The organism is Pseudomonas fluorescens (assembly GCF_005938625.1).
Classification (GTDB): domain Bacteria; phylum Pseudomonadota; class Gammaproteobacteria; order Pseudomonadales; family Pseudomonadaceae; genus Aquipseudomonas; species Aquipseudomonas fluorescens_BD.
On sequence record NZ_VCNJ01000033.1, the window covers coordinates 1 to 57,671 of the forward strand.

Below are 57,671 nucleotides of genomic sequence, written 5' to 3' on the forward strand. Positions count from 1 at the left end.
AGCCTGCTCGCGAAGAGGCCAGTCAGGCGATAGAGATCTCAGAGCTGCCCATCACGATCACGGAAGCCCAGCAGATACAGCACGCCATCCAGACCCAACGTCGAAATAGCCTGCTTCGCCGACTGTTTGACCAGTGGCTTGGCGCGAAACGCCACGCCCAACCCGGCAATCGCCAGCATCGGCAGGTCATTCGCGCCGTCGCCGACCGCGATGGTCTGCTCCAGACGCAAACCTTCCTTGTGCGCCAGCTCTTTCAACAGATCAGCCTTGCGCTGAGCATCGACAATCGGCTCGATTGCTACGCCGGTGCACTTGCCGTCGACCACTTCCAGCTCGTTGGCGAACACGTAATCGATGCCGAGTCTGGCCTGCAATTGCTTGGCGAAATAGGTGAAGCCGCCCGAGAGGATCGCGGTCTTGTAGCCCAGACGCTTGAGTTCGGCGAACAACGTTTCTGCGCCCTCGGTCAGACGCAGCGAGGCACCGATCGAATCCAGCACGCTGACGTCGAGGCCTTTGAGCAAGGCCAGACGCTCTTTGAAGCTGGCGCGGAAGTCCAGTTCGCCGGCCATTGCCCGCTCGGTGATTTCCGACACCTGCTCGCCAACACCGGCAGCCTTGGCCAGTTCGTCGATGACTTCGGCTTCGATCAGCGTCGAGTCCATGTCGAACACCGCCAGGCGACGGTTGCGACGGAACAGCGAATCTTCCTGGAAAGCGATGTCGACGTTCAGTTCTTGGGCAACGCTGAGGAATTCGGCCCGCAGTGCCTGCGGATCGGCCGCTTCGCCACGCACGGAAAACTCTATGCAGCCTTTGCCTTTATCGGCCGGCGTGTCCAGAGGCATACGACCCGACAGACGGTCGATGTGATCGATGTTCAGGCCATATTTGGCGGTGATCGAGCTGACCGCCTGCAATTGGCCGGCGGTCACTTTGCGGGTCAGCAAGGTCACGATGTGGCGTTTCTTGCCCTGATTGCCCACCCATTGCTGGTAATCCTCTTCGGACACCGGGGTGAAGCGCACCTGTTGATCGAGCTCGTAGCCCTTGAACAGGATGTCCTTGAGCACGGACTTGCCTTGCTCGGAATCGGGAATTTCGACCAGAATGCCGAACGACAGGGTGTCGTGGATCACGGCCTGACCGATGTCGAGGATGTTCACACCACCTTGTGCCAGAACGCCGGTAATGGCTGCCGTCAGACCCGGACGGTCGACTCCCGTGATGTTAATCAGGACGATTTCGCGCAACGCGCACCCCCGCAACTGGAAAAAAACCGCATTCTACCCACTTTCAGTGACCATCGGGCACCGCGAGCGCTTTGCCGGTCTAGGGCCTGTCGCTATACTGCGCGTCAACTTCACGGACAAAAGAGCCGAGCTCAGTGAACCGGCCCACGCCAGTTAAAACCGATAACTTCTTCCTGCTGATCTTCCGTGCACTGCGCCACCGCCGTGTACCGATTGCATTGCGCATTGCCAGCCATAACGTGATCCTGGTCGCTCTGGCCCTGGTGATCTATGCCGGCGTGATGGGTTTGCAATTCAAGCAGGCCATGCACCAGCAGGCCGATGCGCTGGGCGAAAGCCTGACCACGCAGACCGCGACCTCTGCCACCGAGCTGTTGGTGTCCAACGACATCCTCAGCCTCAATGTGCTGCTCAACAACCTGACCAAGAACAAACTGGTGGCCCACGCGGCGATCTACAGCGTGGATAACCGCATCCTCGCCGAGTCCGGTCAGCGGCCCAAGCACAGCCTGTTGGGCGAAGCCGAAGGCATGTACGAGAGCAAGATCACCTTCCAGGATGTGACTGCCGGGCAACTGCGCATCAGCCTGGACATGGATCAGTTCCAGCAGCCGATGACCATCAGCCTGCAAAGCATGGGCATTCTCAGCGGGATTCTGCTGGCGCTGTCGCTGGCCCTGAGCCTGCGCATGGGCCGCTATCTGTCGACGCCGCTGCTGCAATTGCGCGTCTGGTTGCGCCGTATCGACGAGCACACGCCGGGCATTGATCGTCAGGATGAAATCGGCGATCTGGCGCGTCAGCTGCACGCCAACTACGCGCCGGAGCCTGCACCTGAACCGGAGCCTGAGTTCGAGGACGAAGAGGACGAGCCGGAATTCGAGGTGCGCAACTTGCGTGATCCGAGTTTCGACGAAACCCGTCCAATGGCCGCGCAGAAGCCGGCACCGCGACATCTGGTCAGCACCGTCGAAGACGATGATGACGATGACGCATTCGCCGACCTGCGCGACGAGTCGCTCAATGACGCGCCCCAACCCGTCGTCCGTAAACCGTCGCCCAGCGTGCCACAGCACACCGCCGTGCTGGCCGTGCAACTGGGCTCGCAGGAGCAACTGCGCCGCTTGCCACGGGCACGTCTGGAAGAGTTGCAGGAGCGCTATCGCGACTGCCTCGATCAGGCTGCCTCGTTGTATCAGGGCGAAATCGAAACCCTGAACGACGGCAGCACGCTGATGCTGTTTCACACCGAAGACAGCGGCGATGACTACCTGACCAACGCGATCTGCTGCGGCGAACTGCTGCGGGCGCTGGGTCATCAATTGCAGATTGAGGTCGCTGATAGCGGTATCACCCTGCAATTGCAATTGGGCCTGACCTTGGGTGACGAACTGTTTGGCCTGAGCCAGATTGATCTGCTGCTGACCGATTCGGCGCAGGATGCTCTGGCCCTGTCGCAGCACAGCCGCAACCTGCTGCTGGTTGAGCGCAAGATCAGTGACGATGCGCTGATTCGCCAGCGTGCACGGATCCGGCCTATCGCCAGTCCTGAGGGCGCTTGCTGCGTGGAGCGGTTGATGGAGCCTTATCCGTCGATGCTCGAGCGGCAACTGGCGCGGATGCATGAGCGCCGGGCGTAAGCTGTAGGAGCTGCAGAAGGCTGCGATCTTTTCGCTGCTAAACATAAGGCCCGCAGACGAGTGATTGTCTGCGGGCTTTTTTGTGGATGACTGAAAAGCCCCTCATCGGAACGCCGCCCGCCTAGCCCTCTCCCAGAGGGAGAGGGAACTGACTGGGGGATATTGGAGAGCTACACCGACTTGAACGCCCAGCTGTGAATCCATAATCGCCAGGTTCTTTCAGGTCAACGTATGACGCAAGCCCCCAGTCCGCCCCTGTTCTACCGAATCCATAATCGCCAGGTTCTTTCAGGTCGACGTATGACGCCAGACACCACGGTCGGCTCCCTCTGGGAGAGGGCTGGGGTGAGGGGCTGTTGATCTTCTAGCCCCCAGACACAACAAAGCCCGCACAAGGCGGGCTCTGTTCTGACTCGATCCAGCATTAGAAGCGAAACACTTCCATATCCGTCCGAATCGGCGATGCCATCGGAATCTTCGGCTGCTTCTCGGCTTCCGCCGCTGGCGCGGCCGGTTTCGGTGCCGATTTACGCGGTGCCTCGGCCACCGGTGGCTGATTGGCCAGCGGTTTCAACGCCACCGACAATTGCTCGGCCAGACGCTGCAGCAAAATGCCCTGCGCCTGAACCTGCGAAGCCGTACTGCCGGCATGCAGCTCTTGCAGATGCACGATGCGGTTATCACGCACCTGACCACGACGATCGATCAGGCGCCACTGCGCATCAAGAATCGCCGGCTGTTTCGCGCCGGAATCCAGACGCGTGATAGTCAGCAACACCTGCACATCCGGAGTAAATCCGCTCGTGGCCGGTGCCAGCACCACACGCTGGCTATCAAGATGGCCAGCGACCTGGCGCATCAGTAACTGATCAATATCCGACGAAAGGCTGCCAGCCCAACGACCGTCGGTCGCCGCTTGCAGACTGCCGTCCGGTTGACGTTGCAGTAATGTCTCACGTTGCAGGTAATCGGCTACGACTACCGGGCCCAATAAAACAGCCATGCCTGCGCTTTGCGCAGGCTGAACCGGACTTCCGCTGTCCAGTTGATACAGCGACACCGGCTGGTGAACGCTGCAACCCGCCAGGCCCAAAACGCCGGCGAGCAGGAAAATAAGGGGGCGCAGAGCAGTCATCATCCCGTCCAGGTGGCCGCCACAAGGCTGACCACAGTGAAAATACTCAATAAATATGAAGAACGCTCGGCCACGCCGGCGCTTGGAAAGGCCATATCATCCGTGAATATGCGTTCCGACTCCAGCGCCAAAGCGTCGATCTACGCGTTAAATCGTGGATCGAGCTCTCTAGGACGCCTAATTGAGGTTTTCGACGAGCAGCGCATCGACCCGCTGGAAGCCCCTTGGAAGCTTGTTGCCACGACGTCCACGTTCACCTTTGTAGTGTTCGAGGTCGTCGGCCTTCAGGGACAGGGTGCGTTTTCCGGCCTGCAATACCAAGGTGGCGCCTTCCGGAATGACGGCGATGTCCGTCACATATTCTTCGCGACTGGCCACACGCTCACCGGGAATACCGATGATCTTGTTGCCTTTGCCCTTCCCTAATTGTGGCAGATCGCTGATTTTGAAGATCAGCAGGCGACCTTCGGTAGTGACCGAGGCCAGCCAGTTGTGCTCACGATCCGCCACCGGCCGCGGAGCAATAACCTTGGCGTTGTTCGGCAGGCTCAACAGGGCTTTACCGGCCTTGTTCTTGGCTTGCAGGTCTTCGCCTTTCACCACGAAACCGTAACCGGCGTCGGAGGCGATCACGTATAACGCGTCGTCTTCCGGCATCAGCACGCATTCGAAGGTCGCGCCCGGTGGCGGTGTCAGACGACCGGTCAACGGTTCGCCCTGGCCACGCGCCGACGGTAGCGTATGCGCGGCAACCGAATAGCTGCGGCCGGTGGAGTCAATCACCACGGCAGACTGGTTGGAACGCCCCGCCGCTGAGGTCTTGAAGCCGTCACCAGCCTTGTACGACAGGCCGGTGGCGTCGATCTCGTGACCTTTGGCCGAACGAATCCAGCCTTTCTCCGAGAGTACGACGGTAACTTTCTCGTTCGGCAGCAAATCGTGCTCGGTCAACGCTTTGGCTTCGGTGCGCTCGACGATTGGCGAGCGGCGATCATCGCCATAGGTTTCGGCGTCTTTGATCAGCTCGGTACGCACCAGCTTCTTCAGCTTGGCTTCGCTGCCCAGAAGGGCTTGCAGCTTGGCTTGTTCCTTGAGCAGTTCGTCCTGCTCGTCGCGCAGCTTCATCTCCTCCAGTCGCGCCAACTGACGCAGACGGGTGTCGAGGATGTAGTCGGCCTGAATCTCACTGAGGGCGAAACGCTCGATCAGCTTGGCTTTCGGGTGTTCCTCGGTACGGATGATGTGGATCACTTCATCGAGGTTGAGGTAGGCAATCAACAAACCGTCCAACAGGTGCAGACGACGCTCGACCTTGTCGAGGCGGAATTGCAGGCGGCGACGCACGGTCTGCACGCGGAATTCCAGCCATTCGACCAGCAGCGCGCGCAGGTTTTTCAGCTGCGGCTTGCCGTCCAGGCCGATGATGTTGACGTTGACCCGGTAGGTCGACTCCAGCTCGGTGCTGGCGAACAGGTGCTGCATCAGCGCTTCGTGATCGACGCGGCTGTTGACCGGAATGATCACGATGCGGCACGGGTTTTCGTGGTCGGATTCGTCGCGCAGGTCAGCGATCTGCGGGGCTTTCGACGGTTTCGCCTGCATCAGCGCGGCGATCTGCTCAAGCACCTTGGCACCGGAGACCTGATGCGGCAACGCGGTGACGATGATGTCGCCGTCTTCGACGTGGTACACGGCGCGCATGCGCACCGAACCCTTGCCGGTTTCGTACATCTTCAGCAGGTCGGCGCGCGGCGTGATGATTTCCGCTTCGGTCGGATAATCCGGGCCCTGAATGTGTTCGCAGAGCTGTTCAACCGTGGCTTTCGGCTCATCGAGCAAACGCACGCACGCGGTGGCGACTTCGCGCAGATTGTGCGGCGGCACATCGGTGGCCATGCCCACGGCGATACCGGTGGTGCCGTTGAGCAGGATGTTCGGCAGGCGCGCTGGTAGCACCAGCGGCTCTTGCAGTGTGCCGTCGAAGTTCGGGCCCCAGTCGGCAGTGCCTTGGCCCAGTTCACTGAGCAGTACTTCGGAATAACGCGACAAGCGTGCTTCGGTGTAACGCATGGCGGCGAAGGACTTCGGATCGTCCGGCGCACCCCAGTTACCCTGGCCGTCGACCAGCGTGTAGCGATAACTGAATGGCTGGGCCATCAGCACCATCGCTTCGTAGCACGCCGAGTCGCCGTGCGGGTGGAATTTACCGAGCACGTCACCGACGGTACGCGCCGATTTCTTGTGTTTGGAATCGGCGTCCAGGCCCAACTCGCTCATCGCATAAATGATGCGACGCTGTACCGGTTTCAGGCCGTCGCCGATATGCGGCAAGGCACGGTCCATGATCACGTACATGGAGTAGTTGAGGTAGGCACTTTCGGTGAAGTCGGCCAGCGAGCGGCGTTCTACACCGTCCAGGCTGAGATCAAGGGGGTTGCTCATGCAGGCCTCATCGGTTCGTTGTCTGGCGCAGCAGCATGGTGCCACCGCGCTGAGTAAATTCAAGTTTGTTCAGGGCGCTCATGCCGAGCAACACCTGATCGCTATGCAGCCCCGGCGCCACCAGTGCGCGGACGTCCCGCAGCACGATGTCACCCAGTTGCAGGCGGTCGATTTTGGTCCGGTAGCCCTGGCTCAGGCCGTTGGCCGTGCTCAGGGTCACACCGAAACCTTCTTCCAGTTTCAAACGTTCGGCCAGATCCGCCGGGATCGCCACATCGGTCGCACCGGTGTCGAGCATGAACTCGACCGGCTCACCGTTGATCTGACCGCTGGCGACAAAATGCCCTTGGGCGTTGCCGGCCAGTTTCACCTCGATAAACCCTTCGCCCTGTTCCGAGCTGACTACGACGTTCGGATTTTGCTGGCGTTGCTCCCACTGGCCGAAAAACCGCGTAGCGAGAAACAGCGCCGCGCACCAGGCCAGAATCATCAGCACGCGACCGGCGCGCTTGCCCGGCGGTTGCTGGCTCATGGTTTGGCGCCCCAGCCACCGTCAGGCGCGGCAAAACGCCAGACGATCGGGCGTTTCTCGCCGTCGGCACGCACACCGTCGTTGTTGTCCAGACCGATCCACGCACCTTGCGCATCCACCACCAGCGCTTCCGCCAGACCATAGGCCTGTGAATAACGGCGCTGTGGCTGCAAAGCGTCTTCGGCGAACGACCAGCATTGTTCGACTTTGGCGGTCACCGCATCGCGGCGGCAGATCTGAAACGCGTTGCGCTCAAGGGTGAACAGCTTGCCGTTGAACAGCGACAGATCGGCGAAATCGCGGGTCACCGCACGGGCCTTGGGAAACTGCGGCGGCTGCATTTCGACGCCAGCTTCGCTGAGCAGCACACAGGCACCGTCGCAATCCCAGACCGTTTGCTGGCGCTTGATCTTCAGCAAACCACGGCGCTCACGTTCGGCTGCCAGCCACAACTGATCGCCCGCAGGGTTGACCGCCAGCCCTTCGAACAACGCGTTGAAGTGCAGCAACATGCCACTGGCCCGGGCTTCTTTCACCAGCATCGGTGAGATTTTCAGCCACGACGCCGGGCCTTGTGGCGGCACTTGCAACACGGCGGCATGGGCCTCGCTGACGATGTAGCGATTGCCGGCGCTGTCGCAGCTAATGCCTTCGAAATCCAGATCACCGCCACGGATGAACGACGCCGCCCAGGTGCGCGAACTCAATCCCCACGGCAAACCGCTGTCCGGCACCGGCGGCACGTCGATGTGCACAGTTTCCGCCTGCCAGACCTGATCAGCGGTTTTAAGCCGGTAGATCTGCTCATCATCGCGGTCGGACACCGTCCACAGTTCGTTGCCGCACAGCGCCAGCCCCGAGAGGTTGCCACCGCGCATGCCGTCGACCGGATGCTCGGAGAGCAGGCGCAATTCCTGTAACGGCTCGGCCGATACGGTCATTGCACTCAGCAGCAAGGCACCCGCCAAGGCCCAGCCAAACCGCATCAGGCCAGCACCTCGGCGAGGTTGCCTTTGGATTCGAGCCAGGTCTTGCGGTCACCGGCGCGTTTCTTCGCCAACAGCATGTCCATCATTTCCGAGGTTTCGGCAAAATCTTCACCCAGCGTCAGTTGCACCAGGCGCCGAGTGTTCGGGTCCATGGTGGTTTCGCGCAGCTGCGGCGGGTTCATTTCACCCAGACCTTTGAATCGGGTGACCTGTGGTTTGCCGCGCTTCTTCTCGGCGACCAGACGATCGAGAATGCCGTCACGCTCGGCTTCGTCGAGGGCGTAGTAAATCTCTTTGCCCAAGTCGATGCGGTACAGCGGCGGCATCGCCACATAGACGTGACCGGCATCCACCAGCGGACGGAAATGCTGGACGAACAGCGCACACAGCAGCGTGGCAATGTGCAGGCCGTCGGAGTCGGCGTCGGCGAGGATGCAGATCTTGCCGTAACGCAGCTGGCTCATGTCCGCCGCGCCTGGATCGACACCGATGGCCACGGCAATGTTGTGCACTTCCTGACTGGCGAGCACTTCGCTGCCGTCGACTTCCCAGGTGTTGAGGATCTTGCCGCGCAACGGCAGGATCGCCTGAAACTCCTTGTCCCGCGCTTGCTTGGCGGAACCACCGGCGGAATCACCTTCGACCAGGAACAGCTCAGAACGCATCGGATCCTGGCCGGCGCAATCCGCCAGTTTGCCCGGCAATGCCGGGCCTGCAGTGACGCGTTTGCGCTCGACTTTCTTGCTCGCCTTGAGACGACGGCCGGCGTTGTTGATCGCCAGTTCGGCCAGCGCCAGACCGGTTTCCGGGTTGGCGTTGAGCCACAGGCTGAACGCATCCTTGACCACACCAGAGACAAACGCCGCCGCTTCACGGGACGACAGTCGCTCTTTGGTCTGGCCGGAGAACTGCGGCTCCTGCATTTTCATCGACAGGACGAAAGCGATGCGCTCCCAGACGTCTTCCGGCGCCAGCTTCACGCCGCGTGGCAGCAGACTGCGGAATTCGCAGAATTCGCGCATCGCATCGAGCAGGCCCTGACGCAAACCGTTGACGTGGGTACCGCCCTGCGCCGTCGGGATCAGGTTGACGTAGCTTTCCTGCACCGCGTCGCCACCTTCCGGCAGCCATAGCAGCGCCCAGTCGACCGCTTCTTTGTTACCGGCGAAAGCGCCGCAGAATGGCTCGTCCGGCAAGCGTTCGAATTCGCTGACGGCGTCAACCAGATAGGAGCGCAGACCGTCTTCGTAATGCCACTCGACTTTCTCGCCGGTGCCTTTGTCTTCGAAGCTGACCAGCAGGCCCGGGCACAACACAGCCTTGGCCTTGAGTACATGCTTGAGGCGGCTGATGGAGAATTTCGGCGAATCGAAGTATTTCGGATCCGGCGCGAAGTACACGCTGGTGCCGGTATTGCGCTTGCCGACGGTGCCGACGATTTCCAGTTCCGAGGCTTTGAAACCATCGTTGAAAGTCATCTGGTATTCGTTGCCGTCACGCTTTACGCGCACGCGCACTTCGGTCGACAAGGCGTTGACCACGGAAATACCCACGCCGTGCAGACCGCCGGAGAACTGGTAGTTCTTGTTGGAAAACTTGCCGCCTGCATGCAGCTTGGTGAGGATCAGCTCAACGCCCGACACACCCTCTTCCGGGTGGATATCGACCGGCATGCCACGGCCGTCGTCGCTGACTTCCAGCGAGTGGTCGGCGTGCAAGATGACCTGCACCGATTTGGCGTGGCCGGCCAGGGCTTCGTCGACACTGTTGTCGATGACTTCCTGGGCGAGGTGGTTCGGCCGACTGGTGTCGGTGTACATGCCGGGGCGTTTGCGCACCGGGTCGAGGCCCGAGAGGACTTCGATGGCGTCGGCGTTATAAGAGCTAGCGCTGGGAGTGGCCATAGGGTCTCGTCGTCAGTCATTCATGAAATAGGGGCAAGACTTCACAATGCGGTGAAATCGATTGCCTGATACAAATCGGCGCCAACGCCGGCAAAACTCAGCAACGCCGGCAATTGCCCGGCAAAACCCTGGAAACTGTGATCGCCGCCGGCTTGAATACGCAAGGCGCAGGCGCGGTAATACTGCTGGGCGAGGCGATAATCCAGTGTTTCATCGCCGGTCTGCAACCACACCTGATAGCGCTGCGCATCCTGAGGGGCCGGCACTTCCAGTTCAGCCAGAGCGGTGACGTGGTCGTGGGTCAATTCCCAGGTTTCAGCGGTATACAGGTTTTTCTGTGTGCCCAGATAGCCGTCGAACATCCGGTGCGGGCTGACCGCCGGGTTGACCAGCAGGGCTTTCAGGCCATGGCGCTCGGCCAGGTGAGTCGCATAGTAGCCGCCGAGTGAGCTTCCCACCAGCAGCGGCCGGTCCAGTTCGGCAATCGCTTGCTCCAACTGACCGATGGCTTCACGCGGGTGGTGATGCAGGGCCGGGACACGCAGTTTGTCGCTCAAACCCAGTTGCTCCATCACCGTTACCAGCTGACAGGCCTTTTTCGAGGCTGGGGCGCTGTTGAAACCGTGGATATAGAGGATCGAACCGGACATTTGAGCTCCCTGGGTGTCGGTTTGGGTTTGCGGAGTTTACAGGGAGAGAAGATTGGATTGGGGGGTGGTTTCGAGAAATTGATCATTCAGCAGGAGCGGCCCTCACCCTAGCCCTCTCCCAAAGGGAGAGGGGACTGATTGGGGGATATTAAAGAGATACACCGACCTGAAAGTGATTGGGCGAATCCGTAATCGACTCGGTATTTCAGGTCGGCGTATGACGCCAGACACCTCGGTCGGCCCCCTCTCCCTCTGGGAGAGGGCTGGGCGGGCGGCGTTCCGATGAGGGGCTTTTGATTGGCAATCAGTAACCGTCAGAGCCGTAATCGACGGTGAAGGCAAAATTGGTGACCCGCTCCACGCCGGTTTCCAACCGCCCATCCGGCAACAACCGCAACCAGCGATACCCCGGCGCCTGCTCCCCCACCTTGAAGTCTTCACTCCCCGGCTCAAACTGAATGCACGTCGAAGGCGAAGCCATCAAGCGCACGCCATTGCGCTCACGATCAATCTCTTGATGCACATGCCCCCACAGCACCGCACGAGCCTGTGGAAAACGATCCAGCACCTCGAAAAACGCCTCCGGATTGCGCAAACCGATCGGCTCCATCCACGCGCAACCGATCGACACCGGGTGATGGTGAAAACACACCAGATGATGGCGCTCCGGCGCTTCGCTCAGCGAGCGCGCCAGCAGTTGCAATTGATCATCCTGCAAATACCCCGGCACCGAACCCGGCACCGCCGAATCCAGCAGCGTCACCCGCCAGTTACCGATATCGACTACCGATTCCAGCAGCGTGCTTTGCACGGCAGCCTCGGCCATGATCATCGGTTCGTCGTGATTGCCGGGAATCCAGCGCGCCGGCGCAGCGATCTGCGCGCTCATCTGGCGAAATTGCTGATACGACTCCAGCGTACCGTCCTGGGAGATATCGCCGGTAGCCAGAATCAGATCGATCTGCGGCTGCTGCCCAAGCACCAACTCAATGACCTTTTGCAGGCTCTCGCGGGTGTTCATGCCCAACAGTGTGCCGTCCGCTTCAGCAAACAAATGGCTGTCGGACAACTGCACCAGCAACGCCGGATCGGCGGTGGTCAACGTGGATACGCTCGGCAAGGCGTTCTCCCAAGGCAAAAGCACGGAATCGATCAAGTGCCGCAATTATGCTGGGGGATGACTGAAAGAGGAAACCGCCGAACCGGACGCAGTTCACAACTAGCGTACGACTTCGTACTCGTGCCCCAGCGCCAGGCAATGACTCAGCCATTCCCCCAGGAACAGATTGAGCTGAGCTTTTTCATCCGGCTGATGCATGGCGGCGTTCGGGTAAGGATAGATCCCGCGAAAGCGTCGTGCATGTTCGGCGCTGACCACTTCAGCCATGCGCGCGTCGTGATAGACCTGCACTTCCAGTTGCGGCACCGGCAACCACGGCAGGCTGTGTTCCTGACGCACTTGCAACGTGGTGGTGTAAGGACAGGTTTGCAGTACTTCGAGGGCCAGCACGCCGAGCATCTGCTCGCCCTGGGTCACGGCAATGCGCCGCGCCTCGGGCTCGTTGCGCATGTCCGGCAGCAGTCGCATCAGGCGCGCGTAGTTGGCCTCGCAGGCGGCTTGCAGCCCCACGAGGTCGACTCGATAGCGATCGCGCAATTTGTTTACGACCATAACCCCCTCACTTCGGCGCGGTTCAGCGCCAGCCACTGCAAGGCGATGATGCTCGCCGCATTGGCAATGCGTCCGTCACGGACGGCCTGCAAGGCATCTTCAAAAGCCCAGACCGTGACGCGGATATCTTCTGCCTCTTCTTCCAGGCCATGCAGGCCGCCAACGCCGTCGGTACTGCAACGCCCCAAGTACAAATGCACGAACTCGTTGCTGCCGCCCGGCGACGGGAAATATTTGGTCATCGGCCACAGGGCCTTGATGTCCAGTCCAGCTTCCTCCTGCGCCTCGCGGTGAGCAACTTCTTCCGGCACTTCTGCCTTGTCGATCAGACCAGCGACCAGTTCAATCAGCCACGGGTTATCGGTCTTGCCCATGGCACCGACGCGGAACTGCTCGATCAACACCACTTCGTCGCGCTGCGGATCGTAGGGCAGCATGCACACCGCGTCGTGGCGCACAAACACTTCACGGTTGATCTCGCGGCTCATGCCACCGGCGAACAACTCATGGCGCAGGTGCAAACGGTCGAGTTTGTAAAAACCCTCGTAGCAGCGTTCGCGTCGCACGACGTCGACGGCGGTCGGAATGGCGTTGGCAAAATCAGTCATGAGCATCCTCTTTACTACAGATCCATTACGAGGTTGCTGGTTGTTACTGGCAACCTCGACTTCGCGCCATCCTAACGCGCCCGAACGGTTTGATGCAGCCCCTTTACCGTCAGCGGGATGGACGGTGGAGGCGAAACCCACTCTAATTAGCTTAGTGGCGAACTGACTGCTTCTGCGAGAGTCGAAGCGGATATCTTTTTGCCTTCCCCTGCTTTCGAAAGGACGCCCATGTCGCTTTTCAAAATTGCCTCCGTGGCCGCCATCGCCCTGACTCTGGGCGCCTGCGCCAGCCTGTTCCAGCCCAACTACCGCACACCGCTGGAAACCACCCGCGATGCGTCGGAACAGCTTAAGCCTGGATGTTCCAACCCTGACTGCCCGCTGGTGAACATCGACACCCTGCGCTTCCCGGCCGAACCTGCGCTGGACGGCATCATCGAAAAACGTCTGCTGCAAATGACCCGCGCCGAGAAAAACGCCCCGGTAGCGCCGACCCTGGCGGCTTATCGCGAGCAGTTTCTGGCCAGCGCCGGCCCGCGCAACAGCAGCTACCTGCAAGCGAAAGTACGCGAGCAGCATGACGGCTTGGTGATCATCGAGGTGTCGAGCTACCTCGACACTGGCGGTGCGCATGGCACCCCGGGTCGCGGTTTCATCAACTATTCGCGCCAGCAACACAAAGTGCTGAACCTGTCCGACATGCTCGTGCCGGGTCAGGAAGAGGCGTTCTGGAAAGCGGCGCAAGTCGCGCATAACAGCTGGTTGATCAGCACCAAGCTCGACCAGGAAGCGGACTTTGTGAAGAGCTGGCCGTTCGTGAAAACCGCGAACGTGGCGCTGACCTATGGCGGCGTGATCCTCAAGTACGACGTGAGCACCATTGCGCCTTACGCGCTGGGCCACGTCGAACTGAAGATTCCTTATCCGCGTCTGAACGGCATTCTCAAGCCCGAGCTGTTTCCCGGCCGTAACTGAAGGCCCGGCCCAGCACTAGCTGCAACAGCCCTGCCAGCACCAGCGCCGGCAGGGTTGCGCCGACATCCGGATACAGATTCGCCAGCAAGTGGTAGGTGCTGACGCCACCCAACCACGCCAACAACGCCGGCCAGCGCAATGCGGCCGACGCCACCTGAGCGCTGCGCTTGCGCAGGATGAAGTGATCGACCAGCACCACGCCGAACAGCGGCGCAAACACCGAACCGATCAACAGCAGGAAATTCTGATACTGCGCCAACGGCGCCAGCAGGGCGATCAGCGTGCAGATCACACCGATGGCCAAGGCCAGATGCTCGACTTTCAGGCGCAACAGAATCCCGCTGGACACCGCTGCCGAGTGAATATCGGCAAAGGCGTTTTCCGACTCATCGAGCAGAATCAGCAGCAAAGGAATGCCCAGTCCGGCGCCGGCGAGTGCCAGCAGCAACGCGTTGACTTCACCGCTCGGCGCGAAGGCCAATGTGTAGGCAACGCCGAGGCTCATCAGCCAGAAATTGCCGATGAAGAAACCGACGGCAGTACCACCGAAAACATTCTTTGCGCGTTTGCCGAAACGCGAGTAGTCGGCGATCAGCGGCAGCCACGACAGCGGCATCGCAATGGCAATGTCGAAGCCCACGGCAAATGGCATCGAACCGTCACCGGCACGCGACCAGAGATCGGCCAGATCGGCTTTGGCGAACAGGTTCCAGGTCAGCCAGAGGCACGCCGCCAGCAGCAGCCAGATGCCCCACTTGCGCAGGATCTGTCGCACGAAGGTCAACGGCCCGCTGACCGCAAGCAGAGTCGCCAGGGCGCCGAAAAACAGCGTCCACAACATCGGGTTCGACCACAGCGAACCTTCGCTGAACGCGCGGCTGCCGAGCAGGCTCGCGGCGTCGCGCATGACGATGATTTCGAACGAGCCCCAACCGATCAGTTGCAGCAGGTTGAGCAGCGCCGGCAGGCTCGCGCCTTTGCTGCCGAGGCTGAGTTTGAGGGCAGCCATCGACGACAGGCCGGTGTCGCTGCCGATCACGCCGACGGCGGCCAGCAACAGTACGCCGACCAGCGTGCCAAGGAAAATCGCCAGCAGCGAACCGGACAGACCCAGACCTGGCGCCAGCAATGCGCCGGTCTGCAAAACCATCAGGCCGATGCCGAGGGAGAACCACAGGGAAAACAGGTCGCGACCGCCGAATACACGCTTGTCGGCGGGCACGGCGAGGTCAGGAGAATAAGTGCTGGGTTGAATGCTCAAGGGTGTTATCTCAAAAAGGAGCAGAGAAAAAGCTGCAAGCTGCGAGCTACAAGTTAGAAGCAGTGCGCGGACTGCTTCTGATCTTGCAGCTTGTAGCTTGCCGCTCGGGGCTAGACTTTCTTGTACAGCTGACTGCCTTCCTTCTTGAACCGCTCGGCCTGTTCCGCCAGGCCTTGGGCGACGTCCACGTCGACCGCGTCGATCCGCTGGTTGGCCGCGTATTCGCGGACTTCCTGAGTGATCTTCATCGAGCAGAATTTCGGTCCGCACATCGAACAGAAATGCGCGACCTTGGCCGAATCCTTCGGCAGGGTTTCATCGTGATACGAACGCGCGGTGTCCGGGTCCAGACCGAGGTTGAACTGGTCTTCCCAACGGAATTCGAAACGCGCCTTGCTCAAGGCGTTGTCGCGAATCTGCGCGCCTGGATGTCCTTTGGCCAAGTCCGCCGCATGCGCCGCGATCTTGTAAGTGATGATCCCGGTCTTCACGTCATCCTTGTTCGGCAGGCCCAAGTGCTCCTTCGGCGTCACGTAGCAAAGCATCGCGCAACCGAACCAGCCGATCATCGCCGCACCGATACCTGAGGTGATGTGGTCGTAACCCGGCGCGATATCAGTGGTCAGTGGGCCGAGGGTGTAGAACGGCGCCTCGTCGCAGCACTCCAGCTGCTTGTCCATGTTTTCTTTGATCAACTGCATCGGCACGTGGCCCGGACCTTCGATCATGGTTTGCACATCGTGCTTCCAGGCGATCTTGGTCAGTTCGCCGAGGGTTTCCAGTTCGCCGAACTGAGCAGCATCGTTGGCGTCGGCAATCGAACCCGGACGCAAGCCATCGCCCAGCGAGAAGCTGACGTCATAGGCTTTCATGATTTCGCAGATTTCTTCGAAATGCGTGTAGGCGAAGTTTTCCTTGTGATGCGCCAGGCACCACTTGGCCATGATCGAACCGCCACGGGACACGATACCGGTCACGCGTTTGGCGGTCAGCGGCACGTAGCGCAGCAATACGCCGGCGTGAATGGTGAAGTAGTCGACGCCCTGCTCGGCCTGCTCGATCAGTGTGTCGCGGAACAGCTCCCAGGTCAGGTCTTCGGCCGCGCCACCGACTTTTTCCAGCGCCTGATAGATCGGCACCGTGCCGATCGGCACCGGCGAATTGCGGATGATCCACTCGCGGGTTTCGTGAATGTGTTTGCCGGTGGACAAGTCCATGATGTTGTCCGCGCCCCAGCGAATACCCCAGGTCAGTTTCGCCACTTCTTCTTCGATGGACGAACCCAAAGCACTGTTGCCGATATTGCCGTTGATCTTCACCAGGAAGTTACGGCCGATGATCATCGGTTCCAGTTCGGTGTGGTTGATGTTGGCCGGGATGATTGCGCGGCCACGGGCGATCTCTTCACGGACAAATTCGGGGGTGATGATTTTCGGCACACTGGCGCCGAAGCTGTGACCCGGGTGTTGCTGATCGAGCAGGCCGGCGGCGCGGGCCACCTCAAGCTTCATGTTTTCGCGGATGGCAACGAATTCCATCTCGGGCGTGATGATGCCCTGACGCGCGTAGTGCATCTGCGTGACATTGCCACCGGCCTTGGCGCGGCGCGGGTTGTTGACGTGGGCAAAGCGCAGTTTGGTCAGTTCCGGATCGGCGAGGCGTTCGCGGCCGAAGTTGGAACTCAGGCCCGCCAGGCGCTCGGTGTCGCCACGGTCGTCGATCCACGCCGAACGCACATCGGCGAGGCCTTTGCGTACGTCGATGACCACGTTCGGATCGGTGTACGGGCCCGAGGTGTCGTAGACTGTCACCGGCGCGTTGATTTCGCCGCCGAAATCGGTCGGCGTCACGTCGAGGGTGATTTCGCGCATCGGCACGAGGATGTCCGGGCGCGAGCCCTGAACGTAGACTTTTTGCGAACGGGTGAACGGCTTGACCGATTGCTCGTCGACCTTGGCCGAGTCACTCAGGTTGATCGCGTTTTTTGATTTTGTAGTCATCACGGGCTCTCCAGACAGCATCCAGGCAGTGGATTGTCGGAGCAGAACCTGAAAGGCACGGACGCACCAGGACCGGTGCTGTGCATCGTCGTCGAGCGTTCGATTGTCGAACAATATCCCGGACGAAGCACAAGAGGACTCGCCGGGTGACGAGAAATCTTGTTCCCTACGCAGGCGCTAACCTGATCAGGTTCAACGGGATCCGAAATTATTCGATCTCAGCCTCATAGCAAGGCACCCCGACAAGAACCCGGCCAGTCTAGACACAACCGGCAAAGAACGCCAACACCGCAGCAAACACCATGATGAATGGCGCAAATACACAGGTTGGGCCGATTGTTGTGATCGGTTTGCGCAACTACACTCGCTTTGCCCCGCCACGCCTTGACGCTGTGGGGCCTGCGCCGTACCTTTGGCGCCCGGATTACTTCCATAATATTAATGCTAGGGATCGCCTCATGCTGCGCAAACTCTCACTGGCTCTTGCCGTGTCTTGTGCGTCCAACGCAATGGCCTGGGCAGCAGAAGCGCCCTTGTCGACCAAAACCGATCTGGTCAGCGTCTATCAGGAAGCGGTCGACAACAACGCCGACCTCGCCGCCGCTCGCGCTCAGTACGGCGCACAGAAGGAAGTGGTGCCGCAGGCCCGCGCCGGGCTGTTGCCGAATCTATCGGGCGGTGCCGAAGTTGCCAATGTGCGCACGTCGATCGATCAGCCTTCGGCCACGGCCAACCGCAGCGCTCACTCGTATCAGGCAACCTTGGCTCAGCCGTTGTTCCGCGCCGATCGCTGGTTCCAGTATCAGGCCGCGAAGGACGTCAACGAGCAAGCCGCGCTGCAACTGTCGGCGACCGAGCAGAATCTGATCCTGCAATCGGCCGAGAGCTATTTCAACGTGCTGCGCAGCCAGGACAACCTCGCTTCAACCAAGGCTGAAGAAGCCGCATTCAAGCGCCAGCTCGACCAGTCCAACGAACGCTTCGATGTCGGCCTCTCGGACAAGACCGACGTGCTGCAATCGCAAGCCAGTTACGACACCGCACGGGCTAACCGTATCGTTGCGCAGCGTCAGGTCGATGATGCCTTCGAAGCGCTGATCACTCTGACCAACCGTCAGTACAACTCGATTCAGGGCATCGTCCACACGTTGCCGATCTTGCCGCCGGCACCAAACGATGCCAAGGCGTGGGTCGATACTGCAGCGAAACAGAACCTTAATCTGCTGGCGAGTAACTTCGCCGTCAGCTCCGCCGAACAGACCCTCAAGCAACGCAAGGCCGGCCACTTGCCGACCCTTGATGCGGTGGCCAAATACGAAAAGGGTGACAACGACGCCCTCGGTTTTTCCAACCCGAACGCTTTCGGTGTGCCATACCGCGACAACGTCGAACAGAGCACCGTCGGCCTGCAACTGAACATCCCGATCTACAGCGGCGGGCTGACCAGCTCGCAAGTGCGCCAGTCGTATGAACAACTGAATCAGAGCGAACAACAGCGCGAATCGCTGCGTCGGCAGATCGTCGAGAACACTCGCAACCTGCACCGCGCGGTGAACACCGACGTCGAGCAGGTGCAGGCGCGCCGCCAGTCGATCATCTCCAACCAGAGCGCAGTGGAAGCTACGGAAATCGGTTATCAGGTCGGCACCCGCAACATCGTTGACGTGCTCGATGCGCAGCGTCAGCTGTACACCTCGGTGCGCAATTACAACAACACGCGTTATGACTACATTCTCGACAACCTGCGTTTGAAGCAGGCGGCGGGGACGTTGAATCCGGGGGATCTGGAAGATCTGCGGCGTTATCTGAAGGCTGACTACAACCCGGACAAGGATTTCCTCCCGCCGGATCTGGCCAAGGCTGCCGAGGCGCAGCTCAAGGCCCGGCCTTAAGCCTTAAAAACAAAAGATCGCAGCCTTCGGCAGCTCCTACGGGAAACGTATTCCAATGTAGGAGCTGCCGAAGGCTGCGATCTTTTTGCTTACTTGATCAGTCCGCCCAAGCCATCCAGCAAACGCTGCAACGCGCCCTGATTGCGGCGCATCACAGCTAGCCCGGCGTCGGCCATGCGCTGCGCATCGCGCGGCAATTCGAACAAGCGCTGTACTTCCACCGCCAGCCCTTCGGCATCATCCACTTCAGCCAACGCCCCGGCTTCACGCAATTGCGCGGCGATGTCGAGGAAGTTGAACAGGTGCGGGCCACTGATTACCGGTTTCGCCAAGGCTGCCGGCTCCAGCAGATTGTGCCCGCCGTTAGGCACCAGACTGCCGCCGACAAACGCGCTGTCCGCCAGTGCGTAGAGAAACAGCAATTCGCCCATGGTGTCGCCGAGCAGCACGCTAGTCTGCGCATCGACATTGGCCCCGGTCGAACGCCGAACCGTGGCGAAGCCTTCGCGCTGGCACAGTTCGAACACCGAGTTGAAGCGTTCCGGGTGACGTGGCACCAGAATCAGCAGCGCATCCGGGTGATTGGCCAGCAAGCGACGGTGGGCATCGAGCACCACTTCGTCCTCGCCTTCGTGGGTGCTGGCGGCGATCCACACTGGGCGTTCCAGCGCCTGCCACTGCCCGCGCAGTTCGGCGGCGCGTTGCAACAGTTGCGGGTCGATGGTCAGATCGAACTTGATCGAACCGGTGACCTCGACTGTCTCCGGACGCGCGCCCAGATCACGGAAGCGCTGGGCTTCGGTTTCGGTCTGGATTGCGAAAAAACTCATTTCGGCAAGCATCGGCGCGGTCAGCTTGCTGAAGCGGCCATAGCCGCGTGCCGAACGCTCGGACAAGCGCCCGTTGGCCAGCGCCACCGGGATTCCACGCTTGGCGCACTGATGAATGTGGTTGGGCCACAACTCGGTTTCCATGATCACCGCAAGCTTGGGCTGAGCGCGATCAAGAAACCGCGCCGCCGCACACGGCAAGTCATACGGCAAATAGCAATGCTGAATGCGCGGCTCATTGGGGAACAGCGCCTGAATCCGCTCCGAACCGGTCGGCGTCATGCAGGTCACCGTGATCGGCAACTGTGGATAGCGTTGCAGCAAGGCGCGGATCATCGGCGCCGCGGCAATGCTTTCGCCCACCGACACCGCGTGCACCCAGATGCCGCCGGGTTGCAGTTTCGGCATGCCGCAGGAGAAGCGTTCGCCAATCCGTTTGGCGTACGCCGGCGCCTTGCGCGCCCGCAGCCACAGCCGAATCGCCACCAATGGCAGCCCCAGGTAAAACAGCGCGGTGTACAGAGTTCTATTCATGGCGGCGGAGTTTATCGGCTTTTGCCGCTGATCGCGCGCAAGTGCACGGCAAAACGTTCGGCTAGCCAACGCGCGGCCGGGCCAAGTGGCTCGTCGCGGCGCCAGACCAGTTCCACCACCAGTGCCGGCGGCGTCCATTCGCTGTCGAGTTCGACCATCAAGCCCTGATACGCCGAGTACTGCACCACATGCCGCGGCAACCAGGCCCAGCCGAGATCGCGCACCAGCCATTCGGACATGACGTAAAAACTGTCGGCGCGCCACACCTGTGGGCTGGCCGGCTCGTTGCCGGGGTAGACACTGGTTTGCGTCGACATCAACAATTGCCGATGTTGCGCCAGTTGTTGGCAGGTCACGTAAGACTGCGTCGCCAGCGGATGATTGATGCCGCAAACCGTGACCATTTCCACGCTGCCCAGCACGCGACGCTCCAGCGCTTCGGGGATTTCGTCGTGATAGAACAGCAGGCCGAGATCGGCCCGGCGCTCGACCAGTTTGTGCGCGACCTCGCCTTGGGCGGCGCTGGTCAGTTGTACTTCGAGGCTAGGGAATTGCTCGGCCAGTTCACCGAAGCTTTCCACCAGCGCCTGATAGGGCATCGCCTCATCCTGGGCCACGCGCAGTTGAGCTTCCTGGCCGCGCATCATCGCCATCGCCCGGCCATTCAGACGCTCGCACTGGCGCAGGACTTCACGTGCATCTTCCAGCAACGCTTCACCCGCTTCGGTGAGGGTTGGCTGGCGACCGCTGCTACGCTCAAACAGGCTGACGCCCAAATCATCTTCAAGCATGGCAATCGCGCTGCTGATCGCCGACTGCGCTTTGCGCTGCTGACGCGCTACAGCGGAAAACGAGCACTGCTCAGCAACGCCGACAAACACCCGTAGCTGATCTAGATTCCATTGCATGCTTATTCACCAACCCATCTCTGTAGCAGATAGGTAATGACTTTACCCCATCTGGCGAATCACTAGAATGCCGCCTCAGCAAGCAACGTTTCACATGAGGATTTGAACCATGAACGCCTACGCTTACCTGGCCATTGCCATCTGCGCCGAAGTGATCGCCACCGTGTCGATGAAAGCCGTCAAAGGCATCAGCACGCCGCTGCCGTTGGTGCTGGTTATCGTCGGTTACGCGATTGCGTTCTGGATGCTGACGCTGGTGGTGCGCACCGTTCCGGTCGGCGTGGCCTACGCGGTCTGGGCCGGCATGGGCATCGTGATGGTCAGCGTCGCGGCGCTGTTCATCTACGGGCAGAAGCTGGATATCCCGGCGATGCTGGGGATGGCGTTGATCGTGCTCGGCGTCGTCGTGATCCAGCTGTTCTCGAAAACTGCCGGACACTAAAATCCAACCACAATCCCTGTGGGAGCGAGCTTGCTCGCGAAAGCGGTTCGTCAGACGCATGATTGCTATCTGACACACCCTCTTCGCGAGCAAGCTCGCTCCCACATTTGGTTCTGCGTTCAACCTGTTGATCATCGACAAATCCGCCTCTTTCCCGAGTCTGTATACTGCGCCCTCGTCTTGAACACTGAGGTCGCTGCATGCCATCCGTTATTTCCACCGACGTTCTGATTGTCGGCGCTGGTGTCGCCGGCCTCTGGCTGAACGCGCGTCTGCGCCGTCAGGGTTTTTCGACCGTGCTGGTGGAAAGCGCCAGCCTCGGCGGCGGGCAGAGTGTGAAGTCCCAGGGCATCATCCACGGCGGCGCCAAATACGCGTTGCACGGTGCCCTGACCGGTGCCTCGGAAGCCATCGCCGACATGCCGCGCCGCTGGCGTGAAGCGCTGGCCGGCAATGGCGAACTGGATCTGTCCGGCGTACGCCTGCTGTCCGAAGCTCACTATTTGTGGTCGCCGGGCACTCTGGCGGGCAACCTCACCAGTTTCTTCGCCAGTAAAGCGGTGCGCGGCCGGGTCGATCAGGTCAAGGGCGAGCAACTGCCCCCAGCTCTGCAAGACAAACGCTTCAAGGGCAAGGTCTATCGTCTCGCCGAACTGGTGGTCGACGTGCCAAGCCTGATTCAGCGTCTGGCCGATCTGGCCGGCGATGGCCTGCTCGCCGGGCAAACCATCGAACCATTGCTGGAAGCCGGCGTGCTGGTCGGTTTGAAAGTCGATGGCCGCGAAATCCGCGCGCAACGCATCGTCCTCAGCGCCGGCGCCGGTACCGCCCAACTGCTCGAAAATCTTGGTTTGAGCCAGCCGGCCATGCAACGCCGGCCACTGCACATGATCATCGCCAAAGGCCCGGGCCTGAAACCGCTGTTCGCCCACTGCCTGGGCGGCGGCACCAAACCGCGCATCACCGTGACCACGCATCCGGCCGCTGACGGCCAGTGGGTCTGGTACATGGGCGGCGACATCGCCGAAAGCGAAGGTGTGAATCGCGAACCGGCCGATCAGATCACCACCGCGCAGAAAGAGATCGCTCAGTTGTTACCGTGGATCGACCTCAGCACCACACGATGGGCGACCTTGCGTGTCGACCGTGCCGAGCCGCTGCAAACCGGACTGACTCGCCCGGACAATGCCTTCCTCGCCGAACAGGGCCGTTTGCTGGTCGGCTGGCCGACCAAACTGGCGCTGGCGCCAGACTTTGCTGACCGCGTGATCGCCTCTCTTGAACGCGACGGCATCCAGCCGCAAACCACCGAACCGCTACCGGCCCTGCCAAAACCACCAATGGGCATTCCTGCCTGGGAGCAATTGCTGCCATGACCATTGCCAGCCTGCATGACTTCCACCGTTCGCTGGGCAGCACCGGTCTGACGGTTTCGCCACTGGGTCTGGGCACGGTCAAACTCGGCCGTGACCAAGGCGTGAAATACCCCAACGGTTTTCAGATTCCCGGCGACGATGAAGCGCGGATGCTGCTGCGTCAGGCGCAAGATCTGGGCATCAACCTCATCGACACCGCCCCGGCCTATGGCCGCAGCGAAGAACGCCTTGGCCCGCTGCTACGCGGCCAACGGCAAGACTGGGTAATTGTCAGTAAGGTCGGCGAAGAATTTGCCGATGGCCTGTCGCGCCACGACTTCAGCGCGGCGCACACACGGATGTCGGTGGAACGCAGCCTGCAACGTCTTGAAACCGATTTTATCGACCTGGTGCTGGTGCACTCCGACGGCAACGACATGGCGATCCTCGAACACGAAGAGGTTTACGCGACTCTCGCGGCGCTCAAGGCCGAGGGCAAGATTCGCGGCTTCGGCTTCTCTGGCAAGACTGTCGAAGGTGGCTTGAAAGCACTGGAGCAAGGCGACTGCGCGATGGTCACCTACAATCTGAACGAACAAAACGAGAAGGCTGTCATTGACTATGCTGCTGCCCACGGCAAAGCCATTCTGGTGAAAAAAGCCTTGGCCAGCGGTCATGTTTGCCTGAGCCCGGGCGTCGATCCGGTGCGCGCCAGCTTCGAATTGCTGTTCGCGCAACCTGGCGTGGCCAGTGCTATTGTCGGGACGATCAATCCGCTGCACCTCGCCCACAACGTTGCGACCGTTGCCCAGGTCCTACGTGGTCACTGACGCCGCTTCGCGGCCTTAAGCAGGAGCCGATATGCCGCGCACGCTCATCAGAAAGAACCCGAGCAACTTCAAGACCCTGCCGCTGTTCGTCGAAGCCACCCCCGAAGGCCTGACCTATCAGAGCGTCGGCATGCCGCTGAACTTCGCGCAGACCTTGCAGCGACGCAAACCGGTGAGCGTGGCCGATGCCGAGCGCTTCTCGCTGGAATTGGCCAACCTCGGAGTCTCGGTGCGCCTGACCCTGCATTGGCAGAACCGCGACTATTGGGTACTGGTGCGCCAGCGCCGGCAGGATCGCGGCGACGTCGTCCTCAAGTTGATTTCCGGCTACGTACCGGCGCACGAATTGAATATTCCGCTGCACACCGCCATTCAGGAAATTGCCGAAGAGTGTTTGCTCGAGACACCGGAAGGCTGGCTCGGCGGGCGCTTCAACGACACATGGCTGCCAGCGCCCTACTCTGCGGCGCTGCATTATCGCGAGGCTCTGCCGTTTCGCCTGACGCCGTTGTCCGGCTCGGCGCGCCCCATACGCAGCGCCAATCTGCAATTGCTCGAACGGCCTCGGGCCTACGTGCATCTGCCGACCGCCTCATTGCAATTGATCTACGACTTGCGCCTGGATGTGCCCAAGGAAGCCAAATCCTTGAGCCTGTTCCACGTTGACGAGCGTCTTGAAGGTGATCAACTGGTGGCCCGGCTCGACCGAAAGCGCCCCGACCTGTACTTGATGCCACTCAAGGACGGCGCGCCACTGGCCGAGTTGTACACGCTCAAGCGCGACAAACTCGTTGCCGCCAGCACCCGAGGTCTGTATCTGGCCGAGAGCTTTGCGACACAGACCGGCTGGGTCGTGCGCGAGGAGCGGATTCGCTGGAAGGACTGGCTGGTGCAACAGGGCCTGCAACCGGCGAAAGCCCCGCGTCAGGGGCTCAAGCAGTTGAGTATCAAGGCGCTGCGAATAATCGGGCTGGGCAAAAAAACCGCCAAATAGCGGTTTAGCGTCGGCGATCCCACCACGTGCGCAACCCGGCGAAGAAATGGAAGTAGCGATTTTCGCGCTTGCCCATGCCGCGTTTGGGCGAGAACGATTCTTCGGCAAAGGCACCGGTAATGCGCACCCGTGACGCCTGGGTCGACAGCGTGCAGATTTTGGCATCCACCTGCTGCAGTGCATATTTGAGCAGCCGCTCGGAATGCAGCTTTCGGCCTGTCGCCTTGCAGAAATCGAAAATGCGCTCGATTCGCTTGCCGTAAGCGACATACGTATCGCGCCCGCACACAGCAAAACGGTCGTTCAAGCCGCCCCACCACTGCCAGTCCGGGATGTACGCGTAATGCTGCCGCGCCTGCGGATGATTGAACACATAGCCGGGTAACGCAGTGTGGAAGAAGTTATCCGGACGCACGAAGACGACGAAATCCGGATCGAAGGATTCGATCATCGTGGTCACGGTGTGCAGCGAATTGAGCTGATAGATCAGGTTGCGCAGCGACGCAAAGTCGTCGGCCCAGGTATCGCCCTGCGCTTTGACCTGCTCGAAATTCCAGCGCTCCAGCACGCCGTCGGTCGAGGTGAGCGTGCCGCTCATCGACTCGAACGGCTGGTAGTTATCCGCATTCAGTTCGCCTTTCTCACCGGACCGCGAGTTCTGCACCTCATCGATCTGGTACAGGTGGTAGAAGCATTTGACGTCGCTGCCCGCAGGCAACTGCGCCAGCACATTCTGTTCGATGGAGGGGAAACAGATCGGCGAGTTTCTCGGGATCCCGAAAAAAGCCACGGCAATTTTCAACACTCAACAGCACCTTTTGAAAGTAGATCGGGCCTGCTGGCAACCGGATTCACGACGTGACTTACTTTTGCCGAAACAGCTTTTGCCACCAGCGCCGGGGCTGCAATGGCACCACGATGATGTCCGACTTCTGCAGCCAGTCGCGCTCATAATCCCACGCATGGCCACCCCACAGCTTTCCTGCTTCGTTGGAAAACCCGAGGGTCATGAGCTGATAGCTATAACCGGCGTGACCGCGCAACCAGTCGAACAGCACCAGCGTGTTGAAGCCGGTGGAAGGGCCGACATAGCGCTTGCCGCCGGGGCGGTCGACCGGGTAATTCCACAGCGGCGGCAGTGGAATGCGATCCCAGTACATGGCCACACGTGGCAATGGACACATCGGTGCGGCGCAGCCCACCAGCATGCTGAAACAGCGCTCGCTCGCCTGCTCGAACATCCGCTGTACCGGCGACGCGTAAGGCAGACCAAAAAAATAGGCGTCCGGCGCGTTGTAGCCATGCACGAAGACATTGACGCTGTGCTCGTTGAGCAGCGCTGCCTTGATGCAGGTATTGAAACTGACGACGACGTCATCGACGCCAATGTTCAGTGCCTGAAAGTCCGCTGCGGTGATGGCCGGATTGTTGGCAATCAGCACGACGCGGGGCGCGCGGCTCAGACAGTCGAGAAATTCTGTAGGCAAAGCTCCCAGAACGGACTGGTCACCACCGGGCAGCGCATCCAGCGCCATGTTTTCGCCGGGTTGCGACGATTGATGATCCTTCATTCAGACTGGCACCTTCATCCCGTAACGCAGTTTCACCCAGAATCTTGTGAACGCCGAAGGCGGCTGCCATGGGCGCATCTCACGCTGGATTTCCGTGGCCAGTGCCTGACCGACACGGGCAAAGGAATAACGGCTTTGCGCGAACTCCTGGCCGTTACGGGCAATGCGCGCTGCCAGTTCCGGGTCGCTTTGCAGCAGCTTGATCTTTTCCACCGCCTCTTCTTCGCTGCGGTAGAACACGGTGTTGTGCATGTCTTCAAAGCCGAGCAGACGGTCTTCTTCGCCCTGACTCCAGGCCAGCAGCACACAGCCACAGGCCATCGCCTCATAGTTCTTGATCATGAACTCGTTCATGCCGATGTCGGCACTGACGAAAATCCTGATGCGATTGAGCGTCTGCAGGTACTCCTCACCCGATTTGGTGCGGGTCACCAGCATCCCGGTGCGCTTGGAGAGCGACTCGAGCATGGCTTTGCGCTCGGCATACTCGGTGCTTTTCAGGCTGCCAAGAAAACCGACGGGAATGTCCCGCTCAACGCCGGTGTTGTGCAGCATCTGCTCGTCATAGCCTTTGGAGACGAACACCGTATCGATGCCTTCGGCGAGCATCTTGCGCGCGACCACGGCGCCGGACACCAACGCCCGACAACTCGGCAGACGGCGGTAAAGTCGCGAATACACACCCCGATACTTACTCGCCGGCATGTAGTTCTGGTAGGCATCGTGCTCGAGAAACACCAGCCCGGGAATGCACTTGAGCACCTGCAGTTGCGTGGCCAGACGCTTGACCCGGGAGAAAATCACCACGCGATCGAAGGTCTGGTAATCGACCGACGCCAGAAACGACCCCAGATTCAACTGCTGCTGTTTGCTCAAACGAAAGATGAAACATTCATCACAGTTCTGCTGCACGATGTCGTAGAGCCGGTCGAGAATGACCCGCTGCTCGTCCATCACCAGGAGCATGACTTTCATAAGTTAATTGACCACGCGACGTAGGCAGGCAAGCGCATCGGATTCAAAGCTGCCTACATCAACGGAAACGGTAAAATCCCCAAGGCAAAATCCGTTCACACGCAGTACACAACGGTAAAAATTCATCTGATCAACGACTACGGATCTTCTCGACAATCGCAGTTGTCGAGCTGTTTTCCACAAGCCCCAAGACCTTCACGGTGCCGCCGTAAGCGGTGACGATATCAGCGCCAACCACCTGATCGATGCCGTAATCTCCGCCCTTGACCAGCACGTCCGGTTTGACCTCGCGCAGCAGGTTTTCCGGAGTACCTTCAGGGAAACTGATCACCCAGTCCACCGCGCCGAGGCCGGCGAGAACCGCCATGCGTCGATCAACGCTGTTGATCGGACGGCCCGGGCCTTTGAGGCGGCTGACCGAAGCATCATCGTTGACCGCGACAATCAGACGATCGCCCTGTGCTCGTGCCTGTTCCAGATAGGTCACATGCCCGGCATGCAGGATGTCGAAGCAGCCGTTGGTGAAGACGATCTTTTCGTTGTGCGCGCGGGCATCGGCCACGGCGAGCAGCAACTGCTCAAGACCGAGCACACCACGCTCGGAACCTTCTTCACGCTGAATGGCGCGACGCAGTTCCGGAGCACTGATGGCGGCCGTACCGAGTTTGCCAACCACGATGCCTGCGGCCAGATTGGCCAGCGCAACGGCGTGGGGCAGGTCTTCACCGGCGGCAATCGCTGCAGCCAAGGTGGAGATCACCGTGTCACCGGCACCGGTGACGTCGAACACTTCACGGGCACGGGCCGGCAGGTGCAGCGCCGGCTGGTCCGGACGCAGCAAGGTCATGCCGTGTTCACCGCGTGTCACCAGCAGCGCACCGAGTTCGAGGTCGTGCATCAGGGCGGCGCCCTTGCTCACCAGCTCATGCTCGTCGACACAACCGCCGACGATGGCTTCGAATTCGCTGAGGTTCGGGGTAATCAGGCTGGCGCCACGATAGATCGAGAAATCCTTGCCCTTCGGGTCGGCCAGGACCGGGATGTTCTTCGCGCGGGCGGCCTGGATCAACGCCTGATGGTTTTTCAGGGCGCCTTTGCCGTAGTCGGAAAGTACCAGCACCTTGATGCCTTCGAGCAGGTCGTCGACCTGCGAACCGAGGGCCAGGGCGTCGGTGGCGAACGGTTCTTCAAAGTCGATACGCAGCAGTTGCTGGTGCCGGCTCATGACCCGCAGCTTGACGATGGTTGGCTGGTGCGCGATGCGCTGGAACAGGGCACGTACGCCCGCGCCTTTGAGACTGTTGCTCAGGCTGTCGGCGGCTTCGTCGTCGCCGGTCACACCGACCAGCGACGCCGGCGCACCCAGCGCGGCAATGTTCAAGGCAACGTTCGCGGCGCCACCCGGACGGTCTTCGATCTGCTCGACCTTCACGACCGGCACCGGCGCCTCAGGGGAAATCCGTGAGGTTCCGCCATGCCAGTAACGGTCGAGCATGACATCGCCGACTACCAAGACCGGGGCTTGATCGAAACGCGGCATGGACAACTTCATGGAGCAACCCACATACAAAATGAACAGGGGCGCGATATTAACACAGGGTAAAGCGCCGTCCGCCTCAATCTGAAAGGTCGCGTACCCAGAACAATTCGTGACGCCGGACTGCCTTGCGGAAAAACTCGTTACTGCCTGTAACAGGCCAGCGACGACCGGCTAGACCCTGCTGGATCCAGCGGCGCAATTGCCGCTTGAACCCTTGCCCACCCTGCAAATCGTGCTCCATGGCCAGCGCCATCGCCTTGTCCAGCTGCACATCCGCTGACAACAGCGGACTCCACAGCCGGTCAGCCGGCAACGGCTCGATGGCCGGCGGCAGCGCAATACCGGCACCGGCAGGCCCCATCGGCCAACGATCATTGTCGTGCAAGTGATTGGCGTACATCAGCAGGGTGGCCGGTTTCCAGCTACTCAGCGCGATAGCCTCACGCAACGCCTGGGTCGAGGCCACATGATCACTGTGTGGATCCAACTCCGGATGCGGCGTCACAACCACTTCGGGACGGTAATGCTCAAGCAGCGCCGTCAGATCCGCGACAAGGTTGCGCCAGGTCGGCTGACCATCAGAGTCGGCCGGCAGGGCCAGCGGGTTATGACGGCGGACACTGCGCACATCGGCTTCCTGCGACTCGCGGGAGCCGAACGACTTGTCTGGCTCTTGCGCCATTGCCGGCAACTGCAGGCAGTAATAACCCAGTTGCACACAACGCTCGGCAGACACCCCGCCCCACAGCGGAATCGTCAGGCTGTCCCAACTGCGCAAGCGCCCCTTCAACCGCGCAGCCGCGGCCTGATCCAGACCCAGACGCTGGTAATCTTCAGCCTCGATCTCGCCCTGAGTCAGGGTGATGATACTGACGTCTTCGCAACGACTGTAAAGGCCGAACGCCGCCAACTCCGCATCATCGGCGTGGGGCGCCAGAACCATCACGCGCTGGCGGCTGTAATCAGGATTGGCCATGACCCACAAAGTGCCCGTAGCCCCGACCGCGCAATAGCGAGCGCGCAACGTCAACGCACCTTGTGCCAGTGCCGCTGCCTGCCCGGAAAGATTAAGGAAACGCCGCCCTTTGACCCCGCGCTCGAAATCCTGACGATCATCGCCGACGGCAACGTATGGATCGAGCCAGCGGCCCAGCCAAGCGCTTTTCAACTGTACTTCGAGGACTAGCGTCTCACCCGCTGTCAGCGGTTCGCTCAGGCGAATCACGCCATCCGCAAGGTTCACTGCCTGACGCGCCGCGTGTGCAGGAAAGTCGTAGTGATAGTCGTCAGAAGGCCGATAGAACAGGTGATCAGCGAACCAGGCCTCGTGTGCGACCCAGGCCAGCACCAGCAACAACGGCACCAGCCACCACGCAACCAGCCATCCGATCAGCAACAACCCCACCAGAAAAGCAATCAGGAACAGACGCTTGTTGCGTCGATGGGCCTTGAGAAGCTGTTGCTTGCGAGCACTCATGAATTCAGACCTTGTAGACCGGCACCGTGTGGCACCAGCGATCCTTGTACTCACGGTCGGCACGACCGAATGAATAACGCAAAGGCTTGCCCAGCGCTTGCGCGTGCGCCCAGGCCTCTTGGGTGTTGACGAAACTCAGCACACTGCCGGGACTGAACTCGCGGCTCTGCGGATCGACGCCACCATTGATGTACTCCAGCGAGACCCATTGCGGGGCCTCGACGCGGTACAGCACCTGAATGGCCACGGGCGCCGAATCGAGCATCACCACCGAACCGGTCATGAACTCGCGCAGCAAGGTGAAGACCTCAACCAGCCCGGCCTTGCCCGGCACCTCAAAGCCCCAGCGCCGCTGAAACAGATCGCCGTAAGCCGCGGCCTGCTCCTGCGGGGTAAAGTCGGACATCGGCACCAGCGATCCGCCCGCCTCTTCCAGCAGGCGCTGCTCGCGACGCTGGTTATAGCGGAATTTCTTCGAATACTCTTCCGGGAGCCGAGCCAGGGCCAGGCCCTCGGGTTGCGGCTTCAACGTGCTGATCTGCTCGGCATTGAGCTGCGACACATACGCCATGCGCTGGCGCACCGGCACGCTGACATCTGGCGCAATCGGCAGAATGATTTCCGCATTGCCCATGTCCAGCAAGCCACGTTTGCTCTCGCGCTTGAGCACTTCCTTGGACAAAGCGACATGCCGGCCCCAGCAGGGGATGGCGGCCAGCACATCACCGCCAACGATCCAGCCCAGGTAACGCAACTCGATGCCTAGAAATGTCGACAAGCGCTCGACGACTTCCGGATGCGTGGCAAAACTGCCGCCGAAACGCTGCCAGGCCCGGGCGTAGCTGTCCCGGTCGATCTCGGTCCAACCACGTTCGCGAAAGCTGCGAAACATCTTCAGCATACGTTGGTCGCGTGTGCCGGCTGAGGCTCGTCACCCTCTTCAAATTCTTTGGCATGCAGACGGGCGTAATAGCCGTTTTGCTCAAGCAATTGCGCGTGAGAGCCGCGCTCGACGATACGACCTTCGTCCATGACCAGAATCAGGTCGGCTTTCTCGATGGTGCTCAAGCGGTGGGCAATGACCAGGGTCGTGCGGTTCTTCACCACATGATCCAGCGCGGCCTGGATATGCCGCTCCGACTCGGTATCGAGCGCGGAAGTGGCCTCGTCAAGAATCAGCAGCGGTGCATCCTTGAGCAGCGCCCGGGCAATGGCGATGCGCTGACGCTGGCCACCGGAGAGCAGCACACCGTTTTCGCCGACCATGGTTTCGTAACCTTGCGGCATCTTGATGATGAACTCATCGGCATAGGCCTCGGTTGCCGCGCGCTTGACCTCATCGAACGGCGCGCCAGCCAGATCACCGTAAGCGATGTTGTTGGTCACCGTATCGTTGAACAGCGTGACCTGCTGGGTCACCAGAGCGATCTGTCGACGCAGGCTGCGCAGGGTGAAATCCTGCACCTGCACGCCATCAAGCAGGATCTGGCCCTGGGCATGATCATGCTGGTAAAACCGCGGAATCAGGCTGGCCAGGGTCGACTTGCCACTGCCCGAACGCCCCACCAAAGCGACCATTTGCCCCGGCTCGACAACGAAGCTGATGTCGTTGAGTACCGGTTTTTCGGTATCGGGATAGTGGAAGCTGAGGTTACGCACTTCCAGACGGCCTTCGAGACGATCCTGCTCGACCGTCCCCTGATCCACTTCCGCCGGCTCATCCAGTTGCTCGAAAATACTCTCGGCACCGGCGACGCCCTTCTGGATAGTCGAACTGACTTCCGATAATTGACGAATGGGTTTTGGCAGCAGGCCCGCCATCGTGATGTAAGCCACCAGATCGCCCGGCGATGCGTCACCGCGAAGGTACAGCACAAGGAACATGACCACAGCCATGGCGCTGTAAGTCACCAGTTGCAACATCGGCGTATAAACCGCGCCGGTCTTGGTCATAGTCAACTGCTTGTCGGTGTTGCTCTGGCTGGCATCGCGAAAGCGATCCTTTTCGTACTGCTCGCCGCCGAAGCTGCGCACAACGCGGTAGCCATGAATGGTTTCGGAGGCGACGTGCGTGACGTTCCCCATCGAGACCTGGATCTTCTTGCTCTGCTTGCGGAATTTTTTGCTGGTGCTGTTCACCATCAAGCCGATCAACGGCAGGATGGCGACCATCACCAAGGTGAGTTTCCAGTTCATCCACAACAGTGTGCAGAACAGGAAAATCACGGTCATGCCTTCACGGATGACGACTTTGATGGCGTCCGTTGCCGCACCGGTGACCATGGTCACGTTGAAGGTGATCCGGGAAATCAGATGGCCGGAATTGTTCTTGTCGAAGAAGCGATTGGGCAACTCCAGCAATTTGTTGAACAGCACCACCCGCAGGTCATGCACCAGGCCCAGAGAAACCCGCGCCAGGAAGAAGTTGCCCAGGTACGAGCCCACCCCCTGCCACACCGCAATGAACACAATCATCAGCGGCACGGATTCGAGCAGCTGCAACTTGCCCAGATACGGGTTGCCCGGAAACAGACTGGCTTCAGGATTGGCCAGACCGTCGACAAAGTATTTGAGGATATAAGCGAGCATCGGTTGAGTCGATGCGAAGATCAGAAACCCGACGATGCTGAGAAGGAAAAGGCCGGCGTAAGGCCGCACGTAAGCCAAAAGGCGGAAATAGATCGCCAGCGTGGACTGGGGTTTCGGTTCAGGACTGCTCATGGTGATCCGCGCAATTCAGTGAGGCGCCGATGATATCACACGCGTTTTTGCCCCGATAAACATGACTTCAAGCCAGCCTTCGACCAAGTCGGTTAAGATACCCCGCTAATGATGGGGAGCCGGATATGCAATCGATTGATCACAGCACTTACGAGGCACTGCGCAAAGGTGCACACGTATTGGAGGCCGACGGTTCCGGTGACAAAGTGCTCAGATTGGCCGATGGACGCATGCTCAAGCTGTTCCGCCGCAAGCGGTTGCTCAGTTCGGCGCTGTTCTATCCCTATGCACAACGCTTTGCCGACAACACCCGGGCACTCGAACAACGCGGCATCCTCTGCCCGAAAGTCATTGCGGTCTATCGTATTCCGAGCATCGAACGTGACTGCGTGTATTACAGCCCGCTGGAAGGCGACACAGTGCGTCAGTTGCAGAGCGCTGGCGATGAGGCTGACACACTGAGATTCCAGCTGGGCGGGTACTTCGCTTTGCTGCACGAAAAAGGTGTGTACTTTCGATCGCTGCACTTTGGCAACGTCGTGCTGACCCCCGACAACCGCTTGGGCCTGATCGATATCGCCGACCTGCGCTGCCAGAAACGCGCACTCAGTGACAGCAAACGCCTGCGTAACTTCGCGCACTTGCTGCGCTACAAGGAAGACCGCCAATGGTTGCTCGGCCAGGATGCCGGCGAAACATTTGTCGAAGGCTATCGCCAGGCACTGCCGAGCCACCGACAAGCGCCATTGATCTCGCGCCTGCGTCCGCTGCTCGGCTAAACCCTAGCGGCCGATGACCACCACAGTGGCGCCTTTGCGATTGGCGAAATGTTCGATGATGCGCATCTGGTGCGCCACAAGCCACTCATTCAGCCATGGCTCGTCACCTTTGGCCTCGATGAGGAAGTATTGATAGTCACCAGCGTGCGCTGCCGACATCGCTTCCTCTACGGTCAGTACCGGCATCACATAGCCGCGACCGGCGTAATAGCTGATCCGACCATCCTCAAAATAGGTCTTCGCCCCTGGCTCGAGATGAGCCGACATCCAACGGCCGGCCTCGACGTAATGCGTTTTGCCAGCCCCGGTGGAAATAACGTTCGACAGCATCACCAGCAACCCCAGAACCACCAGCCATTTGCCGCAACGCGGAAACTCGCGAACGAACGCCGCCAGCCCCATCGCCAGCACAGGCACAAACAACAGGTTCAGAAAGCTCAGGTAGCGCGCATTCATGAACTGCTGCTTGATGAAAAACAGCACCAGCACCACCAGATACAGCAGCGCCGCCCAGGCAAAGGGGCGATAGTCGCGCCAGTAAGTGCCTAGAACCCCCCAATTGCGTCGTAGCACGAAGGGTACGGCGAACGGTCCCATCAATTTCACAAAGGTGATGGCCATGGTCGCCAGAATGCCGAAGAAAATGATCCGCCCGGCTTCATCCTGGGAATACTTGTTGATGAGCGAATTGGCAAACTGATCGCACAGCATCTGAAAGGATGCAAACACACTGTGCGGCGCAATCATGTCCATATACAGCATCACGCGCGCCGACATGAGCACACCTGAGACCGAAACGGCCAGCAGCCCCAAAATCGGCAGCAGCGAAAACTGGAAGAATTGTATCCGTCGGGTCGAAGACCACAGATTGGGCAACTGCCAAAGGGCTAACGCGGGTACCAGCAGCAAGGCTTCCAGACGAAACAACGCTGCTGCGACAATCGCCAAGTGAATGCATGCCGCCCGCAGCCAGCCACCCCGGGCTTGCCAGCGCAGCGCGAGCCAGAGCGTCAGCGTGCAGAAGAACCAGAAACCGCATTCACGGATGATGTCATTGCGAAAGGCATTCACCGCCGGCATTGCCAAAACCACCAGGCACGCCCAACGGGTGACCTGCGCAGATCGCTGACGAACGCAATCGACCATCAGCGCGCTGGTGCCCGCAAAAAACAACGCGCACCAAAGATAGGCGCTCAGTTCCAGGGGCAAATGCAGGATGGTATGCGTACCGGCCAGCAGAAAGGAAAACCACGGCCAGTCGAAAGAAGCCCAAGCCACATTAGGCCCGTGCTCGGTGACCTGTTGCGCGATATCAATGTACAGCGCGGCATCACGCCCCACTGTCGCAGTGCCCAGGACCGCTATCAGTGATAGCAGCGCACTGCCCAGAAACGCCAGCCAGACCGGGTATTCGTCGATGATTCTGGAGACTCTAGTTGCCACGCTATTGCCCGTACCTTTCACCCAGCCACCTCACCGACATCCATTACAGGGTCCGCATAGTCTCCGCGACCCGTTTACCGAAACAGCAACCGCAACGCCTTGCGGGTGTAGGACCAACGCGAAAACGTTCGCCAGTCTGCACGCAAGGCCTGAAAGTAAAACGACTTGGCCAGTTTGTATTCGCCATGGGAATAACAGTCACGAAACAATGACAGGCAGCGCTGCGCCAGAAACGCTTGGCGCAAATCACCCATTTCCTCGGGCATCCGTCGACTGGAAAAGACTTCGCTGACCACCTGCTCCGTGCCAGCGGCAAGGCTTTGGCGCAGATCATGGCGCATGCTGTCGGCGTGCTTGTAGATCAGCGCCAGGGGCTTGTCCAGAACGGTGCAGGGGTAGCGCGCCAGCACTTGGGCGAATACTGGCAAGTCCTCGACGTTGCGCAAATGTTCCGGGTAATTACCCAAAACGAATACGTCGCGGTGCATCGCACAGGCACCGTTGGAAATCGATACCGTCTTGTTCAGCAGGTAACCCTGCAGTCGCTGGCGGGGCGTAACAGGCAGCGGCCTGGAGGCCTGCAAGCTGCGTCGCCCGTCTGCAAACACCGACCAGTGCGCGCCGATCACCATCAGGCTGTGTGGATTACTTTCGATGTGCTGTGAAAGTGCAGCCAGGGCACCTGGCGCCATTTCATCATCGGAGTCGAGAAACACCAGATACCGTCCGGCTGTCTCTTCCAGCCCTCGATTGCGCACCGACGACAAGCCGCCGTTGCTTTTGCGCAGCGCGCGAAAACGCCCGCCATGTTTGAGCAGGAGGTGTTCTACTACCTCAGGCGTATCGTCCGTCGACCCGTCGTCGATGACCAGCAGATCCGCCGTCGCTTCATCCAACTGCGCCAACACCGACTCCACTGCACGTGGCAGGGTTCGCGCGTAGTTGTATACCGGAATAACGACGCTGATCAGTGTTTCAGTCAAGTTCGTATCCTTTTACACCCTCTTTTACGACCAGAATATCTTCCATGATCAGGTATTCCAGATCTGAACCGAAAAACATGTTCAGCGCGTCGGTCGGCGAGCAGATCATCGGTTCGCCACGACGGTTGAGCGAGGTGTTCAGCGATACGCCGTTACCGGTCAGGTTTTCCAGCGCCTTCATCATGTCGTAGTAGCGCGGGTTGTATTCACGCTTGAGCACCTGAGCGCGAGAGGTGCCATCTTCGTGGACGACTTCCGGCACGCGGGTCTTCCACTCTTCCGCCACTTCGAATGTGAAGGTCATGAACGGCGCCGGGTGATCGATCTTGATCATCTGTGGCGCAACGGTGTCGAGCATCGACGGGCAGAAAGGCCTCCAGCGCTCGCGGAACTTGATCTGGTGGTTGATCCGGTCAGCCACGCCAGCCACGCTCGGGCAACCGATGATCGAACGGCCACCCAATGCACGCGGGCCAAATTCCATGCGCCCCTGGAACCAGGCCACCGGGTTGCCATCGACCATGATTTTGGCGATCTGCTCAGGCATGTTGTCGAGCTTGCGCCAGGTCGGCTTGCTCTCGTGACGGGCGCAGGCGGCGATGACGTCTTCGTTGCTGTACGACGGGCCGAGGTAGACGTGTTCCATCTTCTCGACCGGTACGCCGCGAGCGTGAGACACATAGGCAGCAGCGCCGACCGCAGTGCCGGCATCGCCGGACGCAGGTTGCACGAACAGCTCCGTGATGTCGTCACGGGCAATGATTTTCTGGTTCAGCTTGACGTTCAATGCACAGCCACCGGCGAAAGCCAGCTTGCCGGTTTCCTTGAGCACGTCGCCCAGGTAGTGATCGATCATCTGCAGCGCCAGTTTCTCGAACAGCGCTTGCATACTCGCGGCGTAGTGGATGTACGGTTCGTCAGCGATGTCGCCTTCGCGCTTCGGACCCAGCCACTCGATCAGCTTCGGCGAGAAGTAGAAGCCTTTGCCCTTCTCTTTGTAGCGACGCAGGCCGATGACGTTGGCGTAATCGGTGTTGATCACCAGCTCACCGTTCTCGAACGAGGCCAGGCGCGAGAAATCGTACTTGCTGGCGTCGCCGTACGGCGCCATGCCCATGACCTTGAACTCACCGTCGAGCATCTCGAAACCGAGGAACTCGGTGATCGCACCGTACAGACCGCCGAGGGAGTCAGGATCGAAGAATTCCTTGATCTTGTGAATCTTGCCGTTTTCGCCGTAGCCAAAGAAGGTCGTGGCGTACTCGCCCTTGCCGTCGATACCGAGGATCGCGGTTTTTTCCTTGAAGCCGGAACAGTGGTAGGCGCTGGAAGCGTGAGCCAAGTGGTGCTCGACCGGCTCGATCTTGATTTTTTTTGGGTCGAAACCCAGTTGCTCAAGGCACCAGACAATCTTGTTGCGATAGCGCTTGTAGCGACGGTTGCCCATCAGGATCGCATCGAGGGCACGATCCGGCGCGTACCAGTAACGCTTGGCGTAGTGCCAGCGCGCCTTGCCGAACAGGCTGATCGGGGCAAATGGAATCGCAACCACGTCAACGTCGGACGGCTTGATGCCGGCCTGTTCAAGACAGAACTTCGCCGATTCGTAGGGCATGCGGTTCTTTGCATGCTTATCGCGTACGAAGCGCTCTTCTTCAGCCGCCGCCACCAGCTTGCCGTCGATGTACAAGGCTGCTGAAGGGTCATGGCTAAGGGCGCCGGACAGGCCAAGAATCGTCAATGCCACAGGGGTCTAGCCTCTTTAGTCTGCGTGCAGGCGCGATGCGCCTTGAATATTGATGTGCCCTCGCACAGGGCGAGTGACAGCTAAAGGGCGGGATTATAGCGTAAACGAGTGGGGAATTACCCTGTGCGATTGCCCCAGGTTGAATGGTCTGGAGAAACCTTGCCCAAAGATTCAATAACCACCCTTTCGCCAGTAAATACCAAGATTGCCGTCAGTGACCTGACGATAAACCGTATAGGGCAGCGATACTGTATCGAACACACCGGACAATGGCAGATCCAACAGCACGAACGGCACAAGAAAACCGCTGGGATCGGGGGGCGCGTTCAATACACAGAAATCGAAGGCCAGACCGCTGTAAACCCTCGGAATGGACTGGCAGTAGGTTTTTTGTTTGCGCATGTCACGGGCGACGTCGGCATCGTCCTGCAAGACCGTCATGGCGCTGCCACAGCCCGCCAGAACCCATGAAATTGCACTCACTGTTGCAGCCTGTTTGATGATCAAGATCCGCCCTCCAAGGTCGTCGGGCAAATTAGCATCGGGGCTGAACAGGGCACAGTTCATGGCTTCTGCAGAAGCTGTAGGACAAGTCGCTTAATCTTGTCCTCCAGCGCTGTAGTGGTTCGACTCAGACCGCGCTGGATATTTCTTTCGGCAAACGCTGATCAATAACCTGATACAGAGCGCTGCTTTCGGGCCAGTTACGCATGAATCGCGCACGGTCACGAGCATAGGCCGGCGCGAAACTGCCGACAGATCCATGCTGACACATCGAGTCCAGATCGATCAGCGCCCAGCGATCCTCATGCCAGAACAGGTTGTGCCCTTTGAAGTCGCCATGGCTGATGCGCTCGTCAATCAATCGCGCGAACAACTGATCCAGCGCCTGCAGTTCTGCCTCCGGCGCTTCGCCATTTTCAACATACGGGGCAAATCGCTCGATAATGTCCGGGCCCGACAAGAACTCGGTCACCAGATACGCTCGGCTGCGCAACCACAAAAAGCGCTTCTCCAGCACCGCCAGCGGCTTGGGCGTGGCGATACCGAGGAACGCCAGACGATTGCCCTCGCGCCACGAGTGCCAGGCGCGACTCGGACGCCAGAAACGCTTGAGCCAATGAGCAAAGCCCTTGATGTTGTAGCGCTTGATCACCAGCGTACGTGCGCCTGCCTGAACCTTGCCGACGCTCGCCGCACCACCGGTCTTGTACAGATGGCCCTGATCGAGCAACGCATCGGCCTGCTCCAGAACCGGCAACATGGCTGATTCTTCTTCACGACGAATCGCGCGCAGAGCGAACGCGCCACGCTGCACACTGAACAGCGTGCACTCGCGACCGACCTTGATCAGAAAATCCTTCAGACGCCAGCGGCGTACTTTGTCGATCTGTTTCTGCAAGGCCTCCAGCGGCAACGCATGCTCGCTGTTGCTCAACAGGTAATACACCAGCAGTTCTTCAGTAAACGGCTCCAGCGACTTGGGTAACTGGGCAAAAAACACCCCGAGATTTTCCAGGACTTTTTGCCGCGATAACGGCTGACCGGCGGTTTCTGCGCAAATCCCGGCACCGTCAATCAAGTACAACTGGCCGCCATGACGCAGCAGATTGTCCAGATGCAGGTCTTCCTGCCAGAGCCCTTTACCGTGCAACTGGCCAATGGCACCCAGCGCCTCAGCCAACACCGCCGACTGTTCATCGGCCAGCACCGGCAGCGACTCGACTTTCACCCAGGCATCACCAAGGCTTTCGGCACCCTCAAGGAAATCGAACAGCAGCCAGCCACCTTCGCCATTCTTCAAACCATCGGCCAGCAGCAGCGGTGTCGTCAGGCCTTGTGCGGCCAGCAAGCGCACGCCTTCCAGCTCACGCTGGAAATGCCGGGCAGCCTTGCCGCCGACCAGCAATTTGGCCAACACCGGACGCCCGCGCCAGACACCGGCGCCGACGTAGCGCTGCCCTGGCAGAACCCGCAGCAAACTCAGCAATTGCAGATCCGCACTCCCGGCAGCATCGGCCAAGGTCACCGTCAGCGGCAGTTGCGGGGTTCGCCCGACACCGGCCAGCTCGGACAATTGCATCAGCGCGTCTCCTTGTGACTGCGGCGCGCGGTCAACCGGCCGAGCCAGCTGTCGAGCAGCGTGCTATCGGTCGATTGATCAAGATAAGCCGCCAGCAATTCACGCAATTGCGCTTCGCTCCATTCCGGCGCACGGCGTTGCAATGGTTCCAGGTCCTTGATCCGGTCACGCATGCCGAACAGTAACGGACGGGTTTTTTCCAGGTCGATCAATTGCGCCTGGTATCCATCACCGGTTGCCCGCAGAAAAATATGTTTGGGGTAGAAACAGCCGTGCACCTGGCGCACACCGTGCAGATGTCGAGCCAGCAGACCGCAAGCCTTGAGAATGGCCGACTGCTGCACGCCGCTGAGCTGTGCCCAACGCTGCAATAGCGACTCCAGATCGTTCCAGCCATCGAGTGCCCGGGTCAGCAGGATCGCGCGAACTTCGCCGTCAACCTTGCGCTCACCGAAGAACGCCGCTTGCAGCGCCGGAATACCGAGCTTGCGATAGCGACTGATATTGCGAAACTCGCGGGCAAAACTGGGTTCACCGAAAGGCGCGTGCAAAGTGCGCGTCAGGTAATTGCTCTGGCGCTTGAGGTAATAGCCCTGCCCTTCCAGGTCCAGACGGAAGACGCTACTCCAGCCACCACGGGCAGTATTGGGTTCATCCACAGCTTCAAGCTGCTTGGCCCACAATGCGTCGAAAGTGCCGAGACCATGGCGCTCAAGCAGTGCGCGGTCTTCAGCAGCGAGAAAATCAGTCATTCGCGTCCCTCGAAAAATCTCACCACGTGCCGAATCCGTTTCTTGTCGGCGCTATCAAGCCGATCGCACTGGCGGTATTGCTTATAGAAGCGCAGGCGTTGGGTATTGGACAGGTGGTATTTGGCGAGTTTATCGAGACAGGCCAGATCCTTGGTGATCCGATACTTGAGCCAAAAGCCGCGCCAGAACTCGCCGTTAGGGCAATCGATCAGAAATATCCGCGCCTGATCATCGATCAACAGGTTGCGCCATTTCAGATCGTTATGGGTAAATCGGTGATCATGCATCGTCCGGGTATAACCGGCCAGTTGCCGGCTGACGCCGTCGACCCAGGCGCGATCCTTGAGCTTCGGATCCTTGCGCTCGGCGAGCGCCGAGAGGTCTTCGGTGTTGGGCAATTCGCGAGTGATCATCGCGCCACGATCATACGCCGCGCCGCGTCGCTCCAGGCCCCAGGCCACCACTTCAGCGGTGGGAATACCCCACTTGGCGAAGCGTTTGAGGTTCTGCCATTCCATCTTCACTCGTGGCTTGCCGAGGTAGCGGCGCAAGCCTTTACCGGCGCCGACGTAGCGCTTGACGTAATAGTTGACGCCGTTGCGCTGCACGCGAATCACTTCCGACAGCGGGTCACGGGTCAGGCGCTCGCCCTGCAACGCAAACACGGCTTCGAGGCTGCCGAAGTCTTCGGCGAGCTCGCTGTATTGCGGCTCGAGAGTCCAACCCGCCATCAGAGCGCATCCCCGTAACGCTGTTTACGCGCATAGAGTTTGTTGGCCTTGCCTTCCAGCCAGCTCAGCAGCGGCGCTTCTTCAGCCAGGATCTGACGCAGCGGTTGCTGGAAATAGCCCTTAAGAAAACGCAGCTTGTCGCGGCGGGTCAGGCCGATGTCCAGTGCGGAAAAGTACAGCGCTGCCAGATCTTTATTACGCCAGCGCTGAGTGATCTTCGCGCGGGTCTGGGCGCGGTGCAGATCGATCACCGAGAGCTTGAATTCCTCAGGTGTCACCGGTTTATCGGTGTGCAGCAGGAAGTGGCATATGTAGCAGTCGCGATGATTGACGCCGGCACGATGCATCATGCCGGTCATGCGCGCGACTTCGGCGATCAGTGCGCGCTTGAGTTTTGGCTCGGGCGGCTGCTTGATCCAGTCGATGCTGAAGTCTTCCAGGCTGATGGTCGGCGCCAGTTCTTCGGTGACGATGAACGAGTGCTGATCCGCCGGGTTGCTGCCCTTCTCGCCGTACGCAACGGCGGTCATGGTCGGCACGCCGACTTCCTGCAGACGCTGGATGGCTTTCCACTCCTGACCCGCGCCGAGTACCGGCAACTTGGCGGTCAGCAGGTTCTTGAAGATTTCGCCCCAGCCGATGCCACGGTGGATCTTGACGAAAAATCCTTTGCCGTCGACTTCCGTGCGCAGCGTCCGGCGTGCTTCCAGCTCGCGGTATACCTCGCCCTGCAAGCCTTCGACTTCGGCGAACGGATCGCGTCCGGCCCAAAGGCTCTTGAACGGTTCAGCCAGCATCAACTTCATTAAGCGTGCTCCGCCAGAATCACATCGGCCGCGTGCTGCGGCATGCTGTAGAGGTCGGCCGTCTCGGCGAAGGCCAGACCATTGCGGCTCCAGGCCGCGCGTGCAGCGTCATCATTCAACATTTCAGTCAGGTATTGCGTCAGCTGCGCCTGATCAAACGGCTCGTCCAGCACTCGCCCGGCGTCCGCCTCAGCGATGTAATGGGCGTAACCGCAGACCGCGCTGACCAGCACCGGCAATCCGGCGACCAGCGCTTCCAGCAACACCGTGCCGGTATTTTCGTTGTACGCCGGATGGATCAACAGATCGGCGCCAAGCAGGAAACGCGGGATATCGCTGCGCCCCTTGAGGAACGTCACGTTGTCGCCCAGACCCAAAGTTGCACTCTGCATCTGGAACAATTTGGGGTCATCCTGGCCAATTACAAACAGCCGGGTGCGTTTCTTCAGCTCAGCGGGCAATGCGGCCAGCGCTTTCAGGCTGCGATCAACGCCCTTGGTTTTGAAGCCGGAGCCGATCTGCACCAGCAGCAGCTCGTCGTCCTTCAGATTGAATTCAGCACGGAAGCCGGCGCGGATTTCATCGGCGTCCGCTGGACGGCGACGATCCTGAGCGATGCCCGGTGGCAGCAGATGGAAACGCTCGATCGGCGTGTCGTAATGCTTGATGAACAGCGGTTGCTGCACTTCGGAAATCATCAGCACTTCGGTCTTCGCATCTTTGGCGAACACCGCGCGCTCGTACTCGGCGAAGTGGCGATAACGGCCCCAGCGGCGGTACAGCGAATTGCGCAGGTTCTGCGCCTTGTCTTCGAAGCAGCCATCGGCGGCGTAATAGACGTCCAGCCCCGGCATCTTGTTGAAGCCGATCAGGCGATCGACCGGGCGCTTGGCCAGATCCGCTTCCATCCATGCGCTGAGTTTTTCATTGCGACGATGGTTGAAGAACGCCTTGACCGGCGCCACCAGCACCTCGAAACCGGGCGGCACGTCGCCTTCCCAGATCAGTGTGTAGACGCGAATCTGATGCCCGCGTTTCTGGCATTCGAGGGCGATGCGCATGAAATCGCGCTGCAAACCACCGAACGGGAAATATTTGTACAGGACGAATGCCAATTGCATCAGCGCAGCTCCTCGGCCATTAACAACGTGCTCAGTCGGCTGGCGACACGCTCGGGGTTCAGTCGCGTGAAGCACAGCGGCTGTTCACGCTTCAGGTCAAACTGACGGGCATCCTGCGCGGTCGGTTGATAGGTACATTTCTTTTGCAGGCAAGGTGCGCACGGGAAGTCGCTGGCCAAGTGAATCTGCAACTTGCCGTAAGCGCCGGTCAGGCCCGGATTGGTCGGACCGAACAGCGAAATGGTCGGCACATCCAGCGCCGCAGCCAAGTGGCCGAGACCGGTGTCCACCGCGACGCAGGCTTGCGCCCCGGCGAGAACCTTGCCGACGCCGGCCAGATTGAGTTTCGGCAGCACTTCGGCGTGTTTGAAACCGGCGGCGATGCGTTCGGCGCGGGCCTTCTCCTGCGGGTTGCCCCACGGCAGCTTGACGCCGACGCCGAGATAACCGACGCGTTCGGTCAGTTCACGCCAGTAGGCTTCCGGCCAGTGTTTGGTGTCCCAAGTAGTGCCATGCAGGAACACCACAAAGGCGTTTTTGCGCGGCAGCTCGACCAGACGTTCGACGTTGAGGCCGTAATCGCCCAAGCCTTTTGGCAGGTCGTAACCGAGGGCGATGGCGAACAACTGCCGCACGCGCTCAACGGCGTGTTGACCACGGGCCACGGCCAGTTTTCGGTCGTAGAAACGCGAAGCCATCGGCTCGCGGGCCGAACCTTTGTCGAGACCGGCCACCGGCGCTTTGACGTAGCGGGTCAGCCAGGCGCTTTTCAGCAAGCCTTGAGCGTCGATGACCAAATCGTATTTGTTGGCGCGCACGCTTTGCTTGAAGCGTTTCCACTCGCCGCTGGTGATGGTTTTCCAGATGTTTTTACGCCAGCGACGGATCGCCACCGGAATCACTTTGCCAACGGCCGGGTGCCAGGTCGGGATCTCGGCAAAGCCTTCTTCCACCACCCAGTCGAACTTGATCCCGGGGATGGCCCGGGCGGCGTCGGTCAGCGCCGGCAACGCATGAATCACGTCGCCCAGCGATGAAGTCTTGATCAACAGTACCCGCAACTTAATGAACCTCGACCACAGAGCCCTGCAACTTCTGCAAGGCATCGTTGACCGCGTTCGGCATCAGCTGGCGCAGGCAGTTGTAATGGCCGAAGCGGCAGGTACGGTCGAAACACGGGCTGCAATCGAGGCCCAGACGTACCACTTCGACGTGCTCGGCCAGCGGCGGGGTGAAGCCCGGCGAAGTCGAGCCGTAGACGGCGACCAGTGGGCGGTTCAGCGCGGCGGCCACATGCATCAGGCCGGAATCGTTGGAGACCACCGCGTCAGCGCAGGACATCAGGTCGATGGCTTCAGCCAGCGAGGTGCCGCCGCTGAGGTTGACCGATTCTTCGCGCAGGCCCGGGATCAGCCGTGCGCGGATGTCTTCACCGACCGCGTGATCGTTTTTCGAACCGAACAGCCACACCTGCCAGCCTTCACGTATGCGCGCTTCGGCGACTTTGGCGTAGTGCTCGGACGGCCAACGCTTGGACTCGCCGAACTCGGCGCCCGGGCACAGGGCCAACACCGGGCGATCGAGGCTCAGGCCGAATTTGGCCAGCGCCGCTTCGCGGGTGACCGGATCAATTTGCAGGCTCGGGCGCGGATACGGCTTCGGCAGCTCGGCATTGGCTTCATAGGCCAAGGCCATGAAGCGCTCGATCATCAGCGGGTAGCGTTCTTTATCCAGGGTGCGCACATCATTGAGCAAGCCGTAGCGGAACTCACCACGCCAGCCGGTGCGTTTCGGGATGCCGGCGAAAAACGGCACCAGCGCCGACTTCAGCGAGTTGGGCAGCAGGATCGCCTGATCGTACTGGCCGCGCAGTGATTTGCCGATGCGCCGACGTGTCGCCAGTTCCAGCGCGCCGTGGCCGAGCGGGAAGCTCAAGGCCTTGCGCACTTCGGGCATGCGCTCAAGGATCGGCCGGCTCCACTCGGGAGCCAGCACGTCGATTTCGCACTGTGGGTGGCGCTGCTTGAGACACTGAAACAGTGTCTGCGCCATCACCATGTCACCGACCCAACTGGGCCCAACGATCAAAATATTCATGTGGTTTCCAAAAACGAACCGGGGAGGCATTTACGCCTCCCCGCCTCGAGAATCACTGAGGAAGCGGCACTGCTGGCGATGGGTCATTACCTTCAACATGACTGTCGACTGTCACTCCGCTATCGCGAGCAGGCTCGCTCCCACATTGTTTTGCATCTGTTCACATATCTGCGACTCAGCGCAGATCCATTGTAGGAGTGAGCCTGCTCGCGATGGGGTCGTTACCTTCAACATGACTGTCGACTGTTACTCCGCTATCGCTGGCAAGCCAGCTCCCACAGGTTTTTGCATCTGTCCACATATCTGCGACTCACCGCAGATCACTCTGGGAGCGAGCCTGCTCGCGAAGGGATCGTTACATTCGACATTGTTGTCGTCTGATACTCCGCTATCGCGAGCAGGCGAAGGCCTACAGGGTTTTGCATTCATTCACACATCTGCGACTCAGCTTAGCCCCATCTCTTTCCAGATCCGCAAAACCTGCCGGCGTTCTTCGGCAAACTGGTCGCCCGATATCACCCCGGCGTCCTTCTGCAAGGCCTGCCGGTGGGCGGCGGAGCGGTAGGCTTTATAGGCCTCGCGCAACAGGCTGGCGTCTTCGGCAGGCATCAGCCCTTCGTGTTCCAGCTCTTCCAGAATGCGGATGTTATCGGTCCAGCGCAGCAGTGGCGGATGGCTTTGTGACCACGCCAGAGCCGCGTATTGCACCATAAATTCAATATCGACGATACCACCGGCGTCCTGCTTGAGGTCGAACGGCGCCGAGGCGTCGAAAGCATTTGCTGCCGTCCCGGCTGCGGTGCTCTTGGTGCCGAGGTTGTCGCGCATCTTCGCGCGCATCTCGCTGACTTCCTGTTGCAACTTCGCCAGATCACGCGCCTTGCCCAGCACCTGGGCGCGAACCTTCTCGAACGCCTGACCGACATCCTGACTGCCGACCAGCACTCGCGCGCGAACCAAGGCCTGATGCTCCCACGTCCAGGCTTCATTTTCCTGATAGCGGGCAAACGCGCCGAGCGAACTCACCAATAGCCCCGAAGCACCGGACGGCCGCAGACGCATATCCACTTCATAGAGCTGACCCGAGTTGGTCTGCGCCGTCAGCAAGTGAATTATGCGCTGCCCCAGCCGCGTGAAGAACTGCGCGCCATCGATCGACTTCGGCCCGTCGGTTTCCGCCTGTGGATCGCCGTCGTGGATAAACACCAGATCGAGATCGGAACCATGCCCCAGCTCCAGACCGCCGACTTTGCCATAACCGACAATGATGAAACCTGGATCGCACAAGGTGCCGTCGGTGCGCAGCGGCGTGCCGTACTTGGCCACAGTCTGGCGCCAGGCCAGGGCCAGCACTTGCTCGAGAATCGCCTCGGCCAGCCAGGTCAGATAATCGCTGACTTTCATCAGCGGCAGGCTGCCGGCAATTTCCGAGGCGGCGACGCGCAAGCGGTGCGCCAGCTTGAAATGGCGCAGGGCTTCCATTTGTTGTTCGAGATCGTCCTCGGGAATCCGCGTCAGCCGCTCGCGCAATTCAGCCGCCAGCTCCGGCGCCAGCGGCGGTTTGAACAGTCGACCTTCGTTAAGCAATTCATCAAGCAGCAGCGGGAAGCGAGTGATCTGCTCAGCGATCCACGGACTCGCCGCGCACAACGTCAGCAGGCGTCGCAAGGCACTGGGGTTTTCTGTCAGCAAGACCAGATAAGCCGAACGCCGGGCCACCGCTTCAACCAGCGGCAGCACGCGCTCAAGCACCAGGTCCGGGTTGGCGTGTTCCACAGCCTGAGCGAGCAGACGCGGAATAAAGGCATCGAGACGCTCACGCCCCAGCCGCTGCATCGCGCGCAATTGCGGGCTGCTGCGCAATCCGGCCAACGCTTTCAGGGCTTTGCTGGCATCGGCAAAACCGCCCTCCTCCAGCTGACGGCACGCCGCCTCTTCGTCCTGCGCCTCTTCCCACAGCGGTAGCCATTCACCACCAACCACCACTTCACTTTCGGCGCCTTCATCCTCATCGGGATCGGCAATCACTTGCGCGAAGTGCCAAGCCACACGACCGCGCCAGAACATCAGTTTCTCGTGGAAGCTGTCCCAGTCAGCGAACCCGAGCATGAAGGCGATGCGCGCCTGATCCTGCGCGCCATCCGGCAGCATCTGGGTCTGGCGGTCGGCGATCGCCTGAATCGCGTGCTCGGTGTAACGGAGAAATTCGTAGCCCTCGCGCAACTCGCTGATCACCGCCGGCGGCAGATAACCCTGCCCTTCCAGCGTACTCAGCACCTTTAATAGAGGACGTTGTTGCAGACTCAAGTCGCGACCACCGTGGATCAACTGAAAGGCCTGAGCAATGAACTCGACCTCGCGGATACCGCCGGAGCCCAGCTTGATGTTGTCGGCCATGCCCTTACGCCGCACTTCCTGCTGGATCAGCTGCTTCATGGTGCGCAGCGCTTCGATCGCCGAGAAGTCGAGGTAACGTCGGTAAACGAACGGCCGCAGCATGTCGAGCAACTGCGCGCCCGCGACCTGATCGCCGGCCACCACTCGCGCCTTGATCATCGCGTAGCGTTCCCAGTCACGGCCCTGATCCTGGTAATACTGCTCCAGCGCATTGAAGCTCAGCACCAGCGCGCCGGACGAGCCGTACGGGCGCAGGCGCATATCGACACGGAAGACGAAACCATCGACCGTCATTGGATCGAGCGCCTTGATCAGGCGCTGGCCGAGACGAATGAAGAATTCCTGATTATCCAGCGAGCGCTTCACGCCGACGGTTTCGCCGCCCTCGGGGTAGGCGAAGATCAGATCGATATCCGAAGACAGGTTCAACTCGACGGCGCCGAGCTTGCCCATGCCGAGGATGACCATTTGCTGCGGCTCACCGCTGCGGCGGCCGGTCGGCGTGCCGAACTGTTCGCAATGGCGGCTGTACAACCATTGATAAGCCTGGTCGATGGTGGCGTCGGCCATGTCCGAGAGATCACGGCAGGTCTGCACCAGATCGGCCTGGCGGGTGAGATCGCGCCAGATGATCCGCACTTGGTGGCGGGCGCGCTGGCGACGCAGGGCGCGACCGAGTTCCTCTTCGGTTTGCGCGGCGTTCACCGCGGCGGCAATCTGCGCACACAATTCACCCGGCGCAAAGGCCCGGTCGAGTTCGCCGGACTGCACCAGCGTGAGCAACATCAAAGGGTCACGAACGCTCTGTTCAATGACGAATTCGCTGGCGGCGGTGACGCGGGCGAACTGCGCCCAGCGCTCTGGCGTCCAGTTCACCAAGCCATGATCGTCTTCCAGCGCGGCGACGGCCGTACGGAACGACTGCTCGGATCGAGTGACCAACGGCAGGAGAATGGCGGGCAGTTCGGCAAGCACGGGCAGGGTCATGGTCTATCCTTGATCGGCGTGTAAATGGCCGCTTGTAGTGATTGGTGAAAACCCGCTACCCGGAGGACTGTCGAACAAAAGTTAGAAATAGCTGAAATTTCTTTCTCTTTGGCAGCGAACATCAAAGTTTCACCTTTTTCAGATGGCAAAAGACCAACCTTAACGATTATTCTCACAACGCAGCCGGAGGCCACAAGCCATTCTTCTGTAGTTTTACTACTCGTCTATACATTCGAAAGGCTGAAATGCCGGAAGATTTGTAGTAAAACTACACGCCGCCGGAACAACCTATCGGCAATCCAAGAATTTTAAATCGTCTGCCCACAAGGCCAGTCGCAAACTCAGGCAACCGATTCTGGAAGCCTTTCCGCCCTGGAGCAAGCCATGCAAGACCTCGATCCCGTCGAAACCCAGGAATGGCTGGACGCCCTGGAATCGGTTCTCGACAAAGAAGGCGAAGACCGTGCTCACTATCTGATGACCCGTATGGGTGAACTGGCAACCCGCAGCGGTTCGCAGCTCCCTTACGCCATCACCACGCCTTACCGCAACACCATCCCGGTAACCCACGAAGCACGCATGCCTGGCGACCTGTTCATGGAACGCCGCATTCGCTCGCTGGTACGCTGGAACGCGATGGCCATGGTAATGCGTACGAACCTGAAAGATTCTGACCTGGGTGGTCACATCTCCAGCTTCGCTTCCAGTGCGACCCTGTATGACATCGGCTTCAACTACTTCTTCCAGGCCCCGACCGACGAACACGGCGGCGACCTGATCTACTTCCAGGGCCACACCTCGCCAGGCGTTTACGCCCGTGCATTCATGGAAGGCCGCATCACCGAAGACCAGATGAACAACTTCCGCCAGGAAGTCGACGGTCAGGGCCTGTCGTCCTACCCGCACCCTTGGCTGATGCCTGACTTCTGGCAGTTCCCGACCGTATCGATGGGTCTGGGTCCGATCCAGGCGATCTACCAGGCACGCTTCATGAAGTACCTGGAACACCGTGGCTTCATCCAGCCGGGCAAACAGAAAGTCTGGTGCTTCCTGGGCGACGGCGAGTGCGACGAGCCGGAATCCCTGGGCGCGATCTCCCTGGCCGGCCGCGAGAAGCTGGACAACCTGATCTTCGTCATCAACTGCAACCTGCAGCGCCTCGACGGCCCGGTTCGCGGCAACGGCAAGATCATCCAGGAACTCGAAGGCGTGTTCCGTGGTGCTCAGTGGAACGTGACCAAAGTCATCTGGGGCCGTTTCTGGGACCCACTGCTGGCCAAAGACGTCGACGGCATCCTGCAACGTCGCATGGACGAAGTCATCGACGGCGAGTACCAGAACTACAAAGCCAAAGACGGCGCGTTCGTCCGTGAGCACTTCTTCAACACGCCAGAACTCAAGGCGATGGTTGCTGATCTGTCCGACGACGAGATCTGGAAACTCAACCGTGGCGGCCACGACCCGTACAAGGTCTACGCGGCGTACCACGAAGCGGTCAACCACAAAGAACAACCGACCGTCATCCTCGCCAAGACCATCAAAGGTTATGGCACCGGTGCCGGCGAAGCGAAAAACACTGCGCACAACACCAAGAAAGTCGATGTCGACAGCCTGAAGTTGTTCCGCGATCGCTTCGACATCCCGGTCAAGGACGAAGAGCTGGAGAACCTGCCGTTCTTCAAGCCAGAGCCAAACAGCGCCGAAGCCCGCTACCTCAGCGAGCGTCGCACTGCACTGGGCGGTTTCGTACCTCAGCGCCGCGCACAAAGCTTCAGCGTGCCGACGCCGGATCTGGACACCCTCAAGGCAATTCTTGACGGTTCCGGCGACCGTGAAATTTCCACCACCATGGCCTTCGTGCGGATCCTCGCGCAACTGGTCAAGGACAAGGAAATCGGCCCGCGCATCGTTCCGATCATCCCGGACGAAGCCCGTACCTTCGGTATGGAAGGCATGTTCCGCCAGCTCGGCATCTACTCGTCCGTCGGCCAGCTCTACGAGCCAGTCGATAAAGACCAGGTGATGTTCTACAAGGAAGACCAGAAAGGTCAGATCCTTGAAGAAGGCATCAACGAAGCAGGCGCCATGAGCTCCTTCATCGCTGCCGGTACTTCGTACTCCAGCCACAACCAGCCGATGCTGCCGTTCTACATCTTCTACTCGATGTTCGGCTTCCAGCGGATTGGCGACCTGGCCTGGGCTGCCGGCGACAGCCGTACCCGTGGCTTCCTGATCGGCGGCACCGCCGGCCGGACCACCCTGAACGGTGAAGGTCTGCAACACGAAGACGGTCACAGCCACCTGCTGGCCGCGACCATCCCGAACTGCCGCACCTACGATCCAACCTACGGCTACGAGCTGGCGGTGATCATTCAGGACGGCATGAAGAAGATGACCGAAGAGCAACAGGACATCTTCTACTACATCACCGTGATGAACGAGTCGTACCAGCAGCCAGCCATGCCGGCCGGTGCCGAAGAAGGCATCAAGAAAGGCATGTACCTGCTCGAAGAAGACACCCGCGATGCGGCGCACCACGTACAGCTGATGGGCTCCGGCACCATCCTGCGTGAAGTCCGTGAAGCGGCGAAGATTCTGCGTGAAGAGTTCAACGTTGGCGCTGACGTCTGGAGCGTTACCAGCTTCAACGAACTGCGTCGCGACGGCCTCGCTGTCGAGCGCAGCAACCGTCTGAAGCCGGGGCAGAAGCCTAAGCTGAGCTACGTCGAAGAGTGCCTGAACGGCCGTAAAGGTCCGGTCATCGCCTCTACCGACTACATGAAACTGTTCGCCGAGCAGATCCGTCAGTGGGTACCGTCGAAGGAATTCAAAGTCCTCGGCACCGACGGTTTCGGCCGCAGCGACAGCCGCAAGAAACTGCGTCATTTCTTCGAAGTCGACCGTCATTTCGTGGTGTTGGCAGCCCTGGAAGCACTGGCTGACCGTGGTGATATCGAACCTAAAGTCGTGGCTGAGGCCATCGTCAAGTTCGGCATCGACCCGGAAAAACGCAACCCACTGGACTGCTGAGGAGACATTTTGTGAGCGAACTCATTCGCGTACCTGACATCGGCAGCGGTGAAGGTGAAGTAATTGAACTGTTTGTGAAGGTCGGCGACCGTATCGAAGCCGATCAGAGCATCCTGACCCTGGAATCGGACAAGGCCAGCATGGAAGTGCCGGCCCCGAAGGCCGGCGTCATCAAGAGCCTGAAAGTGAAGCTGGGCGACCGTCTGAAAGAAGGCGACGAACTGCTTGAGCTGGAAGTCGAGGGCGCCGCTGAAGCGGCCCCTGCTCCTGCTGCTGCCCCGGCTGCAAAAGCTGAAGCCAAACCGGCTGCAGCTCCTGCCGCCGCGCCAGCTGCTGCCCCGGCTGCCGCTTCGGTTCAGCAAGTGCACGTGCCGGACATCGGTTCGTCGGGCAAGGCGCAGATCATCGAGATCCAGGTCAAGGTCGGCGACACCGTCGAAGCTGATCAGTCGCTGATCACTCTGGAATCCGACAAGGCGAGCATGGAAATCCCGTCGCCTGCCGCTGGCGTGGTCAAGGCCATCAGCGTCAAGCTCAACGACGAAGTCGGCACTGGCGACCTGATTCTGGATCTGGAAGTGGCGGGTGCTGCGGCCCCTGCTGCGGCCGCTCCGGCTCAGGCTGCTGCACCGGCCGCTGCCGCTGCGCCTGCTCCGGCAGCCGCGCCAGCAGCTCCGGTTGCTGACAGCGTTCAGGACATCCACGTTCCGGACATCGGTTCGGCTGGCAAAGCCAAGATCATCGAAGTGTTGGTCAAGGCTGGCGACAGCGTTGAAGCCGACCAGTCGCTGATCACCCTGGAATCCGACAAGGCGAGCATGGAAATTCCATCGCCTGCCGCTGGCGTGGTGGAAAGTGTTTCCATCAAGCTGGATGACGAAGTCGGTACCGGCGACCTGATTCTGAAGCTGAAAGTCAAAGGCGCAGCGCCTGCTGCTGCCCTGGCTCCAGCTGCCGCCGCTGCTGCTCCAAGTGCTCCTGCCGCTGCTGCTCCGGCTGCCGCTGCGCCTGCACCTGCTGCCGCTCCAGCCGCGGCCCCGGCCAAGCCGGGCGCCAAAGTTCACGCCGGCCCAGCCGTGCGTCAACTGGCTCGCGAGTTCGGCGTCGAGCTGAACGCTGTTGGCGCCAGTGGCCCGCACGGTCGTATCTTGAAAGAAGACGTGCAGGTTTACGTCAAAGCGATGATGCAGAAGGCCAAGGAAGCCCCGGCCGCTGCTGCTGGCGCAACCGGTGGCGCGGGCATCCCGCCGATTCCGGTCGTCGATTTCAGCCGTTTCGGCGAAATCGAAGAAGTGCCGATGACTCGCCTGATGCAGATCGGCGCGTCGAGCCTGCACCGCAGCTGGCTGAACATCCCGCACGTGACTCAGTTCGACTCGGCTGATATCACCGAGCTGGAAGCGTTCCGCGTGGCGCAGAAAGCTGTTGCAGAGAAGGCCGGCGTCAAGCTGACCATCCTGCCGCTGCTGCTCAAGTCGTGCGCACACATGCTCAAGGAGCTGCCGGACTTCAACAGTTCGCTGGCACCAAGCGGCAAAGCGATCATCCGCAAGAAATACGTGAACATCGGCTTCGCCGTCGACACCCCGGATGGCCTGCTGGTACCGGTCATCAAGAACGTCGACCAGAAGAGCCTGTTGCAACTGGCAGCCGAAGCCGCTGCGCTGGCCGCCAAAGCCCGCGACAAGAAGCTCACCGCTGACGACATGCAAGGCGCCTGCTTCACCATTTCCAGCCTCGGCCACATTGGCGGCACCGGCTTCACGCCGATCGTCAACGCGCCGGAAGTGGCGATCCTCGGTGTTTCCAAGGCAACCATCCAGCCAGTCTGGGACGGCAAAGCCTTCCAGCCGAAACTGATGCTGCCGCTGTCGCTGTCCTACGATCACCGTGTGATCAACGGCGCCGCTGCCGCACGCTTCACCCAGCGTCTGGGCAGCCTGCTGGCGGACATTCGCACGATCCTGCTGTAACTCGATCGGCCCTCCGGCAACGGAAGGCCGATTGCTGCACCCTTTCGAGCGCCACACGCTCGTACCTCAACCCCGTCAGTTTGGCGGGGCTTTTTTTTGCCTGAAGAAAACTCACCCCGGTCTTTTTCCCACACGTTGCGCTGATATCGGCCACAGCCTCAATCGACTTGACGCCGATCTTTTTCATTCGATACGCAACTAATCTAGGCGCAGTAAATTTAACTAAACAAACTTCGCAAAACTCACATTTATTCAAATTCATTCGAATGGATTCGACATGTTAAAACCAACTATCGGCCCAATTGTCGGCCACGTTACAACTAATCACGCACGTATATTCATGCGTGGCGACCGGCAGAACAATGCACGGGTATTTGCTGGAATGCGTTATCGCGCATCCGGCACAAACCAATGGTCGAAAGGTAACTTTTCCCGCCTGAGCGAATTACGCGACATGTCGCAAGTATTCGCCCTCAACAATTTGAGCAGCGATACCGAATATGAATATCAGACTGGCTGGTTCAGCCCGATGAATCCGGTGCACACGCCGGATAGCGTTGCCGAGTTGCCGCTGCAATGGCCGCGGGAAATCTATCGCCTGCGCACCCGCTCCAGCAAAGCCCTGCAACCCAGAGCCTATATTGTCGGTTCCTGCCGCTACCTGCGCATGACCGCCGGTATCGCATCTCTGCCGCAACTGGGCGACCGGATCTTTGCATCCATCAATCAGGTGATCGAAGGCATACAACCGCCGATCAGTGCGGTATTGATGACCGGCGATCAAATTTACGTGGACGATCTGAATTTGGTCGCACCGGACCGCGAATACAAAGACATCCTCAATAAATACCGCGCAGCGTTCTCCCAACCGAATATTCAACGTTTGATGTCCGGCACTTCGACTTACATGATTCTTGATGATCACGAAATCGAAGATAACTGGCCCGCCAATGCCAGCAAGTCCGACATTGACTTATATCGTAACGCCATGGCCGCTTATGAGTTGTATCAGGCCAGTCACAGTCCGGCACACCCATTGACAACTAACGGCGAAATAGATCACGCAACACTTGAGCATTACTGGTATCAGTTCAGCGATGGCGATATCGAATGGTTTGTCACCGACAGTCGCACCCGCCGCAACTTGTCTGGCGATGATCGACGCATCCTCGACGAGGCGCAGGAGCAGGCCCTGCTCAAATGGTTGGGCAACAGCACGGCGCGGGTCAAGTTCGTGGTCACCAGCGTGATGTTCTATCCGGATCGCAAGCTCCACGGCGATGACGCCTGGAAAGCCTTTCCCGAGCAGCGCCTGCGCTTGCTGGAAACCATCCGCACCCGGCGCATCAAGAATGTCGTGTTCATCTCGGGGGACGTGCATGGCTCGCTGACCGCTCGCTTGACCCACAGCGAAGACCCGGATTTTGAAGTCCACACCGTGGTGTCCTCACCGCTGTGCAACAGCAAACTGCTGCCGTATGCCAAAGCGTCCACGTTCATTCTCGATCAGCCGCTGGTGCGTACAGCGGCGGGCAATTATCGGCATGAGCTGACCAGCACAGTGGTGAGTGAGGACAATTTCGCTCATGTGGTGGTCGAGGCCGGGCAGATTCAGGTCAATTACCACGACCGCGATGGAAAACAATTGCAGTCGATCGTCATAACACTGCGCTAAGCCTTGAAGATCGCAGCCTTCGGCAGCGCCTGCAGAGGGCGCATTCCCCTATAGACACTGGCGCAGGCTGCGATCTTTGGCTCTTTTCAACCACGGGCTGGAGAAATGTTCAGCGCAGCCGACATATTCTTATAGCACTTGGCCTTCATCTCTCTTGTCAGTCGGTGCCGCAATGATGCAACCTTGCCGCAGGCAACAGTAAAGAGGGCGAGAGCCCGGCGCGTTCAGCATATTTCCAAGCGAGTTCCCTTCATGAAGAGCCAACCCGATGCCGCCAGCCGTATGGCGGCCGAGGTAGTGACGCAGTTGCCTGTGCCCTCGCGGCTCGGCATGCTGCGTTTCGAGCGCTTGAATGAAGCCAGTTGGGCCATGCTGTTTCTCGATCCCAACTGTGAACGTCAGTTCGGCCAGCCGGCTGTGGAGCTTTGCGCGTTGGTCGGCTCGCCCTACGCCAGCCTGATGGAACCGGAAGCGCGCTATCAACTGCACGACGCGATCCAGCAACAGCTGACCGCCAGCCCGCATTATCTGGTGCGTTACACCTTGCACACGGCGGCCGGTGCGCTGAGCATCCTGGAACTGGGCGAAGCCTACAAACAACACAACCGTCATCTGCTGCGCGGCTATCTGCTGGCGGTCGATCATGTCTTCGACGAAGCGCCGCCACTGCCCTCCGTTGACCTCGAAACCCAGAACTCCCGCCTGCAGATCGCCCTTGAACTCAATCAACGGGCCCAGCAAGAACAACTGCAGCACCTGGAGCGCGTACGCGCCCAGCAGGACCTGATTCTGCTGCTCGCGCGCCAGCGCTACAGCACGCACAACTCGCTGCAGGAAGCCGCCGAACTGATCACCCGCTGCGCCTGCGATATCTATGAAATCGACTGCGCCAGCCTGTGGAACCTCGAAGGCCAGCATCTGGTGCCGATCTCTGCGTACCACCGCGCGACCCAGGAGTACATCCTCCCGGACGTGATCGACATCAGCAGCTTCCCGGATTACATGGACGCCCTGCACGGCAGCCGCGCCATCGACGCACACAATGCAATGCGCGACCCACGCACTCGTGAGATGGCCGAAGCCCTGCGCCCGCGCGACGTCAACGCGATGCTCGACGCCAGTATTCGCGTCGATGGCCAAGTGGTCGGCGTGCTGTGCCTGGAACAGACTGGCGTCACCCGCGCCTGGCAGTCCGACGAAATCGCCTTTGCCGGCGAGCTGGCCGACCAGTTCGCGCAAGTCATCAACAACCACAACCGCCGCACCGCCACCAGCGCCCTGCACCTGTTCCAGCGTGCGGTCGAGCAAAGCGCCAACGCGTTTTTGCTGGTCAATTGCGACGGCGTGGTCGAGTACGTCAACCCGAGCTTCACCGCGATCACCCAGTACACCACCGAGGAAGTCCACGGCCAGCGTCTATCCGAGCTGCCAGCGCTGGAAAACCTCAGCGAGCTGTTGTTCGACGCGCCCTCGGCGCTGGCCAAGAGCAACAGCTGGCAGGGCGAATTCAAGAACCGCCGCAAGAACCTCGAACCGTACTGGGGCCAGCTGTCGATCTCCAAAGTCTATGGCGACAACCGCGAACTGACGCACTACATCGGCATCTACGAAGACATCACCCAGACCAAACTGGCGCAGCAGCGCATCGAGCGTCTGGCCTACACCGACAACCTGACCAACCTCGGCAATCGCCCGGCGTTTATCCGCAATCTGGACGAACGCTTCGCCCGCGATAGCGATACGCCGATCAGCCTGTTGCTGGTCGACATCGACAACTTCAAACGGATCAACGACAGCCTAGGTCACCAGACTGGCGACAAGCTGCTGATCAGCCTGGCCCGGCGTCTGCGCAATAGCCTCAGCCCGAGCGGCAGCCTCGCGCGGTTTGCCAGTAACGAGTTTGCAGTGCTGCTCGACGATACCGATCTGGCGACCGG

45 protein-coding genes and 1 riboswitch (1 of these 46 running past the window's edge) are annotated in these 57,671 nt (G+C 60.0%); of the genes, 12 read left to right on the top strand and 33 right to left on the bottom strand.

Features of this window, described 5'->3' with window-relative positions; genetic code table 11:
- Window positions 1-38: 38 nt before the first annotated feature.
- Window positions 39-1,253, bottom strand: coding sequence for a phosphoserine phosphatase SerB (gene serB, locus FGA82_RS20660; RefSeq protein ID WP_141128517.1), 1,215 nt, complete (start codon window positions 1,251-1,253; stop codon window positions 39-41).
- 134 nt (window positions 1,254-1,387) lie between these two features.
- On the opposite strand from serB, the gene FGA82_RS20665 reads away from it, so the two are divergent.
- Entirely contained in the window at window positions 1,388-2,893 is a 1,506-nt protein-coding gene (locus FGA82_RS20665) for an AhpA/YtjB family protein (RefSeq protein ID WP_141128518.1), read from the top strand.
- A 424-nt stretch (window positions 2,894-3,317) separates the two neighbouring features.
- Here the strand turns inward: FGA82_RS20665 and FGA82_RS20670 are convergent, their stop codons facing one another.
- From FGA82_RS20670 to FGA82_RS20710, 9 genes are all read right to left on the bottom strand, one after another.
- Complete coding sequence (locus FGA82_RS20670; RefSeq protein ID WP_141128519.1) at window positions 3,318-4,028, bottom strand: PqiC family protein; 711 nt, start codon at window positions 4,026-4,028, stop codon at window positions 3,318-3,320.
- A 177-nt stretch (window positions 4,029-4,205) separates the two neighbouring features.
- A complete protein-coding gene (parC, locus tag FGA82_RS20675) occupies window positions 4,206-6,470 on the bottom strand; it encodes a DNA topoisomerase IV subunit A (protein WP_141128520.1) in 2,265 nt (754 codons plus the stop codon).
- A 7-nt stretch (window positions 6,471-6,477) separates the two neighbouring features.
- Window positions 6,478-7,002: a retropepsin-like aspartic protease family protein gene (locus tag FGA82_RS20680; RefSeq protein WP_141128521.1), complete on the bottom strand. Its 525-nt coding sequence runs from the start codon at window positions 7,000-7,002 to the stop codon at window positions 6,478-6,480.
- The gene (locus FGA82_RS20685) at window positions 6,999-7,988 is read right to left on the bottom strand and encodes an esterase-like activity of phytase family protein (protein ID WP_141128522.1); all 990 of its coding nucleotides are present in this window, start codon (window positions 7,986-7,988) and stop codon (window positions 6,999-7,001) included. Before FGA82_RS20685 ends, FGA82_RS20680 begins: the two co-directional genes overlap by 4 nt.
- Window positions 7,988-9,895 (bottom strand): DNA topoisomerase IV subunit B, encoded by a 1,908-nt coding sequence (gene parE, locus FGA82_RS20690; RefSeq protein ID WP_141128523.1) that lies wholly within the window; start codon window positions 9,893-9,895, stop codon window positions 7,988-7,990. Before parE ends, FGA82_RS20685 begins: the two co-directional genes overlap by 1 nt.
- A 41-nt stretch (window positions 9,896-9,936) precedes the next feature.
- Window positions 9,937-10,545 (bottom strand): YqiA/YcfP family alpha/beta fold hydrolase, encoded by a 609-nt coding sequence (locus FGA82_RS20695; RefSeq protein ID WP_141128524.1) that lies wholly within the window; start codon window positions 10,543-10,545, stop codon window positions 9,937-9,939.
- 304 nt (window positions 10,546-10,849) lie between these two features.
- The gene (gene cpdA, locus FGA82_RS20700) at window positions 10,850-11,665 is read right to left on the bottom strand and encodes a 3',5'-cyclic-AMP phosphodiesterase (protein WP_141128525.1); all 816 of its coding nucleotides are present in this window, start codon (window positions 11,663-11,665) and stop codon (window positions 10,850-10,852) included.
- A 99-nt stretch (window positions 11,666-11,764) separates the two neighbouring features.
- Window positions 11,765-12,217, bottom strand: coding sequence for a DUF1249 domain-containing protein (locus tag FGA82_RS20705; protein WP_016985685.1), 453 nt, complete (start codon window positions 12,215-12,217; stop codon window positions 11,765-11,767).
- Complete coding sequence (locus tag FGA82_RS20710) at window positions 12,208-12,825, bottom strand: NUDIX domain-containing protein (RefSeq protein WP_141128526.1); 618 nt, start codon at window positions 12,823-12,825, stop codon at window positions 12,208-12,210. Before FGA82_RS20710 ends, FGA82_RS20705 begins: the two co-directional genes overlap by 10 nt.
- Window positions 12,826-13,053: 228 nt before the next feature.
- Here FGA82_RS20710 and FGA82_RS20715 point away from each other — a divergent pair, with 228 nt between their 5' ends.
- A complete protein-coding gene (locus FGA82_RS20715; protein ID WP_141128527.1) occupies window positions 13,054-13,800 on the top strand; it encodes an RsiV family protein in 747 nt (248 codons plus the stop codon).
- Here FGA82_RS20715 and cytX read toward each other — a convergent pair.
- Window positions 13,769-15,061 carry a putative hydroxymethylpyrimidine transporter CytX gene (gene cytX, locus FGA82_RS20720; protein ID WP_141128528.1) on the bottom strand — a complete coding sequence of 431 codons (1,293 nt, stop codon included), beginning with the start codon at window positions 15,059-15,061 and terminating at the stop codon, window positions 13,769-13,771. The two genes, FGA82_RS20715 and cytX, sit on opposite strands and share 32 nt — an antisense overlap.
- A gap of 110 nt (window positions 15,062-15,171) precedes the next feature.
- Window positions 15,172-17,061: a phosphomethylpyrimidine synthase ThiC gene (thiC, locus tag FGA82_RS20725; RefSeq protein ID WP_077570562.1), complete on the bottom strand. Its 1,890-nt coding sequence runs from the start codon at window positions 17,059-17,061 to the stop codon at window positions 15,172-15,174.
- A 146-nt stretch (window positions 17,062-17,207) separates the two neighbouring features.
- Window positions 17,208-17,313: riboswitch (TPP riboswitch) on the bottom strand.
- Window positions 17,314-17,519: 206 nt separating this feature from the next.
- Between thiC and FGA82_RS20730 the strand changes: the two genes are divergently transcribed.
- The gene (locus FGA82_RS20730) at window positions 17,520-18,953 is read left to right on the top strand and encodes a TolC family outer membrane protein (RefSeq protein ID WP_093430148.1); all 1,434 of its coding nucleotides are present in this window, start codon (window positions 17,520-17,522) and stop codon (window positions 18,951-18,953) included.
- 89 nt (window positions 18,954-19,042) lie between these two features.
- Here FGA82_RS20730 and waaA read toward each other — a convergent pair whose 3' ends face one another.
- Together waaA and FGA82_RS20740 are read right to left on the bottom strand one after the other, a co-directional pair.
- Window positions 19,043-20,317 carry a lipid IV(A) 3-deoxy-D-manno-octulosonic acid transferase gene (gene waaA / locus FGA82_RS20735; RefSeq protein WP_141128529.1) on the bottom strand — a complete coding sequence of 425 codons (1,275 nt, stop codon included), beginning with the start codon at window positions 20,315-20,317 and terminating at the stop codon, window positions 19,043-19,045.
- 11 nt (window positions 20,318-20,328) lie between these two features.
- Window positions 20,329-21,231, bottom strand: coding sequence for a LysR family transcriptional regulator (locus tag FGA82_RS20740; protein ID WP_349305996.1), 903 nt, complete (start codon window positions 21,229-21,231; stop codon window positions 20,329-20,331).
- 103 nt (window positions 21,232-21,334) lie between these two features.
- Between FGA82_RS20740 and FGA82_RS20745 the strand changes: the two genes are divergently transcribed.
- The 4 genes from FGA82_RS20745 to FGA82_RS20760 all read left to right on the top strand — a co-directional run bounded on the left by FGA82_RS20745 (window position 21,335) and on the right by FGA82_RS20760 (window position 24,846).
- Window positions 21,335-21,667 (top strand): DMT family transporter, encoded by a 333-nt coding sequence (locus tag FGA82_RS20745; protein ID WP_007915730.1) that lies wholly within the window; start codon window positions 21,335-21,337, stop codon window positions 21,665-21,667.
- Window positions 21,668-21,867: 200 nt separating this feature from the next.
- Window positions 21,868-23,043 (top strand): NAD(P)/FAD-dependent oxidoreductase, encoded by a 1,176-nt coding sequence (locus FGA82_RS20750; RefSeq protein ID WP_141128531.1) that lies wholly within the window; start codon window positions 21,868-21,870, stop codon window positions 23,041-23,043.
- Entirely contained in the window at window positions 23,040-23,852 is an 813-nt protein-coding gene (locus tag FGA82_RS20755) for an aldo/keto reductase (protein WP_141128532.1), read from the top strand. Before FGA82_RS20750 ends, FGA82_RS20755 begins: the two co-directional genes overlap by 4 nt.
- Window positions 23,853-23,883: 31 nt before the next feature.
- Window positions 23,884-24,846 carry a metal ABC transporter ATPase gene (locus FGA82_RS20760; RefSeq protein WP_141128533.1) on the top strand — a complete coding sequence of 321 codons (963 nt, stop codon included), beginning with the start codon at window positions 23,884-23,886 and terminating at the stop codon, window positions 24,844-24,846.
- A gap of 4 nt (window positions 24,847-24,850) precedes the next feature.
- Here FGA82_RS20760 and FGA82_RS20765 read toward each other — a convergent pair whose 3' ends face one another.
- The 7 genes from FGA82_RS20765 to msbA form a co-directional block, all read right to left on the bottom strand.
- Window positions 24,851-25,651 (bottom strand): hypothetical protein, encoded by an 801-nt coding sequence (locus tag FGA82_RS20765; protein ID WP_141128534.1) that lies wholly within the window; start codon window positions 25,649-25,651, stop codon window positions 24,851-24,853.
- Window positions 25,652-25,709: 58 nt separating this feature from the next.
- A complete protein-coding gene (locus FGA82_RS20770) occupies window positions 25,710-26,417 on the bottom strand; it encodes a hypothetical protein (protein WP_141128535.1) in 708 nt (235 codons plus the stop codon).
- Entirely contained in the window at window positions 26,418-27,392 is a 975-nt protein-coding gene (locus tag FGA82_RS20775; RefSeq protein WP_141128536.1) for a glycosyltransferase, read from the bottom strand. It lies immediately after the preceding gene.
- Between the two features lie 130 nt (window positions 27,393-27,522).
- On the bottom strand, window positions 27,523-28,944 hold the full coding sequence (gene hldE / locus FGA82_RS20780) for a bifunctional D-glycero-beta-D-manno-heptose-7-phosphate kinase/D-glycero-beta-D-manno-heptose 1-phosphate adenylyltransferase HldE (protein ID WP_093430139.1): 1,422 nt from the start codon (window positions 28,942-28,944) through the stop codon (window positions 27,523-27,525).
- Between the two features lie 64 nt (window positions 28,945-29,008).
- Window positions 29,009-30,409, bottom strand: a complete 1,401-nt coding sequence (locus FGA82_RS20785; RefSeq protein ID WP_141128537.1) for a PIG-L deacetylase family protein — start codon at window positions 30,407-30,409, stop codon at window positions 29,009-29,011.
- Between the two features lie 4 nt (window positions 30,410-30,413).
- Window positions 30,414-31,310, bottom strand: a complete 897-nt coding sequence (locus FGA82_RS20790) for a GNAT family N-acetyltransferase (protein ID WP_141128538.1) — start codon at window positions 31,308-31,310, stop codon at window positions 30,414-30,416.
- The gene (gene msbA, locus FGA82_RS20795; RefSeq protein ID WP_141128539.1) at window positions 31,304-33,130 is read right to left on the bottom strand and encodes a lipid A export permease/ATP-binding protein MsbA; all 1,827 of its coding nucleotides are present in this window, start codon (window positions 33,128-33,130) and stop codon (window positions 31,304-31,306) included. The genes FGA82_RS20790 and msbA overlap by 7 nt, the downstream gene beginning before the upstream one ends.
- Before the next feature lie 125 nt (window positions 33,131-33,255).
- Here msbA and FGA82_RS20800 point away from each other — a divergent pair, with 125 nt between their 5' ends.
- The gene (locus FGA82_RS20800) at window positions 33,256-33,909 is read left to right on the top strand and encodes a toluene tolerance protein (RefSeq protein WP_141128540.1); all 654 of its coding nucleotides are present in this window, start codon (window positions 33,256-33,258) and stop codon (window positions 33,907-33,909) included.
- 3 nt (window positions 33,910-33,912) lie between these two features.
- Here FGA82_RS20800 and FGA82_RS20805 read toward each other — a convergent pair whose 3' ends face one another.
- The 12 genes from FGA82_RS20805 to glnE all read right to left on the bottom strand — a co-directional run bounded on the left by FGA82_RS20805 (window position 33,913) and on the right by glnE (window position 49,056).
- Window positions 33,913-35,352, bottom strand: a complete 1,440-nt coding sequence (locus FGA82_RS20805; RefSeq protein WP_249384269.1) for a hypothetical protein — start codon at window positions 35,350-35,352, stop codon at window positions 33,913-33,915.
- A gap of 74 nt (window positions 35,353-35,426) precedes the next feature.
- The gene (locus FGA82_RS20810; RefSeq protein WP_141128542.1) at window positions 35,427-36,335 is read right to left on the bottom strand and encodes a glycosyltransferase family 2 protein; all 909 of its coding nucleotides are present in this window, start codon (window positions 36,333-36,335) and stop codon (window positions 35,427-35,429) included.
- Complete coding sequence (locus FGA82_RS20815) at window positions 36,328-38,082, bottom strand: carbamoyltransferase family protein (RefSeq protein WP_127925578.1); 1,755 nt, start codon at window positions 38,080-38,082, stop codon at window positions 36,328-36,330. The genes FGA82_RS20810 and FGA82_RS20815 overlap by 8 nt, the downstream gene beginning before the upstream one ends.
- A gap of 171 nt (window positions 38,083-38,253) precedes the next feature.
- Window positions 38,254-38,589: a YceK/YidQ family lipoprotein gene (locus FGA82_RS20820; protein ID WP_141128553.1), complete on the bottom strand. Its 336-nt coding sequence runs from the start codon at window positions 38,587-38,589 to the stop codon at window positions 38,254-38,256.
- Between the two features lie 124 nt (window positions 38,590-38,713).
- Entirely contained in the window at window positions 38,714-40,165 is a 1,452-nt protein-coding gene (locus FGA82_RS20825) for a lipopolysaccharide kinase InaA family protein (RefSeq protein ID WP_141128543.1), read from the bottom strand.
- A complete protein-coding gene (locus FGA82_RS20830) occupies window positions 40,165-40,917 on the bottom strand; it encodes a lipopolysaccharide kinase InaA family protein (RefSeq protein ID WP_141128544.1) in 753 nt (250 codons plus the stop codon). Before FGA82_RS20830 ends, FGA82_RS20825 begins: the two co-directional genes overlap by 1 nt.
- Window positions 40,914-41,648, bottom strand: a complete 735-nt coding sequence (locus FGA82_RS20835; protein ID WP_141128545.1) for a lipopolysaccharide kinase InaA family protein — start codon at window positions 41,646-41,648, stop codon at window positions 40,914-40,916. The genes FGA82_RS20830 and FGA82_RS20835 overlap by 4 nt, the downstream gene beginning before the upstream one ends.
- Window positions 41,648-42,454 (bottom strand): lipopolysaccharide core heptose(I) kinase RfaP, encoded by an 807-nt coding sequence (gene rfaP / locus FGA82_RS20840; protein WP_141128546.1) that lies wholly within the window; start codon window positions 42,452-42,454, stop codon window positions 41,648-41,650. Before rfaP ends, FGA82_RS20835 begins: the two co-directional genes overlap by 1 nt.
- Window positions 42,454-43,575 (bottom strand): glycosyltransferase family 4 protein, encoded by a 1,122-nt coding sequence (locus FGA82_RS20845; protein ID WP_141128547.1) that lies wholly within the window; start codon window positions 43,573-43,575, stop codon window positions 42,454-42,456. Before FGA82_RS20845 ends, rfaP begins: the two co-directional genes overlap by 1 nt.
- Complete coding sequence (gene waaC / locus FGA82_RS20850; protein WP_123448344.1) at window positions 43,575-44,636, bottom strand: lipopolysaccharide heptosyltransferase I; 1,062 nt, start codon at window positions 44,634-44,636, stop codon at window positions 43,575-43,577. Before waaC ends, FGA82_RS20845 begins: the two co-directional genes overlap by 1 nt.
- A 1-nt stretch (window position 44,637) precedes the next feature.
- Window positions 44,638-45,672: a lipopolysaccharide heptosyltransferase II gene (gene waaF / locus FGA82_RS20855; protein WP_141128548.1), complete on the bottom strand. Its 1,035-nt coding sequence runs from the start codon at window positions 45,670-45,672 to the stop codon at window positions 44,638-44,640.
- A gap of 444 nt (window positions 45,673-46,116) precedes the next feature.
- The gene (gene glnE, locus FGA82_RS20860; protein ID WP_141128549.1) at window positions 46,117-49,056 is read right to left on the bottom strand and encodes a bifunctional [glutamate--ammonia ligase]-adenylyl-L-tyrosine phosphorylase/[glutamate--ammonia-ligase] adenylyltransferase; all 2,940 of its coding nucleotides are present in this window, start codon (window positions 49,054-49,056) and stop codon (window positions 46,117-46,119) included.
- Between the two features lie 384 nt (window positions 49,057-49,440).
- Between glnE and aceE the strand changes: the two genes are divergently transcribed.
- From aceE to FGA82_RS20880, 4 genes are all read left to right on the top strand, one after another.
- Window positions 49,441-52,086, top strand: a complete 2,646-nt coding sequence (gene aceE, locus FGA82_RS20865) for a pyruvate dehydrogenase (acetyl-transferring), homodimeric type (protein WP_007915682.1) — start codon at window positions 49,441-49,443, stop codon at window positions 52,084-52,086.
- An 11-nt stretch (window positions 52,087-52,097) separates the two neighbouring features.
- Window positions 52,098-54,059, top strand: coding sequence for a dihydrolipoyllysine-residue acetyltransferase (aceF, locus tag FGA82_RS20870; RefSeq protein ID WP_141128550.1), 1,962 nt, complete (start codon window positions 52,098-52,100; stop codon window positions 54,057-54,059).
- A 277-nt stretch (window positions 54,060-54,336) separates the two neighbouring features.
- Window positions 54,337-55,734 carry an alkaline phosphatase D family protein gene (locus FGA82_RS20875; protein ID WP_141128551.1) on the top strand — a complete coding sequence of 466 codons (1,398 nt, stop codon included), beginning with the start codon at window positions 54,337-54,339 and terminating at the stop codon, window positions 55,732-55,734.
- Between the two features lie 252 nt (window positions 55,735-55,986).
- Window positions 55,987-57,671, top strand: partial view of a putative bifunctional diguanylate cyclase/phosphodiesterase gene (locus FGA82_RS20880; protein WP_141128552.1) — the 5' portion only. It continues 1,012 nt past the right edge of the window; 1,685 of the gene's 2,697 nt are visible here — the first part of the coding sequence; its start codon is at window positions 55,987-55,989; its stop codon lies off the right edge, out of view.

Coding starts and splice junctions, on each gene's coding strand:
- FGA82_RS20745 (WP_007915730.1), top strand. CDS start 21,335: ATGAACGCCTACGCTTACCTGGCCATTGCCATCTGCGCCGAAGTGATC.
- hldE (WP_093430139.1), bottom strand. CDS start 28,944: ATGAAGTTGTCCATGCCGCGTTTCGATCAAGCCCCGGTCTTGGTAGTC.
- FGA82_RS20830 (WP_141128544.1), bottom strand. CDS start 40,917: ATGACTGATTTTCTCGCTGCTGAAGACCGCGCACTGCTTGAGCGCCAT.
- FGA82_RS20835 (WP_141128545.1), bottom strand. CDS start 41,648: ATGGCGGGTTGGACTCTCGAGCCGCAATACAGCGAGCTCGCCGAAGAC.
- FGA82_RS20825 (WP_141128543.1), bottom strand. CDS start 40,165: ATGCAATTGTCCGAGCTGGCCGGTGTCGGGCGAACCCCGCAACTGCCG.
- FGA82_RS20750 (WP_141128531.1), top strand. CDS start 21,868: ATGCCATCCGTTATTTCCACCGACGTTCTGATTGTCGGCGCTGGTGTC.
- FGA82_RS20845 (WP_141128547.1), bottom strand. CDS start 43,575: ATGCAATTGGCATTCGTCCTGTACAAATATTTCCCGTTCGGTGGTTTG.
- FGA82_RS20770 (WP_141128535.1), bottom strand. CDS start 26,417: ATGAAGGATCATCAATCGTCGCAACCCGGCGAAAACATGGCGCTGGAT.
- FGA82_RS20710 (WP_141128526.1), bottom strand. CDS start 12,825: ATGACTGATTTTGCCAACGCCATTCCGACCGCCGTCGACGTCGTGCGA.
- FGA82_RS20760 (WP_141128533.1), top strand. CDS start 23,884: ATGCCGCGCACGCTCATCAGAAAGAACCCGAGCAACTTCAAGACCCTG.
- msbA (WP_141128539.1), bottom strand. CDS start 33,130: ATGAGCAGTCCTGAACCGAAACCCCAGTCCACGCTGGCGATCTATTTC.
- FGA82_RS20715 (WP_141128527.1), top strand. CDS start 13,054: ATGTCGCTTTTCAAAATTGCCTCCGTGGCCGCCATCGCCCTGACTCTG.
- FGA82_RS20670 (WP_141128519.1), bottom strand. CDS start 4,028: ATGACTGCTCTGCGCCCCCTTATTTTCCTGCTCGCCGGCGTTTTGGGC.
- FGA82_RS20785 (WP_141128537.1), bottom strand. CDS start 30,409: ATGAGTGCTCGCAAGCAACAGCTTCTCAAGGCCCATCGACGCAACAAG.
- FGA82_RS20695 (WP_141128524.1), bottom strand. CDS start 10,545: ATGTCCGGTTCGATCCTCTATATCCACGGTTTCAACAGCGCCCCAGCC.
- FGA82_RS20755 (WP_141128532.1), top strand. CDS start 23,040: ATGACCATTGCCAGCCTGCATGACTTCCACCGTTCGCTGGGCAGCACC.
- aceE (WP_007915682.1), top strand. CDS start 49,441: ATGCAAGACCTCGATCCCGTCGAAACCCAGGAATGGCTGGACGCCCTG.
- FGA82_RS20680 (WP_141128521.1), bottom strand. CDS start 7,002: ATGAGCCAGCAACCGCCGGGCAAGCGCGCCGGTCGCGTGCTGATGATT.
- FGA82_RS20800 (WP_141128540.1), top strand. CDS start 33,256: ATGCAATCGATTGATCACAGCACTTACGAGGCACTGCGCAAAGGTGCA.
- parE (WP_141128523.1), bottom strand. CDS start 9,895: ATGGCCACTCCCAGCGCTAGCTCTTATAACGCCGACGCCATCGAAGTC.
- FGA82_RS20730 (WP_093430148.1), top strand. CDS start 17,520: ATGCTGCGCAAACTCTCACTGGCTCTTGCCGTGTCTTGTGCGTCCAAC.
- FGA82_RS20775 (WP_141128536.1), bottom strand. CDS start 27,392: ATGAAAGTCATGCTCCTGGTGATGGACGAGCAGCGGGTCATTCTCGAC.
- FGA82_RS20685 (WP_141128522.1), bottom strand. CDS start 7,988: ATGCGGTTTGGCTGGGCCTTGGCGGGTGCCTTGCTGCTGAGTGCAATG.
- thiC (WP_077570562.1), bottom strand. CDS start 17,061: ATGACTACAAAATCAAAAAACGCGATCAACCTGAGTGACTCGGCCAAG.
- glnE (WP_141128549.1), bottom strand. CDS start 49,056: ATGACCCTGCCCGTGCTTGCCGAACTGCCCGCCATTCTCCTGCCGTTG.
- FGA82_RS20790 (WP_141128538.1), bottom strand. CDS start 31,310: ATGCTGAAGATGTTTCGCAGCTTTCGCGAACGTGGTTGGACCGAGATC.
- FGA82_RS20875 (WP_141128551.1), top strand. CDS start 54,337: ATGTTAAAACCAACTATCGGCCCAATTGTCGGCCACGTTACAACTAAT.
- FGA82_RS20705 (WP_016985685.1), bottom strand. CDS start 12,217: ATGGTCGTAAACAAATTGCGCGATCGCTATCGAGTCGACCTCGTGGGG.
- waaF (WP_141128548.1), bottom strand. CDS start 45,672: ATGAATATTTTGATCGTTGGGCCCAGTTGGGTCGGTGACATGGTGATG.
- waaA (WP_141128529.1), bottom strand. CDS start 20,317: ATGAATAGAACTCTGTACACCGCGCTGTTTTACCTGGGGCTGCCATTG.
- rfaP (WP_141128546.1), bottom strand. CDS start 42,454: ATGAAGTTGATGCTGGCTGAACCGTTCAAGAGCCTTTGGGCCGGACGC.
- parC (WP_141128520.1), bottom strand. CDS start 6,470: ATGAGCAACCCCCTTGATCTCAGCCTGGACGGTGTAGAACGCCGCTCG.